Genomic DNA, 56,688 nt, shown 5'->3' on the forward strand with positions numbered 1-56,688 from the left:
CAGTCCTGCCAATTAGACAGACTGAATCACTGATCCCTCTGCGTCGCAACCGCCGCCTTTTTCAACAGAATCGGCCCTTAGCCGACTAACTAGGGCGAACTGACCGTGTCCGGTCTTGAAGACCAAACGGACGCGGCACGACCTCCGCGCGGGCTGATCGGGTTTATGAGTACACGCCCTAAGTGGGGGCCAATACCATCTGCCCCGCAATCTCGTCAGCCCGCCAACACCTCACCGCGTGCCCATCGGCCCGCGTCTCCAGCACCGGCCCCGGCTCGCTCCGGCACACCGCCTCCGCATAACGACAGCGTGGGCTGAACGCGCAGCCGTTCGGCGGATTGAGGGGATTGGGAAGGTCGCCGCCGGTCGTCGCGAGCGGCGCATGGCGCAGCGGATCGGGGATGGCGGCGATCAGGGCTTGGGTGTAGGGGTGCGCGGGCCGTTCGAAGATCTCGCGCCAGTCGCCGTTCTCCACCATGCGGCCGAGATACATCACGGCGACCTTGTCGCTCATGTGTTCGACGACGCCGAGGTCGTGGCTGATCATGATGTAGGAAAGACCGAGCGTGTCCTTCAATTCCAGCAGCAGATTGATGATCTGGGCGCGGATCGAGACGTCGAGCGCCGAGACGGGCTCGTCGCAGATGACGATCCTGGGATTGAGGATCAGGGCGCGGGCAATACCGATGCGCTGGCGCTGGCCGCCGGAGAATTCATGGGGATAGCGGCCCGCCTGTTCGGGCCGCAGGCCGACATGCCGCAGCATGATCGCGACGCGATCCTCGATCTCGCTCTTGGCGGTCACGCCGTGCACGCGCAGGGGATCCTCCAGCGTGCGGCGAACGGTCTGGCGCGGATTGAGCGAGGCGTAGGGATCCTGAAACACGATCTGTACGGTGCGGGCCAGCGCCTTGCGATCGCTGGATGGCCCGTCCGTCACGACCTGCCCGTCCACCACGATACGGCCGCGCGTCGGCTTCAACAGGCCCAGGATCGACAATGCGACCGTCGACTTGCCCGAGCCGGATTCGCCGACGAGGCCGAGGCATTCGCCGCGCTTCAGCGTGAGATCGACACCGTCGACGGCCCGGAGCAGCCGCCGTTCACGGCTGAGCAAGCCGCCGCCCAGCGGAAAATGAACCGCGAGGTCTTCCACGCTGAGAATGACGTCGTCCGCCCTGTCCTGCGGCTCATGCATGATGGTGACACCTCACCAGGCCGCCCGCCTCCAGCAAATCCGTCTCCGGCGCTGTGGTCCGGCAAATGTCGGTCGCCTGCGCACAGCGCGGATTGAATCGGCAGCCATCAGGAAAGCTCGTGATGGCCGGGACGACACCTGCGATCTCCTTGAGCCTGCTACGGCCAAGCGCGGCGCGGCTGCCAAGCCGCGGCAGCGAGTCGACGAGGCCTTGCGTATAGGGATGCGAGGGGCTGCGAAAAATATCGGCCGAGCCGCGCTCCTCGACGATGCGGCCGGCATACATGACCGCCACGCGGCGACAGACATTGGCAACCAGGCCAAGATCGTGGCTGATCATCAGGATCGCCGTTCCCCGCTCGGCGCACAGATTGCGCATCAGCTCGATGATCTCCGCCTGCACAGTGACGTCGAGCGCCGTGGTCGGCTCGTCGGCGATCAGCAGATCCGGACCGCAGGCGAGCGCGATGGCGATCATCACGCGCTGACGCATGCCGCCGGAGAGCTGGTGCGGGTAATCCTTCACCCGGCGTTCCGGCGCGGGGACGCGAACATTCGCCAGCGCCTCGACCGCCAGCTGGTTGGCCTCCCGCCAGCTCTTGCCCTTGTGCAGCACGAACATCTCGGCGATCTGCCGGCCCACCGGCGAGACCGGATTCAGCGCCGTCATCGGCTCCTGGAAGATCATGGCGATGCGGTTGCCGCGCAGCTCCCGCTGCTTGGCCGCCGAAAGATGCTGGATCTCCCGGCCGTCAAATCGTATGGCACCGGCGCCGATCGACAAGGGTTGCCGCAACAGGCCGATCAGAGAGAGCGCCGTGATGCTCTTGCCGCAGCCGGATTCGCCGACAAGGCCGAACGTCTCGCCGCGATCGATCCGGAACGAAATGCCCTCGGCCGCCGCAACGCGCCTCGATCCATCGTCGAGATCGATGCGCAGATCCTCGACTTCAATCAGCGGCGCGCCGGTCATGTACGCCGGCTCCGCGATTGGGGATCGAGGATGTCGCGCAGGCCATCGCCGAGCAGGTTGAGGCCGAGCACCGTCAGGAAGATGGCAAGGCCCGGAAAGACCGAGAGCCAGGGCGCCGTCGTGATCTGGTCGCGGGCTTCCGACAACATGCTGCCCCAGCTCGGAAACGGCGGGCGGACGCCGAGGCCGAGGAACGACAATGCGGCTTCGGACAGCACCGCGCTGCCCATGCCGAGCGTGCCGATGACGATGAGGGGGCCGAGCATGTTCGGCAGCAGCTGCGTGAGCATGATGCGAAAGTCGCCGTAACCGAGCACGGTCGCGGCCTGCACATAGCCCTGGCTCCTCAGCGACAGCGCCGAGGCCCGGGCGATCCGGCAGGTGAAGGACCAGTTGGTCAGCCCGAGTGCGATCAGCAGGCTGGTCAGGCCGGGCCCAAGCACCGCCATGATGGCGAGCGCGAAGATCAGCGAGGGAATCGCGAGCATGAGATTGGTGAGCGCATTGACGACATCGTCCCACCAGCCGCCAAAATAGCCGGCGCTGAGGCCCAGAGCCACGCCGATGACGCTGTTGATGAGCTGCGAGACGATGCCGACCGTCAGCGAGATGCGCGCACCGTAGACGACGCGGGAATAGATGTCGCGGCCCTGCCCGTCGGTGCCGAACCACCAGGTCCAGCTCGGCGGCTCCTCGGCGTTCATCAGATTGGCGTCCAGAACGGGATCGGTATGCGCCAGCCAGGGCGCGAGCAGGCCGACCAGGATCGCAAGCGCGAACAATACCCCACCGATGACGAGATTGGCGCGGAACTTCATGCGTATCTGATCCTGGGATCGATCACGCCGTAAAGCAGGTCGATCAGAAGATTGATCGCGAGAAAGAACAGCACGACCACGAGAATGGAGCCCTGGACGGCGGGAATGTCACGCTGGAGCACGCTGTCGACCAGCAGCGAGCCGATGCCCGGCCAGGAGAACAGTTTTTCGACGACCACCGCCTGCCCCATCAGCGCGCCGAATTGCAGGCCCATGGTCGTGAGAATGAGGACGAGCGCGTTGCGCATCACGTGCCATTTCACGACGCGCGTCTCGCTCATGCCCTTGGACCGCGCCGTGCGGACAAAGTCGGCGTGCATGATCTCGAGGACTGCGGCGCGCGTCGTCCGGGCCAGCAGCGCCATCGGCGAGACGCCGAGTGTCACGGCCGGCAGGATCAGATTCTTGAGGCCGCCGTCGCCATAGCCAAAACTCGGCAGCCAGCCGAGTTTCAGCGCGAACAGGTACATCAGCAGCAGGCCGAGCCAGAACTTGGCCATCGAAAGACCCGACACCGCCACGACCATCGCTGCGCTGTCGACGATACCACCCGGCCGCAACGCCGCGACGAAGCCGAGCGGCACGCCGATCACGACCGCAAACGCCATGGACGCGAAGATCAATTGCAGCGTCGGCCCCATCCGCTTGGCGATCATGGTCGTAACAGGCTCGCGCGTCCGGAACGACGTCCCGAAATCGCCGGTCGCGAGCTTGCCGATATAGGAGCCGAAGCGCAGGTAGACGGGCTGGTCGAGGCCGAGCTGCTTCTTCATGCGCGCTTCGACCTGCGGATCGCTGTCATCGCTCATGGTCGAGACGATGCTGCCCGGAACGACGCTGAACAGTACGAACACCAGCATCACGACGGCCAGCACGGTCGGAACGGTTTGCAGAAGGCGACGGATCAGGAAGGAGAGCATCGGCACTTTTCTTCTCTCCCCCCATCGTTGTCACGATGGAGGGAGCGCGAGAGCGCGTGTCACTTCGCGGGCGAGGTCTCGTCGACCCAGAGGTCCTCGACGCTCTGGTGGGTCAGCTCCGTCGCGTTGAGCTGGACGCCCTTGAGCCACGGCTGCACCGCCATGACCGCCTTGTTGTAGTTGAAGAACCAGACCGGGGCCTCCTCATAGAGCAGCGCATTGGCCTTTTGCAGCAGCTGGCCGCGCTTTGCGACGTCGTCGGTCTGTCCGGCCTCATCGATCAGCTTGTCGAAGTCGGCGTTCTTGAAGTTCATGTAGTTGCAGGCCGATTGCGGCGTCGACGAGTGGAAGCATTTCAGGGCGGCTTGCGGATCCGGGCCGGTCTGCTGGGAATAGATGAAGGCCTGGTAGTCGCCGCTGCGGACCACCTCCGACAGCACCGCGGCCTCGACCTGCTTGACCTTCGCCTTGATGCCCACTCTGTCCAGCATCGGGATGACGGCCGTGACGATCGGCAGGCCCCAGCTCTCGTTCTGGCTGGTGGTCCATTCGAATTCGAAGCCCGAGGGATAGCCCGCTTCAGCAAGCAGCTGCTTGGCCTTGGCGGGATCGTAGGCGTAGGGCTTCATGGTCTTGTCGTAGAGCGGCGAGGTCAGCGGCAGCCAGCTGGTGGCGCGATAGGCCTTGTTCTTGACCAGCTTGTTGATGATCAAATCGGTGTCGATCGCATAGTTGATCGCCTGCCGGACACGCTTGTCGGAGAACGGCTTGAAGGCGGGATTCATCCCCATGTAGCGCGTGAAGACCTCGGCGACCTCGACGATGGTGCCCTTGAGGTCCGCGTCGGACTGGTAGGCGACATACTGCGCCGGTCCCAGCACCGAGGTGTCGATCTCCTTGTTGCGGAAGGCGACATCGCGGGCCGCGGCCTCGCCCATGACCGACACGATGAGCTTGTCGGCATAGGGTTTGCCGGGCTTGTAGAACCGGTCCCACCGCTCCAGGACCATGCGCGATCCCGGCACGTGCTCGACGAATTTGAACGGCCCAAGGCCGATCGGCTTCTGGATGAACCCCTCCTTGGCGGCCTCGTCGGCGGGATAGATCGAGGTCAGCGCGGTAAAGAAGTAGAAGCCGGGATCGACCTTCTCGGTCAGCTTCATCTCAACGGTGAAATCGTCGATCTTCTTCAGGCCGGAGATGTCCTTGGCCTGGCCCTTCTCGACCGCGGCGGCGCCCTCGATCACGCGGACATAGCGCGCGCCGGGATAGGCCTTGGCGCCGTCCATGATGCGGTTGTAGGACCAGATGACGTCGTCGGCGGTCATCTTGCGGCCATTGTGGAAATAGGCGTCGTCGCGCAGCTTGAAGGTGTGAACGAGGCCTCCGCCCGAGACCACGTCCTCCTTGGCAAGCTCCAGAACCGGTTTGCCTTCCGCGGAGTTCCAGATGTAGAGCGAGCGGTGCAGCCCCTTGGCGTAGATCTCGTCCTGGGCGCGCTGGGTGGTGTGAATGTCGAGGCTGGTGAAGCTCGAACCATAGGGCGCCGTCATGCGGATGGTTCCGCCCTTGCGCGGCGTCTGGGCCTCCGCCGTGGCGGCAAGCGCCAGTCCCAGGCCCGCGACGATCGCCATCATCCTGAACATCATGTGTCCCTCAACAACGCAGGTATTCCGATCAGGGATTTGATCATTCGTCGCCTGTCGAAAGCAAGCATCGTTTTGATGCCAACCGATGCCGGTTCCTGAGGCAGCAACGGAGACCTCGGCGGTCGGGTTGCATCCCCCAGCGATGCACACCTCCGATTGACGCGGTGCGTCATCGCGCGACCAGGACCAGTGAACATTTTCCGTGATCAACGCGACCAAGCTCAGGAACATCATCTGAGTGCCAAGGACCGCGAAAGAAATGAATCGCCGAACGTTAGGTGTCTTGCTTGCGGGCAGTCTGGTCGCGGCGACGACGGCGATGGCGATCCCCGTCACGCCGGACCCCGCTCGGGACAGCTCGACTAACACCATCCACGCCGGCTGGTCCCACACCTCGCAGTCAAACGGGTATGTCGACGATACCTGGTGGGCGGTCAGGGACCGTTGTGCCCCCGACTATCTCGGCGAGCGCCTGTTCTGCAACGCCGTTGGAGTGCTGGCACGGGCCGCAAGCCGGACCTTCGAGAGCAAAATGTCCGAAGACATGGGTCTGCCGCTCCCCAGCGGTTGGGGCCTGATGACCGCCAAGAACTCGCGCTTCATCAGGTCGGCCTATGTCGAGACGCCGCGCGATCTCAAGGCCGTGCTCGGCTTCTATCGCGCCGAACTCGGCGGCCGCGGCTGGACCGAGACTGACGGTGCGGTGGTCGAGCCGGACCGGGCCGTGATCGGCTTCACGACGCCAGACGGACCGGCGTCGCTCCGGCTGACCCGTCAGGACAACAAGACCATCGTCGATGTTTCGCTGCGCAAGCCGGCGATCGCAACGGCCGGCCTCCTGCCGAAGCCGGGGCAAGTGAGGCTGCTGCTCGGCAACAAGACGGATGAAGCGGCTGATATCACCGTCAATGAGCGAACCATCAACCTGGCGGCGCACGCCGGCCAGGAACTGGCGCATTCGGACAACGCGGCTGGCGAATTGCCGGACAGTCAAAAGCTCGATCTGCCGCCGGGCAAGTACAAGGTCAACCTGAAGGTGGGCGGCAACGCAGCCTCGAGCCGACAGTTCGAGGTCGCGGCGAATGAGACCTGGGGCCTGCTGGTCGGCCCGGACGGCGCCGCACTGCCGATGCGTCTGTATTGAGGCCCCTTGGCCGCTTGGCCCCTTGGCCGCTTGGCCCCTTGGCCCCTTGGGCTCTCGTAGATCATGTGACCGTCATACTGAGGAGCATGCGATGCGGTCGCATCGCGTACGGGGGCCTCGAAGCATGCACGGCCACGATGCAGCTGGGCTGTCGCCCTTCGAGGCCTCCGCCCAGCGGCGCAATTGCGCCGCAAGGCGCCGGCACCTCAGAGGGTGACGGTGAAGCAGTTGCGCTTGTTGCTCGCAATGACGGAGCGTCCTCGCGCGACGTCCTCAGCCGGACAATTCCGGCTGCCAATCCCGCAGCTTTCGCGCGGCGCCGGTGACGTCCGCGATAGCCGGAAACGCCCCCGCCTCCACCATCATCGCACGTGCCAGCCGCACGGCGCGGGCTTCGCTGACCGCCCGCCTCCGGGGATCCTCGATCAGCTCGAAATCGATGTTGTGGGCGAGGCCGAAGATGCGGCGGATGGTCTTTGCACCGGCAAAGCCGACGGTGTCGGCGAACAGCCGCTGCATATAGGCCTGCCGCTCGGTCTCCAGGCACGCGGCGCCCTGCTCGCCGGCAAAGAGCGAGACCGGGTAGGCGTCACCGGCCGCGCCGGCGCGCCAGAGATCGAGGAATTTGCGGGCGAACCCGTTCCAGACCTGCTCGACTGTTTCCAGCACCCAGCCCTCGAACGTGGCCCGCTCGCCCGGCGAGCGCTCATGACCGGCGGAGGCGAAATAGGCCATCAGCAAATTGGCCAGCACGGCGCCGACGTCGAATCCCATCGGGCCGTAGAACGCGAATTCGGGATCGATCACCCGTGTCTGGCCCTCCGTGACCATGATCGATCCGGTGTGGAGGTCGCCATGGAGCAGCGCTTCCGGGCTTGCCATGAACTTCAGTTTGAGGCGAGAGATCGCGACGTGCAGGTCCATGTCGTCGCGCAGGCTCGCGGCCAGGCCGTCGAGGTAAGGCGCGGTCCAGCGGTTCTGCTCGGCGATGCGGTAGGGATCGGTGAAGATCAAATCCTCGGTGATCTTGCAGAGCGCATGGTTGCCGGCAAACGCCGCGATGCCCTGCTTTTTCTCGGCCGCGGAGAGCGCAAGGTCGGAGGTGAAGAACAGCATCCGCGCCATGAAGGTGGTGATGTCGCCCGCAAAGCGCGGATAGTGCGTTGCCGCGACCAGCCCCTTGCGCATGATGATGTGGGGCTCGAGCAGCTCCATCACCGTCAGCGCCAGTGTCTCGTTGTGATGCAGCAGGGCCGGCACGAGGCCGGGCGCAAGCTCGGCCTGCCGGGACAGGGCCAAAAATTCGTAATGGGCGCGCGACAGCGGCAGCGGCCAGCTTTCGCCGACGAGACGGACGTAGGGCAGCGCCTGCTTCACGGCGATGCCGCCGCGGTCCCCCTTGACGATGAAGACGAGGTTGAGATTGCCGTCGCCGACCTCGGTGATCGACCAGGACACCGGCTCGGCGCCGAGCAGCGCCACGAGGTCCGGCACATCAGCGAGATAATCCCGCAACGCCGCCTCGTGCAGAATGCGGTAGTCCCCGGCCCGATCTCCGGTCATGACGATCCACCCCATATATGGGCCGGATCGTTACTCCCGCTCCAGGAAGCTCGAGCCGATCTCGGCCTTTCTTTTGATCGGATCGTAGTCGCAATAGACGCCGTCCGCCACCAGCGTGTAGCTGGCGATGACGTTGTATTTGTCGGGCTTGACCGAGTTCAGGCCGATGACCGAGGTGCTCTTGCCGCCGTTCCATTTGAACGGCGTCGAGCTCTTGGCCTGCTCGCAGGCCATCACGGCCTCGTTGAAGACATAGCCCTCGACGAACGCCTTCAGCGTCCGCACCTGCACGGCCATCTTCCACTCGACATAGCCGATGGCGCCCAGGCCCGCGACGATCAGCACCAGAAGCGCGATGACGATCCTCTGAAAAGTCATTCGTTTCCCCCAATGACGACGCAACACAAAACGTTAGAACGGCATGCCCATCAGTTTCGACAGGCGCTCGATCGAGAGATAGCCGGCGTGGTAGGCGGCAAGGCCCGCGCCGTAGATGATCGCCGAGATGATCGTGGTCCAGATCAGCTTGCGCCCCATCCGCGTCAGGATCGGCGCGCCGGGATCGGTGCCGGGTGCGCCGACGCCATCCTCGTGCTGGCTGCGCACGCCGAACGGCAGCGTCAGGAACAGCGCGATCCACCAGATGACGAAGTAGATCGCGATCGCGGTCGATATCTGGATGGCCATGGGGCGGCCTTACGCCTGCTCGATTTCGACCAGCGCGCCGGAAAAGTCCTTGGGGTGCAGGAACAGCACCGGCTTGCCATGGGCACCGATCTTCGGCACGCCGTCGCCGAGCACCCGCGCGCCCTCCTTCACCAGCGTGTCGCGCGAGGCGATGATGTCGACGACCTCATAGCAGACGTGATGGATGCCGCCGTCCGCGTTGCGCTCGAGGAATTTTGCGATCGGCGAGGCCTCGCCAAGCGGCTCGATGAACTCGATCTTGGTGTTGGGCAGGGTCGCGAACACGGTGGTGACACCATGCTCGGGCAGCGGCACGGCCTCCGATATCTGCGCCCCGAACGCGGCGCCGTAGATCTTCGCGGCCTTGACGGCATCCTTGGTCGCGATCGCGACATGGTTGAGCCGGCCCAGCATGGTCATCTCCCTTACGGCATGATCCGGACCCGAAGGGCCGCGTTAGCGCAAAGCATGAAGCGGTTTTCCGAAAAGATCATGCCCAAACTAGACTGTCAGCACGTGTACCAGACAGGCGGGCTTCTTGCCCCAATGTTCATTGATCACGGCCCGGACCGCGCGTCGCACCGACTCGGCCAGCGCGTCCGGATCGCGGCGGCGCGCCTTCGGCAGGCCCTCGATCGTCGACATCACGGCGTCGAAAACCAGGTCGTCGAAGGGCTCGCCCGCCCGGTTCTTCTCGGGAACGCCGACGAGATCGACCGCGGGTTCGTCGACCAGCTCGCCCTGCGCGGTCATGGCGATCGCGACGAAGGCGCAGCCGGAGAAAGCCATGCGGCGCCGCTCGACCACGGCACGGGACTTGGAGTCCTCCAGGATGGTGCCGTCCTTGTAGAGGCGGCCGGACGGCACCTCGCCGACGATGCCGGGATCGCCGGGGCCGAGCTTGACGAGGTCGCCGTTGCGGACGACCAGCACGCGCGGCACGCCGGCGGCGCGCGCCAGCTTGGCGTGCTCGTGCAGGTGCAGGGCCTCGCCATGGACGGGGATCAGGAGCTGCGGCCTGACCCAGGCGATCATGTCGCGCAGCTCGTCGCGGCGGGGATGGCCGGAGACGTGGACCAGCGCGTCGCGGTCGGTGATGACCTCGACGCCCTGGAGCACGAGGTTGTTGATGATCGAGCCGACCGCCTTCTCGTTGCCGGGAATGGTGCGCGAGGAGAAGATCACGCAGTCGCCGCGGTTGAGGGTGATCTCGGGATGGTCGTCATTGGCGATGCGCGCCAGCGCCGCGCGGGCCTCGCCCTGGCTGCCGGTGCAGAGCGCCAGCACCTTGTCCTGCGGCAGATGGCCGTAGACCTCGGTCGAGCGGAAGTTCTGCACGCCGTCGAGATAGCCGGTCTCGCGTGCGACCTGCGACACGCGGTCCATGGCGCGCCCGACCACGACGACCTCGCGGTCGGCCGCCCTGGCGGCGTCGGCGACCGCCTTGATGCGCGCGACGTTGGAGGCGAAGGTCGTCACGGCCACCCTGCCCTTGGCGGCCTTGACCAGCCCGGCAATGGTCCTGGCGACCTCCGCTTCGGAAGGCGAGCGGCCGTCGCGCACGGCGTTGGTGGAATCGCCGATCAGGGCGAGCACGCCCGCATCGCCCAATTCGCGCAGCCGTTTTTCGTCGGTCGGGCGGCCGATGATCGGGGTCGGATCGATCTTCCAGTCGCCGGTGTGCAGCACGATGCCGGCTTCGGTGTGGATCGCCAGCGCGTGCGATTCCGGAATCGAATGCGCGACCGGGATGAACTCGACGTTGAACGGGCCGATATCGACGCGACCTCCCGACGGCACCACCGTCACCGGAATCTTCGGCGCGTTGCGCTCGGCGGCGCATTTGGCTTCGAACAATGCGGCGCTGAACTGGGTCGCGTAGATCGGGCATTTCAGCTTCGGCCAGAGGTCGATGATGGCGCCGAAATGGTCCTCATGGGCGTGCGTCAGCACGAGGCCCATCAAGTTCTTGCGTTCCTTCTCCAGGAAGCTGATGTCGGGCATGATCAGGTCGATGCCCGGCAGATGCTCCTCGTCGCCGAAGGAGACGCCGAGATCGACCGCCAGCCAAGAACGCTGCTGGCGGTTGCCGAGGCCGTAGATCGACAGGTTCATGCCGATCTCGCCGACGCCGCCGAGCGGCGCAAATACCAGTTCGTCGGGTTTCGCCATCACGCAGCTCCCACGGAGGCGGCCGAGCCGAAGAACACCTCGCCGGCCGCCACCGGCAGGCGTCGGCCGTCAGCGGTGCGGACGATCAGGCAACCGGTATCATCGATCGTGTCGAAAATGCCTTCCAGCGTCGTCGTCCCCGTGTTGATCGCAACCCTCTCGCCGAGGCCGGCGGCTCGCTCCAGCCAGAGCCTGCGGATCTCGGCAAAGCCGCGGCCATTGTCCCAGATGCCGCGGAACTCGACCCAGGCGTCGGACAGGGCGGAAAACAGCTCCTCGGCGCTGATCTGGACGCCGAGCGCTGCCAGCGACACCGCGGGCGTCGGCGTTCCCTCGGGCGCCGCGACGACGTTGGTGCCGATGCCGACGACGACGGCGAGCCGGTCGCCGATGATCTCGGCCTCGAGCCCGATGCCGACCAGCTTCCGGCCGCCGGCCAGCACGTCATTCGGCCATTTCAGGGCGTAGCGGGGACGGCCCTCGCCGAGGCGCAGCGCGGCCTCCAGGCTGACCTTCTCCAGCGCCGCCTCCTCCGCCAGCCCGGCGGCAAAGCCGAGCGTGGCCGCGACGGCGGGCGGCACGGTCATGACTTCGAGGATGCTGGCGGCGAGATTGCCGCGCGGCGCGATCCAGGCGCGCTGGCGCCGGCCGCGGCCGGCGGTCTGCTCGGACGTGACGAACCACATCGGGCCGCGTTCGCCGCCCCTGGCGCGCTCGATCGCCTCGCTATTGGTCGAGCCGGTCCGTTCGAAAGCGGCGAGCTTGTAGCCCGCCTGGAGTGCGCGAGGACCGAGCGCGAATCCCATCCTAGAACAGCGACTTGGCGGCGGCGGAGGCGACGCTCACCACCGGGCCGGCAAACAGCGCGAACAGGATGTTGAACAGGCCTGCGACCGCCAGCACCGTCTTCACCTCGACGCGCACCGGATCGACCTGACCGGCCGGCTCGTCGAAATACATCGTCTTGACGATGGCGAGATAGTAGTAGGCGCCGACCACGCTGGAGAGCACGCCGATCACGGCCAGCGTGAACAGGTTCGCCTTGATGGCGGCGACGAACACGTACCACTTCGCGAAGAAGCCGGCGAGCGGCGGGATGCCCGCAAGCGAGAACAGCAGCATTGCGAACATGAAGGCGAGCAGCGGGTTGGTGCGCGACAGACCGGCGAAATCGCTGATCTTCTCGACGGCCTGGCCGTTGCGCTTCATGGCGAGGATGACCGAGAACGAGCCGAGCGTCATCGCGACATAGATCACGATGTACATCAGCACGCCCTGCGCGCCCTCGACGGTGCCGGAGGCAAGGCCGACCAGGGCAAAACCCATGTGGCCGATCGAGGAGTACGCCATCAGGCGCTTGATGTTGCTCTGGCCGATCGCGGCGAAGGAGCCGAGCACCATCGAGGCGATCGCCACGAACACCAGGATCTGCTGCCACTGCGAGACGATGCCGGGGAATGCGGTCAGCGTGACGCGGGTGAAGACGGCGAGCGCGGCCACCTTCGGCGCCGAGGCGAAGAAGGCGGTAACCGGCGTCGGAGCGCCCTCGTAGACATCAGGCGTCCACATGTGGAACGGCACGGCCGAGACCTTGAAGCAGAGGCCGGCGAGCAGGAAGACCAGGCCGAACACGAGACCGACGTTGGAGACCGTCGCGGCGGCCGCGATGCCGGTGAAGCTGACCGTGCCGGTGAAGCCGTAGACCAGCGAGGAGCCGTACAGCAGCATGCCCGAGGACAGCGCGCCGAGCACGAAATACTTCAGGCCGGCTTCGGTCGACTTGGCGTTGTCGCGGTTCGAGGCCGCCACGACGTAGAGCGCCAGCGACATCAATTCGAGGCCGAGATAGAGCGAGATCAGATCGCCGGCCGAGATCAGCACCATCATGCCGAGCGTCGAGAGCAGCACCAGGATGGCGTATTCGAAGATGCGGCGGGAGGGATCGGACAGGAATTCGGTCGACAGCACCAGCGTCACCGCCGAGCCGATCAGGGCCAGGATCTTCATGAAGCGGGCGAAATCGTCGACGATGAAGCTGCCGCCGAAGGTCACCTGCTTGCCCGCGGGCAGCATGTATTCGAGCACGCCGACCACGATCAGGAGCAGGACCGCCAGCGTCGTGACCGTCCTGGTGGTCTCCTGCCCGCGATAGGCGCCCAGCATCAGAAGCGCCATCGCGCCGATCGCGAGCACGAGCTCGGGCAGCACCGGCGCCAGTTGATAACCTGCAGTCGAAAAGCTCATGACGATATCCTGACCTGCCCAATCACTGGAGCAGTGCGGCGGCCTTCACGGCCGTCACAGCGGTGTTGTAATTGTTGACGAGTTGCTGGACCGAGGCGGCCGACATGTCGAGCACCGGCTTCGGATAGACGCCGAACAGGATCGTCAGCGCGATCAGCGGGAACAGCGTCACGCACTCGCGCAGAGTGAGATCCTTCATGCTCGTCAGCGACGGCTTGACCAGCGCCCCGAACACGACCTTGCGGTAGAGCCACAGCGCGTAGCCCGCCGACAGGATCACGCCGAAGGTGGCGAAGAACGCGGTCGGGATCGAGACCTTGAAGGTGCCGAGCAGCGTCATGAACTCGCCGACGAAGCCGGAGGTGCCGGGCAGGCCGACATTGGCCATGGTGAACACCATGAAGGTCAGCGCGTAGAGCGGCATCCGGTTGACGAGGCCGCCATAGGCCGCGATCTCGCGGGTGTGCAGGCGGTCGTAGACGACGCCGACGCAGAGGAACAGCGCGCCGGAGACGATGCCGTGCGAGATCATCTGGAACACGCCGCCGGCGACGCCCTGCATGGTGCCGGCGAAGATGCCCATGGTGACGAAGCCCATATGCGCCACCGACGAGTACGCGATCAGCTTCTTCATGTCCTCCTGCATCAAGGCCACCAGCGAGGTGTAGATGATGGCGATGGCCGAGAGCGTGAAGACCAGCGGCGCGAAGTCGTGCGAAGCCAGCGGGAACATCGGCAGCGAGAAGCGCAGGAAGCCGTAGCCGCCCATCTTCAGCAGGATCGCGGCGAGGACCACCGAGCCGGCGGTCGGCGCCTCGACGTGCGCGTCGGGCAGCCAGGTGTGCACCGGCCACATCGGCATCTTCACCGCGAAGGAGGCGAAGAAGGCGAGCCACGCCCAGGTCTGCAGCGACCGCGGCACGGCGGTGTGCATCAGGGTCGGGATGTCGGTGGTGCCGCCGTTCCAGTACAGCGCCATGATGGCGAGCAGCATCAGCACCGAGCCGAGCAGCGTGTAGAGGAAGAACTTGAACGACGCGTAGACCCGGCGCGGGCCGCCCCAGACGCCGATGATCAGGAACATCGGGATCAGGCCGCCCTCGAAGAACAGGTAGAACAGCACGAGATCGAGCGCCGAGAAGGTGCCGATCATCAGCGTTTCCAGGATCAGGAACGCCATCATGTATTCGCGGACGCGGCTGGTGATCGCCTTCCAGCTCGCGATGATGCAGAACGGCATGATCGCGGTGGTGAGGATCACGAGCGGCAGTGAAATGCCGTCCACACCCATGTGGTAGGTGATGCCGGTGGCGAGCCAGTTCGCCTTCTCGACGAACTGGAAATCGGCATTCGCCGGATCGAAGCGCATGACCAGGATCACCGACACCGCGAAGGTGATCAGCGTGGTCCACAACGCGATCCAGCGCGAGTTGCGCCTGCTAGCCTCGTCGTCACCGCGGCTGAGATAGACGATCAGCGCGCCGACCAGCGGCAGGAACGTCGTGACCGATAGAATGGGCCAGGTCGTCATTTACTGGCCTCCAAAGCCGAACATGAACCAGGTGATCAGGCCGGCAGCGCCGATCAGCATGGCGAAAGCGTAGTGATAGAGATAGCCGGTCTGGATCTTCACGACGTTGCGGGTGACGTCCAGCACGCGGGCGGAGATGCCGTCGGGCCCGAAGCCGTCGATGACGAAGCCGTCGCCCTTCTTCCAGAGCTGGTAGCCGATCCACTTCGCCGGACGGACGAAGATGAAGTCGTACAGCTCGTCGAAGTACCATTTGTTGAGCAGGAACTGGTACAGCATCGGCTGCGTGTTCGCGAGCTCGACCGGCAGATACGGCCGGCGGATGTAGAACAGGTACGACACCAGGAAGCCCAGCACCATCATCACCGTCGGCAGGAAGGCGATGGTCTCGGGGATGTGGTGCATCTCCTCGATGATGTGCGGGTTCATCTTCACGGACTCGCGGAAGAACTCCTCGATGCCGTGACCGGCGAACAGCTCCTTGAACGGGAAACCGGCCATGATGGAGCCGACCGCGAGCACGCCGATCGGGATCAGCATCCAGATCGGGGCCTCATGTGCGGCCTCGTAGTGATGCTGGTCATGCGGCTCGCCGTGGAAGGTCTTGAAGATCAGGCGCCAGGAGTAGAACGAGGTCAGGCCTGCCGCCACGATCGTCATCAGGAAGCCGTAGATCGCAAACGGATTGTGCGAGGCGTAGGCCGCTTCGATGATCGCGTCCTTGGAGAAGTAGCCGGCCGTGAGCGGGAAGCCGGTCAGGGCCAGCGTGCCGACCACCATCACCGCGTAGGTGTAGGGGATCTTCTTCCAGAGGCCGCCCATGTTGCGGATGTCCTGCTCGTGGTGCATCGCGTAGATCACCGAGCCGGAGCCCAAGAACAGCAGCGCCTTGAAGAAGGCGTGCGTGAAAAGGTGGAACATGCCGACCGAATAGGCCCCTGCCCCCATCGCCACGAACATGTAGCCGAGCTGCGAACAGGTCGAGTAGGCGACGATGCGCTTGATGTCGTTCTGGACGAGGCCGATGGTCGCGGCGAAAAACGCCGTGGTGGCGCCGAAGAACATCACGACCGCCTGCGCGTTCGGGGCGAGCTCGAACAGCGGCGACAGGCGCGCCACCATGAAGACGCCCGCGGTGACCATGGTCGCGGCGTGGATCAGCGCCGAGACCGGGGTCGGGCCTTCCATCGCGTCCGGCAACCAGGTGTGCAGCAGGAACTGCGCCGACTTGCCCATCGCGCCCATGAACAGCAGCAGGCAGGTCAGGGTCAGCGCATCGGCGTGCCAGCCGAGGAAGTCGATGGTCTTGCCGGTCAGGCCGGGCGCGGCATGGAAGATCGTCTCGAAATCGGTCGAGCCGGCCAGCATGAAGATCGCGAAGATGCCGAGCGCAAAACCGAAGTCGCCGACGCGGTTGACCACGAAGGCCTTGATGGCGGCGGCGTTCGCCGACGGCTTCTGGTACCAGAAGCCGATCAGCAGGTAGCTGGCCAGACCCACGCCTTCCCAGCCGAAGAACAGCTGGACCAGATTGTCCGCCGTCACCAGCATCAGCATGGCGAAGGTGAACAGCGAGAGATATCCGAAGAAGCGCGGCCGGTTTGGATCCTCGTCCATGTAGCCGATGGAATAGAGGTGCACGAGCGAGGACACGGTCGTCACCACCACCAGCATCACGGCGGTCAGCGTATCGACCCGCAGCGTCCAGTAGACCTGGAGGTCGCCGGACAGGATCCACGGCAACAGCGGAATCCGCATGTCGTGATGCATGAAGCCGACATCGACCAGCGTCATCCAGGACAGCGCCGCCGACACGAACAGCAGTGCGGTGGTGATCAGCTCCGCCGCGCGCGAGCCTGCCGCTGCCGGCTCGGCCGGGCCGTGGTCGTCGTGGCCGTGATCGTCATGGCCATGGTCGTCATGGGCCGCGGATGCATGCGCATCACCGTGACCATGGTCGCCATGATGCTCGACCTCGTCGCCCGAGGGGTTGCGGGCATGCGCGCCGAATAGCGCGATCAGGCCGGCGAGGACGGCGCCCAGCAGAGGCAGGAAAACGATTGCCTGAACCATTTGTGAGCTCAGCCCTTCATCAGATTGACGTCCTCAACCGCGATCGAGCCACGGTTGCGGAAATAGACCACCAGGATGGCGAGACCGATCGCCGCTTCAGCAGCAGCAACCGTCAGCACCAGAAGCGCGAAGACCTGGCCGACGATGTCGCCAAGGAAGGTCGAGAACGCCACGAGGTTGATGTTGACCGAGAGCAGGATCAGCTCGATCGACATCAGGATGACGATGATGTTCTTGCGGTTCAGGAAGATGCCGAGGATCCCGAGCGTGAACAGGATCGCGCCGACCGCCAGGTAGTGTCCGAGCCCGATCGTCATTTCACCCACTCCGCCGCATCGGCATCCGAGAGCCCCTGCCCTGGCGCCACCTTGCGCATCGCCATCGCCATGTCGGGCGTGCGCGCGTTCTGAACGTTGATGTCCTGCCGCTTCACGCTCGCCTTGTGCCTGAGCGTCAGCACGATGGCACCGATCATGGCGACCAGGAGCACCATGCCCGAGAGCTGGAAGTAGTGGATGTACTTCGTATAGAGCACGAGGCCGAGCGCCTCGGTGTTCGACACGTTGGTCGGGATCGCCGCCGTGATCGTCTTGGCGACGCCGGGGTTGATGACCCAGAAGCCGACGGTGAGCAGCAGCTCGAACAGGAAGATGCCGCCGATCACGAGGCCGACCGGCAGGTACTCGATGAAGCCCTCGCGCAGCTCGAGGAAGTCGACGTCGAGCATCATGATCACGAACAGGAACAGCACCGCGACCGCGCCGACATAGACGACGATCAGCATCATGCCGAGGAACTCGGCGCCCATCAGCACGAACAGGCCGGAGGCGTTGACGAAGGCCAGGATCAGGTACAGCACGGAGTGCACGGGATTGCGCGAGACAATCACCATCACCGCCGAGGCGACGCAGACGCCGGCGAAGAGATAGAAGAACAGCGCGGGAAGGATCATGCTCTCATCTCACCGGTACGGCGCGTCGAGCTCGATCGCTTTTGCGATCTCGCGTTCCCAGCGGTCGCCATTGGCGAGCAGCTTGGCCTTGTCATAGAACAGTTCCTCGCGGGTCTCGGTCGCGAACTCGAAGTTCGGACCTTCGACGATGGCATCGACCGGACAAGCCTCCTGGCAGAGGCCGCAATAGATGCACTTCACCATGTCGATGTCGTAGCGCACGGTGCGGCGGGTGCCGTCGTTGCGGCGCGGGCCGGCCTCGATGGTGATGGCCTGCGCCGGGCAGACCGCTTCGCACAGCTTGCAGGCGATGCAGCGCTCTTCGCCGTTGGGATAGCGGCGCAGCGCGTGCTCGCCGCGGAAGCGCGGCGAGATCGGGCCCTTCTCGAAGGGATAGTTCAGCGTCGGCTTCGGCTGGAAGAAATAGCGCATGGCGAGGAAGAACGCCGAGACGAATTCCGACAGCAGGAGCGAGCGTGCGGTGGCGTTGATGTTGATACCCATGACGGCCCTCACTTCGGCGCGATGCCGGCGAATTGCAGCACACCGGCCACCACGATCACCATCGCCAGCGACAGCGGCAGGAACACCTTCCAGCCGAGGCGCATCAGTTGATCGTAGCGGTAGCGGGGCACGATCGCCTTCGCCATCGCGAACAGGAAGAACATGAAGAAGACTTTGAGCGAGAACCAGATGATCCCCGGCACCCAGTTGAAGGGCGGCAGGTCCACCGGCGGCAGCCAGCCTCCGAGGAACAGGATCGTGGCCATCGCGCACATCGTGACGATCGCGACGTACTCGCCGAGCATGAACAGCAGATACGGCGTCGAGCCGTACTCGACCATGAAGCCCGCGACGAGCTCGGATTCGGCTTCGACGAGGTCGAAGGGCGGACGGTTGGTTTCCGCCAGCGCCGAGACGTAGAACACCACGAACATCGGGAACAGCGGCCAGACATACCAGTTCAGGATGGTGAGCTGCGGCAGCCCGATCAGGCTGGCAAGGCCACGTGCATGCTGGGCCTCGACCACCGCCGACAGGTTCAACGTGCCGGCGCAGAGCAGCACCGTGATGATGACGAAACCGATCGAGACTTCATAGGACACCATCTGCGCCGCCGAGCGCAGCGCGGCCAGGAACGGATACTTCGAGTTCGACGACCAGCCGGCCATGATGATGCCGTAGATCGACAGCGACGAGATCGCGAAGATGAAGAGGATGCCGACATTGATGTCGGAGATCACCCAGCCGAGATTGGTCGGGATCACCGCCCAGGCGGCGAGCGCGAGCACGCACGAGACCAGGGGAGCGAGGAGAAACACGCCCTTGTTGGCGCCGGCCGGGATGATCGGCTCCTTCAGCACGAACTTCAGCAGGTCGGCGAAGGATTGCAGCAGGCCCCAGGGGCCGACCACGTTCGGACCGCGGCGGATCTGCACCGCCGCCCAGATCTTGCGGTCGGCGAGCAGGATATAGGCGATCGCGACCAAGAGGACGACGAGCACCAGGACGCTCTCCGCGACCATGATGATCAGCGGCCAGAGGAACCCGGTCCAGAATGCGCTTTCGAAGAATTCCATCAGATCACGCTCACTCCGCTGCGGTCAGCATCTGCCCGGAGGCAAGCCGCGAGCATTCCGCCATCACGGCGGACGCACGCGCGATTGGGTTGGTCAGGTAGAAGTCGTCGATCGTGGGCTTGAACGGCGCCTTCTCGGGCGAGCCGCCCTTCCCTGCCAGCTTCTTGATCTGGTCGGCGCTGCCGGCCTCGATCTGGTCGAGACGGATCAGGTGCGGCACCGCCTTGAAGATCGCCTGGCGCAGCGCGGCAAGCGAGTCATAGCCGAGCTTCTTGCCGAGCGCTTCGGACAGCGCGCGGACGATCGCCCAGTCTTCGCGGGCCTCGCCCGGCGGGAACGCAGCGCGGCCGGTCATCTGCACGCGGCCTTCGGTGTTGACGTAGATCGCGGATTTCTCGGTGTAGGCGGCCGCCGGCAGGATGACGTCGGCGCGGTGCGCGCCGCGGTCGCCATGGGTACCGATATAGACGACGAAGGTGCTATCAGGCGCCTTGATCTCGTCGGCCCCCAGCAGGAACAGCAGATCGAGCGTCCCGAAGGTCGTCATCTGCGCTGCGTTCAGCCCACCCGCCGTGGCGGAAAAGCCGATGTCGAGCGCGCCGACGCGCGAGGCGCTCTCGTGCAGCACGCCAAAGCCGTTCCAGCCGTCCTTCACCGCCCCGACATCGATCGCGAGCTTGGCGGCGGCAGCCAGGATGGCGGCGCCGTCGTGACGCGAGGCCGCGCCAGCGCCCACCAGGATGATCGGTTTCTTGGCGTTCTTCAGCACGTCCATGAAGGAGTGCTTGCCGGCCGCGAGTTCGCCGAGCGTGTCGGTGCCCGCGCCGAGATGGTCGTAGTCGTAGGTGAGATCGACCTTGGCGCCGATCACGCCGACCTTGAAGCCGCCGGCGCGCCAGCGCTTGCGGATGCGGGCGTTGAACACCGCCGCTTCTTTCCGCGGATTGGCGCCGATGACGAGCAGCGCGTCGGCCTGCTCGACGCCTGCAAGCGTCGGGTTGAAGATATAGGAGCCGCGGCCGAGCGCGGGATCGAAGGCGTCGCCGCCCTGCACCGCCAGATTGCTCGAGCCGTATTTGGCGAGCAGATCCTTCAGCGCGAACATCTCCTCGACACCGGCAAGATCGCCGGCGATCGCGCCGATGCGCTTGCCGTCGGTGCGCGCAGCTTTCGATGCAATCGCGGCAAAGGCCTCGGTCCAGCTCGCCGCACGCAGTTTGCCGGCTTCACGGATATAGGGCCGATCGAGGCGCTGGGTGCGCAGGCCGTCGACGATGTGGCGGGTCTTATCGGAGATCCACTCCTCGTTCACGGCCTCGTTGATGCGCGGCAGCACGCGCATCACTTCGCGGCCGCGGGTGTCGACGCGGATCGCCGATCCGACGCCATCCATGACGTCGATCGACTGGGTCTTGCCGAGCTCCCACGGGCGTGCGGCGAAGGCGTAGGGCTTCGAGGTCAGCGCGCCGACCGGGCAGATGTCGACGAGGTTGCCCTGCAATTCCGACGTCAGCGCGTGCTCCAGATAGGTCGTGATCTCCATGTCCTCGCCGCGGCCGGTGGCGCCCATCTCGGGGGCGCCGGCCACTTCCGCCGAGAAGCGGACGCAGCGCGTGCACTGGATGCAGCGGTTCATCGAGGTCTTGACCAGCGCACCGAGATACTTGTCCTCGACGGCGCGCTTGTTCTCGGCGAAGCGGCTGGTGTCGACACCATAGCCCATCGCCTGGTCCTGGAGGTCGCACTCGCCGCCCTGGTCGCAGATCGGGCAGTCCAGCGGATGGTTGATGAGAAGGAATTCCATCACGCCTTCGCGCGCCTTCTTCACCATCGGCGAACGGGTCGAAATTTCCGGCGGCTCGCCCTTGGGGCCCGGACGGCAGTCGCGCACGCCCCAGGCACAGCTCGCGACCGGCTTCGGACCACCCTTCACCTCGACGAGGCACATCCGGCAATTGCCGGCGATCGACAGCCGCTCGTGATAGCAGAAGCGCGGAATCTCGGCGCCGGCGGCTTCGCACGCCTGAAGCAGCGTGTACTCGGCCGGGACATCGATCTCTTTGCCGTCGATGATGAGCTTGGTCATGTCTCTTACTCCGCCGCGACCATGTTCACGGGATCGCGGACGCCGATATCGTCGATGTCGGCCTTGTGCGAATACTCATCGATGCGCGCTTCGATCTCGTGACGGAAATGCGCGATCAGGCCCTGGATCGGCCAGGCGGCTGCGTCGCCGAGCGCGCAGATGGTGTGACCTTCGACCTGCTTGGTGACTTCCAGCAGCATGTCGATCTCGCGCTTGTGGGCGCGGCCATCGGCCATGCGCGTCAGCACGCGCCACATCCACCCCGTGCCCTCGCGGCACGGCGTGCACTGGCCGCAGCTCTCGTGCTTGTAGAAGTAGGAGATGCGGGCGATGGCGCGGATCAGGTCGGTGGACTTGTCCATCACGATCACGGCCGCGGTGCCGAGGCCCGAGCGCAGCTTGCTCAAGGAGTCGAAATCCATCGGCGTGTCGATGATCTGCTCGGCCGGCACCATGCGCACCGACGAACCGCCGGGGATCACGGCCTTGAGGTTGTCCCAGCCGCCGCGGATGCCGCCGCAATGCTTGTCGATCAGCTCACGGAACGGGATGCCCATGGCCTCTTCGACGTTGCAGGGCCGCTCGACATGGCCGGAGATGCAGAACAGCTTGGTGCCGACATTGTTCGGACGGCCGATGCCGGCGAACCAGGCCGCGCCGCGGCGCAGGATGTCGGGCGCCACCGCGATCGACTCGACGTTGTTGACGGTGGTCGGGCAGCCGAACAGGCCGACGTTCGCCGGGAACGGCGGCTTCAGCCGCGGCTGGCCCTTCTTGCCTTCGAGGCTTTCGAGCAGCGCGGTCTCTTCGCCGCAGATATAGGCGCCGGCGCCGTGCGCGACATAGATGTCGAACGGCCAGCCGTTGACGTTGTCCTTGCCGACCAGCTTGGCCTCATAGGCCTGGTCGATCGCGGCCTGGAGATGCTCGCGCTCGCGGATGAACTCGCCGCGGACATAGATGTAGCAGGCATGCGCGTTCATGGCGCAGCTGGCGATCAGGCAGCCCTCGATCAGCAGATGCGGATCGTGCCGCATGATCTCGCGATCCTTGCAGGTGCCGGGCTCGGATTCGTCGGCGTTGACGACGAGATAGCTCGGCCGGCCGTCGGTCGATTCCTTCGGCATGAACGACCATTTCAGGCCGGTCGGGAAGCCGGCGCCGCCGCGGCCGCGCAGGCCCGACGCCTTCATCTCGTTGATGATCCAGTCGCGGCCCTTGTCGATGATGTTCTTCGTACCATCCCAGGCGCCGCGGCGCCGCGCGCCCTCGAGCCCCCAATCGTGGAGGCCGTAGAGGTTCTTGAAGATGCGGTCCTTGTCCTCGAGCATATCAGTGCTTTCCGATCAACGAATGGACTGCTTGTAGGCAAGTCCGGCGGCGCAGACGGCGAAGGTCAGCGCCCAGAGCAGGCTGGATTCCAGCGACGCGTTCAGGCCGAAGCGTTGCAGGAGAAAGATGAAGGCGGCCGCCACTGCGGCATGCATCGCGATGAAGCCCCACTTCTTCATGACACCGCTCCCCTGCACGGCCGGCGACGAGAGATCCCGCATCAGGTGATCTCCTTCAGAGTGGTCGGCCCGGTGATCGGCGCCGAGAACTGGCGGCCGTTCTGCGGACCGGGCTTCGGCGGATTGCCGGAGGCAAAGCCGTCGAGCACCTTGCCAAAGCTTTCCTTGGTCAGATCCTCATAGGTGTCCTTGCCGATCAGCACCATCGGCGCGTTCACGCAGGCCCCCAGGCACTCGACCTCTTCCCAGCTGAAATTGCCGTCCTTGGAGAGATGGAAGGGCTCGTGATGGATGCGGTGCTCGCAGACGTGGATGAGGTCCTCTGCGCCGCGCAGGCGGCACGGCGTGGTGCCGCAAACCTGGACGTGGGCCTTCTTGCCGACGGGAGCGAGCTGGAACATCGTGTAGAAGGTCGCAACCTCCAGCACGCGGATATAGGGCATGTCGAGCATGTCGGCGACGGCGCGGATGGCGGCTTCCGAGACCCAGCCGTCGTGCTGCTCCTGGACGCGCCAGAGGATCGCGATGACCGCGGAGGCTTGCCGGCCGGCCGGATATTTCGCGATCTGCTGCTTGGCGAACGCGAGGTTCTCCTCCGTGAACGCAAAGCTCGCGGGCTGGACTTCCTTCGGTGCTAATCGGCGGACGGACATCTCTTCAATCTCTCACTGCATGCGGCGCGCGGTTTTCGCATTCAGGACATCGATCCTGTCCTGCCAGAATGCGCTTGCGGTGCCGAAAACGTTGTAGCCGACGTGGGTCGAGACCTTGATGCGGTCGAGGATCGACAGCTCGGTCACGGTCTCCATCCGGTTGCTGCGCGGGTCGAACACCATCAGCTTCATCGGGGTCTGCTCGAGGATGAAGCGCGACACCGCGTGAGAGCGGTCGCTGCCGTGCTCCTCGCACATGATGACGCTGTCGGTCTCGAGCAGCCGGGCACCGCCCTTGATCGCCTCGATCTCGACGCCCTCGACGTCGAGCTTGATCAGGTACTTGCCGCTGGCCGCGATCCTGCCGTCGTCGATGAGGTTGTCCAGCGCGATCACAGGCACCTCCTCGCCGCCCGACGACGGATCGCCGGCGATGCTGAAGGCCTCGTGCTTGGTGCCCGACAGCCGCGCGGTGCCGCGCGAGGCGCCGATCGCGCATTTCATGGTCTCGAAACGGTTGCCGTTGACGCGCGCGTTGTTGGCAAGCTTCGGATAGTTCTGCCCGGACGGCTCGATCGCGATCGCCTTGTGCGCGCCGAACGGCTTGCTCGAGACCAGCACCGACCAGTAGCCGTAATTGGCGCCGCAATCGAGCAGCGTGTAGTCGACGTCGATGGAGTCGGCGAACAGGAGCTCCAGCTCGTCCTCGTAATTATAGGAACGGTTGAGCAGCTTGCTCCAATAGCCGTCGCCATAGGGGAATTCGAACACGGCGTCGGGATTGAGCTTGATCGCGATGTTGCGCTCCGGCAGCGTCTTCCGCAGCAGGTTGGCGCAGGCGATGTAGCCCATGTGCGAGAAGTGCGAGGAGATCTTCGATCCCGTCACCAGCGCCAAGGCAGCCGTCCGCTCCCACAGGTTGGCCCCTTCAAGGGCCCCCGAGGCACGGTCAAACTGGATCGGCGCCTGCGCCATCACCGATCGACCTCTCCGAACACGATGTCGAGCGAGCCCAGGATCGCCGAGACGTCGGCGAGCAGATGGCCGCGGCAGATGTGGTCCATCGCCTGCAGATGCGCAAAGCCCGGCGCGCGGATCTTGCACTTGTAGGGCTTGTTGGTGCCGTCGGCGACGAGATAGACGCCGAACTCGCCCTTGGGCGCCTCGACCGCGGCGTAGACCTCGCCGGCCGGCACGTGAACGCCTTCGGTGTAGAGCTTGAAGTGGTGGATCAGCGCTTCCATCGAGCGCTTCATCTCGCCGCGGCGGGGCGGTGCGACCTTGTTGTCCTCGACGACGACGGGGCCCCTGCCCTCAGGCGCGTTCAGCTTCTGGATGCACTGCTTCATGATGCGCACGGACTGGCGCATCTCTTCCATGCGGATCAGATAGCGGTCGTAGCAGTCGCCGTTCTTGCCGATCGGGATGTCGAAATCCATCTCGGCGTAGCACTCATAGGGCTGCGATTTGCGCAGGTCCCAGGCCGCGCCAGAGCCGCGCACCATCACGCCCGAAAAGCCCCACTCCCAGGCTTCCTTCAGCGGCACCACGCCGATGTCGACGTTGCGCTGCTTGAAGATGCGGTTGGCGGTGAGCAGGCGGTCGAGGTCGTCGACGACCTTCAGGAACGGATCGCACCAGGCCTCGATGTCGTCGACCAGCTTCTGCGGCAGGTCCTGATGCACGCCGCCGACGCGGAAGAAGGCCGCGTGCATGCGGCTGCCCGAGGCGCGCTCGTAGAACACCATCAGCTTCTCGCGCTCTTCGAAGCCCCACAGCGGCGGGGTGAGCGCGCCGACGTCCATCGCCTGCGTGGTGACGTTGAGCAGATGCGACAGGATGCGGCCGATCTCGCAATAGAGCACGCGGATCAGCTGGCCGCGGCGCGGCACCTCGATGCCGAGCAGCTTTTCCGCGGCGAGGCAGAAGGCGTGCTCCTGGTTCATCGGCGCGACGTAGTCGAGGCGGTCGAAATACGGGATCGCCTGCAGATAGGTCTTCTGCTCGATCAGCTTCTCGGTGCCGCGGTGAAGCAGGCCGATATGGGGATCGACGCGAGCGACGACCTCGCCGTCCAGTTCGAGCACCAGACGCAGCACGCCGTGCGCAGCCGGATGCTGCGGTCCGAAGTTGATCGTAAAGTTGCGAAGCTGTTCGGGTTGCTCGTTCATGATCAGACCTTCGGCCCTGCTTTTTCATCGCCCGGAAGAACCGGATAGTCGGCGCCTTCCCACGGAGACAAAAAGTCGAACTTGCGGAATTCCTGGTTGAGCCGGACGGGCTCGTACACCACCCGCTTCTCCTGGTCGTCGTAGCGGACCTCGACGAAGCCGGTGGTCGGGAAATCCTTGCGCAGCGGATGACCCTCGAAACCGTAATCGGTGAGGATGCGGCGCATGTCGGGATGGCCGACGAAGAACACGCCGTAGAGGTCGTAGGCCTCGCGCTCGAACCAGTCGGCGCCGGGGAACACATCGATCAGCGACGGCACCTGGGTGGTTTCGTCGGCCTGGGCCCTGAGCCGGATCCGCGCGTTCAGGGTCGGGGACAGGAAGTGATAGATCACGTCGAAGCGCTTCTCGCGATCCGGATAGTCCACCGCCGTGATGTCGGTGAAGTTGACGAAGCGGCAGTTCGGATCATCGCGGAGGTACTTGACCACCTCGACGATCCTGGCGGCCTCGACATCAACCGTGAGCTGGTTGAAGGCCACGGAATGATCGAGGGCCGCGCCCGGAAGCGCGCTAACGATCGTTTGCCCAAGGGCGTCGAGCTTGCCATCGTCCATGACGTAAAACCTTAGCGTTCGATGGTGCCGGTGCGCCGGATCTTCTTCTGCAGCAGCAGCACGCCGTAGAGCAGCGCTTCCGCCGTGGGCGGGCAGCCCGGCACGTAGATGTCGATCGGCACGATGCGGTCGCAGCCGCGCACGACCGAGTAGGAATAGTGATAGTAGCCGCCGCCATTGGCGCAGGAGCCCATCGAGATGACGTAGCGCGGCTCGGGCATCTGGTCGTAGACCTTGCGCAGCGCGGGCGCCATCTTGTTGGTCAGGGTGCCCGCGACGATCATCACGTCGGACTGGCGCGGCGAGGCACGCGGCGCGAAGCCGAAGCGCTCGACGTCGTAGCGCGGCATCGACACCTGCATCATCTCGACCGCGCAGCAGGCGAGACCGAAGGTCATCCACATCAAGGAGCCGGTGCGCGCCCAGGTGATGAGGTCGTCGGTCGCGGCCGTGAAGAAGCCCTTATCCGACAGCTCGGAGTTGACCTCGAGGAAGAACGGATCATTGGCGCCGACCGGCCGGCCGGTCGACGGATCCAGGATGCCCTTGGGGGCCGGCGCGATCACCGGACCTGTGGACGTTGCAGGGTTCAATCCCATTCGAGTGCGCCTTTCTTCCATTCGTAGGCGAACCCGACCGTCAGCACGGCGAGGAACACCACCATGGACCAGAAGCCGGTCGCGCCAAGCTTGCCGAACGCCACCGCCCAGGGAAACAGGAACGCCACTTCGAGGTCGAAGATGATGAAGAGAATGGCGACCAGATAGAAGCGGACGTCGAACTTCATGCGGGCGTCGTCGAAGGCGTTGAAGCCGCACTCATATGCCGACAGCTTTTCCGGGTCCGGCTGCTGGAACGCCACGATGAACGGCGCGATCAGCAGCACGAGGCCGATGAGGCCCGCTACCCCTATGAAGACGACGAGTGGAAGATAGTTCTGTAGAATGCCGCTCATTGGCGAGCCCTTTTTCCCGCGACGTCGGGGGAGCCGCGGATTCGTCCCGATTTGGAATTATTCTGAGCCTTAGCGCAGTGCACCAATGGGCGCAAGACACGCTCTTTTTAGGCCCTTTGCCGCCCCAGAACGGTGGAAATCCCGGAATCACCCCGCGGCTGGTATGGAGCAGATCGCCAAGCCCAGCAAGGGTGACCGCAGTATTGTGCAGCGGCCGTTCCGAGATTGCGGTGCACAGACCAAGCCGGCGCTTGCCCGCATGGCATCCGGTCAAATTGCTCGGGTTTTCGTGCGGCAGCGCACCCAGACCCAGGCCATGACCGTCGCGGAGGCCCTTACCGTCACCCAAGCGACATACTGGCCGGCCGCAGCGCCGAGCAGGACAGGTGCGGCAAGGACACGTATCCACAGGCGCGGATGGTCAGACGAGCCATGCATCGCGACGGGACCGGGGCCCGTCTGGCGAATGCATCGGTGCGACACCCGCCCCGGATCGACCGCGAGCGCGGCGACAGCGACGTGCCGGGGCGTCGCACGCGCCACGCTCGCATGAGCTCCGGGCCGGGGGGCATAGCCCGGGAGCTCATCGATCTCCCGATGGGAAGATCAGCGGTGGTGCCGTCGGCGGAGCGGGAAGACGGTGGAGATCAGGCTGGTCGAAAAGCCTGACGGGCACAGCTTCGCGATGACCTGTCCTCGCCTCTCCCCATCATCTGCCTCACCATTTGTAGGAGACGCTGGCGGTGATGCGCCGGCGGTCGCCGTAGAAGCATGACGTCGCCGAGGCGCAGCTCGCGACATAGATCTTGTCGGTCAGGTTGATGACGTTGAGCGCCGTGCGCCAGTTCTGCCATTCGTAATGGAGCGCGAGGTCGCCGAGCACGACCGCGGGAACTTCGAGCGTGTTGGCGGTGTCGGCCCAGGAGGAGCCGACATAGCGCACGCCGCCGCCGAAGCCGAAGCCCTCGAGCGGTCCGTCCCTAAAGGTGTAGTCCGCCCAGCCCGACACCAGCATCTCGGGCGTGTTGGTCGGGGTCTTGCCGACCAGCGACTGATCGAGGTCCTTGCTGGTGAAGAGATGGTAGGCGGTGAAAGCGCCGATCAGCTTCAGTTCCCTGGTGGCGTTGGCCACCGCTTCGAGCTCGATGCCGCGCGAGGTCACCTCGCCGGTCTGGTTCTGCAGCAACGAATTCGACGGATCGGTCGTCAGCGCGTTCTGGCGCTTCAGGTCGAACACCGAGGCGGTGAAATAGCCGTCAAATCCCCTGGGTGCCACCTTGACGCCGATTTCAGCCTGCTTGCCGGTCTCCGGAAGCAGCAGCTGGTTGCTGCCGTTCAGGCCGACGACGGGATTGTAGCTCGTCGCATAGGAGATGTAGGGCGCAATGCCGTTGTCGAAATTGTAGATCAGCCCGGCGCGCCCGCTGAACTTGCTGTCGTCGCGGCTCGCGACCGTGGCGCCCGTAAAGCGATTGTCCTGGGTGGTCTCGACCCAGTCATTGCGGCCGCTCAGCACCAGCGTGAAGTTACCGAACTTCATCTGGTCCTGCAGATAGGTCCCGGCCTGCTTCTGCGTGATCCGGAAATTTCGGAACGGATCGCCCGCAAACGGAATGTCGCTCAATCCGTAGGCGGGATTGAAGACATTGATCGAGGGAACGCCGCCCCCGAAGAGCTGATAATCATCGATCTGATAGCCCTTCAGATCGACGCCGAACAACATCGTGTGCTTCACCGGGCCGGTGTCGAAGCGATATTCGAGCTGGTTGTCGAGATCGGCTTGGTTGGCGGTGTTCTTCGCGTACCAATTGTAGCGGTTGAGCGTGGCGGTTGCCTGATTGCCATAGCCGTTGCCAACGTAGCCGCGATAGGTCACGTCGACATGGGCAAAGCGCGCATTCTGCCGGAACGTCACATCGTCGGTGAGATTGCGCTCGAACTGGTAGCCGAGCATCTCCTGCTCGCGCGTGAACTTGTCGACGCTGGGATCACCGGCAAAGAAGCTGGTCGGAATCTTGCCGAACGAGGCGTTGGTGACGGTGCCGACATAGGGCAGGAAGTTGATGCCGCGGGTTTCCTGCCGCGAGGCGGAGGCCAGCACCGTGAACGTGGTGTCTGCATCCGGCTTCCAGGTGAAGGACGGCGCGATGAAGTAGTTGTTGTCGGGCGTGAAATTGACCTGCGTGTTGCCATTCTGGACCTGGCCGACGACGCGGTAGAACAGTTTGCCGTTCTCAGGCTGGGTCGCGACGGGACCGCCGACGTCGAAGCCGACATAGGCATTGCCGAAATTGTTGACGCCGGTTTCGATGTAGCGGATCGGCTCGGCCGGCGGCAGCTTGCTGATGACGTTGACGATGCCGCTCGGGCTCGATCCGCCATAGAGCACCGCCGACGGGCCGCGCAGCACCTCGACGCGCTCCATGTTGGGCGGCTGGAGCTTCCAGCTCGCATAGGAGGTGTAGAACAGCTGCATGCCGTCGAGGAACAGCCCGACATCGTCGGACTTGAAGCCACGGATCAGCCACCAGTCGTTGCGCGTGTCCGCGCCGAAGGTCCCTGCCCGCACGCCGGCGGTGTAGCGCAGCACCTCGTCGAGCTTGTTCGGCTTCTGGTCGCGGATCTGCTCCGCGCCGATCACGGACACCGATTGCGGCGTCTCCATGATCGGCGTGTTGGTCTTGGTGCCCGACGAGCTGCGGCCGGCAACGTAGCCATTCACCGGCCCGCGCGGCGTCTCGACGAAGCCGGCGTTGCGCTGGGGCAGCGGCTTGTTGCGACTGGCGGTCTGCACGACGCGCCGCGGCGCGGTGCGCACGGCGGCAGTGGGCGCGCGGCGGCGCGCTTCCGGCGCCGTGACGGTCACCGACGGCAGGTTCTGCGCGCCGCTCTGCGTGGACGATTGTGCGAGCGATGCCTGCGGCATCAAGATCCAAGCGGATGCGGTCGCCAACACGGCCGACCGCAGCATTCCAAGTCTGTTCAACGCACCACCCCAAAGCTGCATGTTCGATGCGTCATGCCGTGATGTCCCGGCACGGCATGCGCTTGAAGGTGACGCTTATGTGAGGGCGTGCAATTTCCCTAATTGAAAGCTTCTTAGAAATCTTCTTAGAAGCGATCCAACATTTCCGGGGATTGCGGAGACATCAGCGCGAATTCTTTTCGGCCTCGAGCATCTCGGCGGCAATCGCACTGAGCTGATCGATCTGCCGCAGCAGCGTGTCGAACTCGGCTTCGCTCAATTGTTCCAGCAGGCGCCGGTTGCGCTCCTGCGCGCCTTCGACGATCGCATCATGCGCGGCAAGGCCCGTTGCGGTCAGCGCGACCAGCACTTCGCGGCTATCCTTCGGATTTGCCGACTTCGCGATCAGCTTGCGCGACACGAGCTCGGCGAGCGCGCGGCTGATCTGTCCCTTGTCCTGACCGACGGCTTCAGCCAGCCGCGCCACGCTCATCGGCGGCCGCCGGCCGAGCGAGGCGACGAGACCGAACTCGACCGAGGACAATCCGGCAATCCGCTTGTAGCGCAGGATGGCACCGCGCCTGAGCAGGTTGGCCAGCACCATCAGCCGCGACGACAGCATCGCGGTGATCGGCGCCGGCTCGCTGTCACCCGCATCGGGCGACGCGTGCCCATCCCTGCTCGATGTCTGGCTCATGGTCCACCTCTGCCAAGAAAGCCCGGACATGCCAAGTGCTGGTAGCGCAACCTCCCCAGCCCTCGTCGAAATGCGACTAAGAGGCATTTGGAAGATCGTTGACATTGTCATCGAATTATTTTTCACTGAGGCAAGGCACAAAAAGGCCCGGCCAACACGGCCCACAGCGGGAGGATCAGCATGACCGTCACCCAGCGTGATCGCGATCTCGGCACGGCCTATGCGATGAAGTCCGCGCAGACGCGCACCGAGCTCACCTCGGTCGTGCGCGGCACGCCGATGGGCGAACTGCTCCGCCGCTACTGGCACCCGGTCGGGCTCATCAGTGACGCCACCGACACCCCGAAGAAGGTGCGCGCACTGGGCGAGGATCTGGTGCTGTTCCGCGACAAGCACGGCCGCGCCGGCCTGCTACACGCGCGCTGCTGCCACCGCGGCACCACGCTTTACTATGGCAAGGTCGAGGAGGACGGCATCCGCTGCTGCTATCACGGTTGGAAGTTCGACACCGAAGGCCATTGCCTGGAGCAGCCCTGCGAGCCCGGCGGCGGTCCCTTCAAGGACAAGGTGCGCCAGCCCTGGTACCCGGTCGAGGAGCGCTACGGGCTGATCTTCGCCTATATGGGCCCGGCCGAGAAACGCCCGGTGCTGCCGGCTTACGAATGCCTCGAAAACATGGACGACGGCGAGTTCGTCGAGGCGGACGATTCCTCGATCGGCGGCGGCGGGCCGGCCGTCATTCCCTGCAACTGGCTGCAGCATTTCGAGAACGTGGTCGATCCCTATCACGTGCCGGTGCTGCACGGCTCGTTCTCGGGGCCGCAATTCACTGACATGATGGCCTCGATGCCGGAGGTGAAGTTCGACAGGACGCCGCGCGGGATCGCCGTGCGCTCGATCCGCAAGCAGGACGACGGCAAGGTGTTTTACCGCGTCACCGAGGCCGCCCTCCCCACCTTGCGCGTCGTGCCCAATCCGCGCGTCGCGCAGTTCGCCCGCGTCGAGTCGATCGGCTGGACGCTGCCGATCGACGATACGTCCTTCCGCATCTACGTCGCCGGCCGCGTCAAGAACACCGGCGACATCGGCCGCATGCGCTCGAAGTTCAACGGCAAGTTCTGGTGGGACATGACGGAGCAAGAGCATCAGCAATTTCCGGGCGATTACGAAGCCCAGGTCGGCCAAGGCCCCGTGACCGTCCACTCCGAGGAGCATTTCGGCCAGAGCGACCGCGGCATCCTGTTGATCCGGCGCATGCTGAGCGACCAGCTCGACGCGCTCGCCGCGGGCGGCGATCCGATCGGCGTCTCGTTCGACGCGAGCGCGCCGCCGGTCGAATTCGAAGCGGGGAACTACATCCGCGACGCGTAAAGCTGCCAGCTCCAACCAGGGCTGGACCGACAACGACAACAAAGACAAATTGGGGGAAGCGATGGTCGATGTGACGTCACAGATGTCGGTGCAAACGGCTGCCGCGGCAAAGCCCTCGGCGCGGCGCTACTATGTGCTGGGCCTGCTCACCATCATCTACGCGCTGAACTTCCTCGACCGCACGATCTTCAACGTCCTGATCGAGCCGATCAAGAAGGAGTTTGCGCTCAGCGACACCATGATGGGCCTGCTCGCGGGCTTCGGCTTCGCGCTGTTCTACTCCCTGCTCGGCATCCCCATCGCGCGCGTCGCCGACCGGCTCAACCGGCGCAACATCGTCGCCGCCGCCTTCGCGTTCTGGAGCGCGATGACGGCGCTGTGCGGCGCGGCCTCGAGCGTGACCTCGCTGGCGCTGGCGCGCATCGGCGTCGGCATCGGCGAATCCGCGGGCTCCCCCGCCTCGCAGTCGATCGTCGCCGATCTCTTTGCCAAGAACGAGCGTCCGCGCGCGCTCGGCATCTACGCCATCGGCACCTATCTCGGCGTCTTCCTCGGCTATTTCGTCGGCGGCTACGTCAACCAGCACTATGGCTGGCGGATGGCGTTCTATGTCGCGGGCCTGCCCGGCATCCTGCTCGCATTGGTCCTGTGGCTGACGATCTCCGAGCCGAAGCGCGGCGCGATGCAGGAGAGTTTCGTGCCCGAACCGCTCGGGCCGACGCTGCGCTTCCTGGCCTCGCAGCAGAGCTTCATCATCGTGCTGATCGGCTTCTGCCTGACCACCTACACGAACTACGCGACCGCGGCCTGGATCCCGCCGTTCCTCGCCCGCGTGCACCACCTGTCGAGCGCCGAGATCGGGACCTATGCCGGCACCTTCAAGGGGCTCGCCGGCATGGCCGGCACCCTGCTCGGCGGCTTCGTGGTGGCGCAGATCAGCCGCCGCGACGACCGCTGGAAGCTGTGGGCGCCCGCGATCACCTCAGGCCTCGCCGGCCCGGTGTTCGCGCTGTGCATGCTGACACAGGACTTCAAGATGATGGTCGCCATGCTGGCGCTGACCTCGTTCCTGGTGGGCTTCCATCTCGGGCCGATCTTTGCGATCGCGCAGACGGTGGCAAAGCCGAGCATGCGGGCGCTGGCTTCGGCGCTGATTGCGCTCACCGCCACCTGCTTCGGCCAGGGCGTCGGCCCGCTCGCCGTCGGCATGGTCAACGACGCCTTGAAGGGCAGCTATGGCGCCGACGCCGTGCGCTATTCCCTGCTCTCGGCGGCGGTCACGACCATTCTGGGCGCCCTGCTGTTCATCTGGGCGGCGCGCTCGATCCGGGCCGATATCGTCCGGGCGGCCGCCTGAGGCCCGGTCCGGCCATAAGCCCGGCGAAACCAACCGGGCGTATTCATGAAACCATTTTGCGGAACCCGCGAAACCATCCGGAAACAGACGGTCCCTAAAAGAAGAGCCATAGACGGCGGCAAAGCCCGTCGGGAGGCTCAGATGAACCACTCCATTCACTCTGCTGATCGTGCGACCCACCTGAAGATCGTGGTGGTGGCGCTGGTGGCCGGCATCGCGGTGGCCGGTTTCGGGATCGCGGCCCGCACCAATGCCGATTACAGCCAGACCGCCCAGTCGACCCACGTCATCAAGGCCGGCAAGCCGGTGGTCGTGACCAGCGCGGGCACGTCCGAGATTCGCTAAATTGCCCTGTTCCGGGCTGACCAGAGGCCGCCGCCAGGCGGCCTTTTTCGTTTTCCAGAGCAATGCTTAGCCGAGACGCGCGGGCCAAGCGCAACGTCCTTGACTTCACCCAGCCCCGCCTTTAAGTCCCCCCTCGTTCCGCGCGCTTTCAGCGAACCACGCGGGAGTAGCTCAGTTGGTTAGAGCGCCGGCCTGTCACGCCGGAGGTCGCGGGTTCGAGCCCCGTCTCTCGCGCCATTTTGGCAATCCCTTCATAGCCTTAGCCTGAATTTCTCGACGCCTTTCGCGGCTCTGTCGGCGATTGCCGGCGGCAATCGGGAACTCGCGGCATAGTCAGCCTGCGCCCGAATCGTCTACCCCTTCCGGGACTTGGAGGGATCCCCACGCTTTTCCGGCTTTTCCGGGGCTTCCCTGTCATTGGACAATCGAGGAGGCCCGACATGGCAAAGAAGGATTCGGCGAAAAAGGCAGCCGCTCCCACCACCATCACCCTCAAGCACCTTGCCGCCGACATCGCGGAGAGCCAGGACCTGTCGAAGAAGCACGCCGAGGCGGTCCTCACCGACATGGTCGACCTGATCACCAAGCACCTGAAGAAGGGCGACCGCGTCCGGATCGTGGGGCTGGGCATCCTTCAGGTCCGCAAGCGCGCCGCCCGCACCGGCCGCAATCCCGCCACCGGCGAGCCCATCCACATCAAGGCCAGCAAGAAGGTCGCCTTCCGTCCGGTCAAGGAACTTAAAGAGGCGATCTAGCACTGACGTTTCATTGAGCTCGTTCGACGCCGTTCCGGCCGCAACGCGGCCTCCTTTTCTGGTATACCGCCTGCTCCCCCTGACCTCGGCGGTTTGACCAGAAATGTCCTCCCTCACCTTCACGCATACCGTGACCGAGCGCTTCCTGCGCTACGTCACCATCGACACCCAGTCCGATCCGGAATCCCCCAGCTCGCCCTCGACCGAGAAGCAGAAGGATCTCGGCCGCGTGCTCGTCACCGAGCTGAAGGCCATCGGCATCGCCGACGCGCATCTCGACGACTACGGCTATGTCTACGCGACGATCCCGGCCAACACCGACAAGAAGGTGCCTGTAATCTGCTTCTGCTCGCACATGGACACCTCGCCCGACGTCACCGGCAAGGACGTCAAGCCGCAGGTCGTGAAGAACTATCGCGGCGGCGACATCGCGCTGCCGGGCGACACCAGCCAGGTGATCCGCTTCGCCGAGCACCCGGCGCTGAAGAACCAGATCGGCAACGACATCGTCACCACCGACGGCACCACGCTGCTCGGCGCCGACAACAAGGCCGGCGTCGCCGAGATCATGGATGCCGCGTATTTCTTCATCAACAATCCCGATGTGAAGCACGGCACCATCAAGATCCTGTTCACGCCCGACGAGGAGATCGGCCGCGGCGTCGACAATGTCGACATCAAGAAGCTCGGGGCCGATTTCGGCTACACCATGGACGGCGAGAGCGCGGGCTGCGTCGAGGACGAGACCTTCTCGGCCGACGGCGCCACCATCACCATCAACGGTGTCAGCGCCCATCCGGGCTACGCCAAGGGCAAGATGGAGCACGCGATCAAGATCGCAGCCGCCATCATCGAGCGGCTGCCGAAGGAAGGCTGCTCGCCGGAGACGACGTCAGGCAAGCAGGGCTTTCTGCATCCGATCAGCATCGATGGCGCGCTGGAGCAGGCGACGCTCTCCTTCATCGTCCGCGACTTCACCGAGGAAGGGCTGAAGGAGAAGGAGGTCCTGCTCGATACCGTCGTCAAGGACGTGATGAAGGACTATCCGCGCTCGACCTACACGTTCGAGGTGCGCGAGCAGTACCGCAACATGAAGCAGGTGATCGACCGTCACCCGCACATCCTCGAATACGCCATCGAGGCGATCCGCCGCGCCGGCCTGCGGCCGATGCGCACCGCGATCCGCGGCGGCACCGACGGCTCGCGCCTGTCCTTCATGGGCCTGCCCTGCCCCAACATCTTCGCCGGCGAGCACGCGTTCCACTCGCGCCTGGAATGGGTCAGCCGCCAGGACATGGAAAAGGCGGTGCAGACGATCGTTCATCTCGCCATGATCTGGGAGGAGAAGGCGTAGGCGTGCGGCTTACTCCCCGAGAGTTCGAGCGCTAAAGCCTCCACGACGTCATGGCCGGGCTTGTCCCGGCTATCCACGCCTAGCGACGCGGCACCAAGAACGTGGATGCCCGGGACAAGCCCGGGCATGACGACCTCTTGTGCGATTGCCCTGATGCGGGCGCAAAATAATTCCGGGTGCTGCGGAACGATCCGGCGCGGAGCGCGTTGAGAGTTCAAGTCCCAAGGATGAAGATTGTGAGCACAAAAGGCCTCAGCCGGTCAGCCCCGGGCTGGGGCCTTTCCGTGTCTTGGCACGCCCGTCCAGCGAGGCACCGCGCGCAGTAACATCGTACTCCGCGATCGTGCGAGACAGTTAACCACCCCCACGCCCTGCTCGCACACTCGTGAAGCACCGGACTTTCCAATGTGGTTCCCGTGTGAGAGTGTCGCGTCATGATTGCTCGTCGCATCCTCAGGCTCGTGCTCGCGGTCCTCGTGACCGCGGGGCTGATGGTTGCGCCGCTGGTGACGCCGGCGGCCGCGGGACATCCGATGGCCGGCGACATGCAGATGTCCGGCGCGCACGACGTGTCGGCCGACATGCCGTGCTGTCCCGATCAGCAGGACGGCAAGCAATGCCAGGACTGCCCTCTCCTCGCGATCTGCATGTTGAAGGTGTTGCAGTCTGCGCCGGCGGTCGTGACGGCAATTCTCGATCCGCTCGCGCTCGAGCGGCTCCAGCTGCTCGATGATGCCATCGCCGACGGCCTCACCCGGCCACCTCCGGATCATCCACCTCGATCAATCGTCTGACCGGCGCTCCAGCGCCTGAACATGCGTGCCGGAAGCGGCGCGCATCGCTGCCTGCCGTCCTGCAACGCGTCAAATCGTTGCGTGCGGCTCCATCAGACCCATCGAGGAATTGACATCATGACAACGTCCAATGTTGCGCGCGCCGCCATGGCTGCGCTGATCGCCGCCGCGTTTGCGACGTCCGCGCGCGCCGAGATCAAGAACTACGAATTCCAGCTGGTGCAGCCGACCGTCAAGGCCGGCGCCGATCGCATCGTGACGGTGCGACTGGTCAACAAGACCTCCGGCAAGACCGTGCCGGATGCGGTGGTGTTCGCCAGCCGGCTCGACATGGCGCCCGACGGCATGCAGGAGATGGCCACCAAGGTCACGCCGATGCCCGGCAGCGAGCCCGGGACCTACCGTTTCAAGGCCACCTTCGGCATGGCCGGGCGCTGGCAACTTTCGCTCGGCGCCAAGGTGCAGGGCGAAAGCGGCACGGTCGAAAACAAGCTCGTCGTCACGGCCGAGCAATGAGCAGGACCCGCCTCATCGGCCTTGCCGCTGTGCTCGTCGCAGCGGCGGGCGCCGCGCCGTTTGCCGGCAGCTTCTTGCCGGCGAATGGCGATCCGATCCTGTCCGCAGCGAATGCGGCGGATGCGGCCGCCCCGCTCTATTATCAGGACCCGGACGGCAAGCCGCTCTATTCGCCGACGCCGAAGAAGACCGAGGACGGCCGCGATTATGTCGCCGTGCCGGCTCCGACTGATACGCCCGATCAGCCCGCAACGATGAGCGCGGCCGAGCCCAGGGGTGAGCACACGGGCAATCGCAAGATCAAATATTACCGCAACCCGATGGGCCTGCCCGACACCTCGCCGGTGCCGAAGAAGGATTCGATGGGGATGGATTACATCCCGGTCTATGACGGCGACGACAGCGACGACGGCACGGTCAAGCTGTCGCCCGGCAAGATCCAGCGCAGCGGCGTCAAATCCGAGCCGGCCGAATTGCGCCGGCTGCGGACGCTGGTGCGCGCGCCCGGCACCATTCAACTGGACGAACGCCGCGTCTCGGTGATCACCATGCGTGCCGAGAGCTATGTGCAGAGGGTCGCCGACGTCACCACCGGAAGCCGCGTGACCCGGGGGCAGCCGCTGATGGAGATCTACAGTCCGGCGGTGTCGTCCGCCGCGGCCGAATATCTCGCGACCATCACCTCGAAGACGACCGCGGGCATCGAGCCCTACGGCCGCGGCTCGCGGCAGCGGCTGGTCAATCTCGACGTCCCCGAGCCCGTCATCGCCGAGATGGAGAAGAGCCATGTGGTGCCGATCACCCTGCAATGGTCGTCGCCGCGCGACGGCATCGTGCTCCAGCGCAATGCGATCGAGGGCATGCGCGCCCAGCCCGGCGATATCCTGTTTCGCATCGCCGACATCTCGCTGGTGTGGGCCAATGTCGACGTCGCCGAGCGCGACCTCGGCGGCATTGCCGTCGGCCAGCCCGTGACGGTGCGCGCCCGCAGCTACCCCGGCCGGGATTTTGGCGGCCGGATCGGCGTCATCTATCCGCAACTGAACAAGGAGACACGCACGGCCCGGATCCGGATCGAGCTCGCCAACGCCGATCTCGCGCTGCTTCCCGACATGTATGTCGATGCCGAGATCGACACCGGCAATCCGGCGCCCGTGCTGGTGGTCGCCGAGAGCGCGGTGCTGGATACCGGCAGCCGGCAAGCCGTCCTGGTCGACAAGGGACAGGGCCGCTTCGAGCCGCGCGAGGTGAAGCTCGGACGCCGCGGTGACGGCTATGTCGAGATCCGCGACGGGCTTGCCGAGGGCGATGCGATCGTCACCTCCGCCAACTTCCTGATCGATGCCGAGAGCAACCTCAAGGCGGCCCTCAAGGGGCTCGCCGAAGGCGGCAACGCCCAAGGCGCTGACTCACAAGGCTCTGACGCGCACGGCAGCCACGCCATGGGAGGCAAGCCATGATCGCGCGCATCATCGCCTGGTCGGCACGCAACCTGCTGCTGGTGCTGTTCGGCGCCGGCTTTGCCACGGCTGCCGGCCTCTATGCCTTGCTCCATCTGCCGCTGGACGCGATTCCCGATCTCTCCGACACCCAGGTCATCGTCTACACCGAATATCAGGGACAGGCGCCCCAGGTGATCGAGGACCAGGTCACCTATCCCCTCACCACGGCCATGCTGACGGTGCCGAAATCGAAGGTGGTGCGCGGCTTCTCCTTCTTCGGCGTCTCCTTCGTCTACGTCATCTTCGAGGACGGCACCGACATCTACTGGGCGCGCTCGCGCGTGCTCGAATTCCTCAACGGCGCCGCGGCGCGGCTGCCGGCCGGCGTCACGCCCACAATCGGCCCCGACGCCACCGGCGTCGGCTGGGTCTACCAATACGCGGTGATGTCCAAGGAGCTGAACCTCGCCGAGACCCGGACGATCCAGGACTGGAACCTGAAATTCGCCCTCGCCAAGGCCGAAGGCGTGGCGGAGGTCGCCAGCGTCGGCGGCTTCGTCAGGCAGTACAACGTCATCCTCGATCCGCAGCGCATGCGCGACCTCGGCATCACCATGGCGAAGATGCGCGACGCCATCCGCGCCAGCAATGCCGACGTCGGCGGCCGCACCGTCGAGCTCTCCGAGTTCGAATATGTCATCCGCGGCAAGGGTTATCTGAAGAACGTCGACGATCTCGGCAGCATCGTGCTGAAGACCGACAACGGCACGCCGGTCAAGCTGCGCGACGTCGCCCGCGTCGAGCTCGGGCCGGACGAGCGGCGCGGCATCGCCGAGCTCAACGGCGAGGGCGAGGTGACGAGCGGCATCGTGCTGCAGCGCTTCGGCATGAACGCGCTCGACGTGATCGAGAGCGTCAAGAAGCGCTTCAAGGAGATCGCGAGCAGCCTGCCGAAATCGGTCGAGATCGTTCCGGTCTACGACCGCTCCAACCTGATCAAGGCCGCGATCGAGACACTCAGGCACACGCTGCTCGAGGAGAGCATCGTGGTGGCGCTGGTCTGCATCGTGTTCCTGCTGCATGTCCGTAGCGCGCTGGTCGCCATCCTGATGCTCCCCGTCGGGGTGCTGATGGCGTTCGGGGCGATGAAGCTGCTCGGGATCGGCTCGAACATCATGAGCCTCGGCGGCATCGCGATCGCGATCGGCGCCATGATCGACGCCGCGATCGTCATGATCGAGAACGCGCACAAGCATCTCGAGCGCGCCGAGCCCGGCCGCTCGCGGGTGGAGATCCTGATCGAGGCCGCCGCCGAGGTCGGCCCGGCGCTGTTCTTCAGCCTTTTGATCATCACGGTGTCGTTCATGCCGATCTTCACGCTGGAATCGCAGGAGGGCCGGCTGTTCAGCCCGCTCGCCTTCACCAAGACCTTCGCGATGGCGGCGGCGGCACTGCTGTCGGTCACGCTGGTGCCGGCGCTGATGGTGATCTTCGTCCGCGGCAGGATCATCCCCGAGCACAGGAACCCGATCAACCGCTTCCTGATCTGGATCTATCGGCCGGTGATATCGGGCGTGCTGCGGGCGCGGATCGCAGTGATCCTGCTCGCCTTCGCCGTGCTCGCCGCCTCGATCTGGCCGGCCGGCCGGCTCGGCTCGGAGTTCATGCCGAACCTCAACGAGGGCACCCTGCTCTATATGCCGACCACGCTGCCCGGCATTTCCGTGACCAAGGCGGCCGAGCTGATGCAGACCCAGGACCGCATCATCCGCTCGTTTCCGGAAGTGGCCTCGGTCTACGGCAAGGCCGGCCGCGCGGCCACCGCGACCGATCCGGCGCCGTCGGAGATGTTCGAGACCATCGTCGACCTCAAGCCTAGGGAGCAATGGCGTGCCGGCGTGACCATCGACAGCCTGATCGCCGAGATGGACAAGGCGCTGCAGTTTCCCGGCGTCTCCAACGCCTGGACCATGCCGATCAAGGCGCGCATCGACATGCTCTCGACCGGCATCCGCACGCCTGTCGGCATCAAGGTCATCGGCACCGATCTCGCCGGGATCGACAGGCTGGCGCGGCAGATCGAGCAGGTGATCAAGGCGGTGCCGGGCACCTCCTCGGCCTATGCCGAGCGGAGCCTCGGCGGCTACTATCTCGAGATCACGCCGGACCGCGAGGCGCTGTCGCGTTACGGCATCATGGTGCAGGACGTGCAGGACACGATCGCGACCGCCCTCGGCGGCCAGACGGTGACGACCACCGTCGAGGGCCGACAGCGCTTCTCCGTCAACATGCGCTATCCGCGCGACTTGCGCGACAATCCGAAGGCGATCGCCAGCGACATCCTGGTGCCGATGCCGGGCGGCGGCGCCGTTCCGCTCGGCGAGGTCGCGAGCGTCACGCCGGCGCGCGGGCCGACCTCGATCCGGACCGAGAACGGACAGCTCGCCACCTATATCTATGTCGACATCCGCGACCGCGACCTCGGCGGCTATGTCACTGACGCGCGGGCCGCGGTGCAGGCGAGCATCCAGTTCCCGCCGGGCTATTATCTGGTCTGGAGCGGGCAATACGAATATCTGGAGCGCGCCACCGCGCGGCTGAAGATCGTGGTGCCGGTGACGCTGCTGATCATCTTCCTGCTGCTCTACCTCAACTTCCGCTCGATCACCGAGACCGTGATCGTGATGCTCTCCCTGCCGTTCGCCCTCGTCGGCGGGCTGTGGTTGATGTGGTCGCTCGGCTTCAACCTCTCGGTCGCCGTCGCGGTCGGCTTCATCGCGCTCGCGGGCGTGGCGGCCGAAACCGGCGTGGTGATGCTGATCTATCTCAACCACGCGCTCGCCGAGACCAGGGCGCGCTGTGCGCTTGCGGGCCGCACGCTGACCCGCGACGATCTCGACAAGGCGATCATGGAAGGCGCGGTCGAGCGCGTCCGCCCGAAGATGATGACGGTGGTTGCCATCATGGCCGGCCTGTTGCCGATCATGTGGAGCAGCGGCACGGGCTCGGAGATCATGCAGCGCATTGCCGTGCCCATGATCGGCGGCATGATCTCGTCGACGCTGCTGACGCTGATCGTGATCCCCGCGATCTTCGGGATCGTGAAGGGTCTTGGGCTACCGTCCTCTCCCGGCACCGACGTCACGCCACCGCTTCGCGTCGAAAGCCGCGAGCAACACCACGACGTGCTGGAGCCAGCCCAATGAGCACGGGCTGCGCGATCGTAAGGGATCTATGCCGACCTGACGAAGCTGCTGAACTGAAAATTCTGCACCGATTGCCACGGCGTCGCATGCTGATGACGGCGATGATCCGTCAACGTGAAGCCGGCGCCGAGCAGCGCGGCGATACTGTCGGCGCTGTGACGGGTCACCGGCAAGCCGCTGCATTTCTCCGGGCCGTCGGTCGCGAATGTGCCGATGACGACATGCCCGCCGATCTTCACCGCGCGCCTGACGCATGCGACATAGGCCGCTCGTTCCTCCACTGCGTTTAGGAAGTGAAGCGCTGCGCGATCGTGCCAGACGTCGTAGGTCCGCGTTGGCTGCCACGCCGTCACATCGGCCACGACCCAGTCCACGCCGTCGCCGGCGGTACCGAGCCGCGTCCGCGACGCCGCAAGCGCTGCGTCGGACAGGTCAAGCACGGTCAGGTCCGTATATTCGGCGGTCAATAGCGCATCGACCAGTCGAGACGCGCCGCCGCCGATATCGATAATCGCCGAGGCCGGCCCGGCGCCGGCCAGCGCAATCAATTCGAGCGAAGGCGACGGACTCTCCTGGAACCAGCTCACCTCGCGTTCGCCCTTGCCTTGGTAGACAGCCTCCCAATGGGCCGCACGGCCTGACGTCGTCATGATGCCTCATCCTGCGCAGCTAAGCTGGACGCGCCCTCAACTCGGCCGTGGATTGCTGGGCCACGACGACCGCGCCCTGGAGCGCGAGGCCGGCCATGATGGCCGCCACGATGACGTCGGGCCACCCCGTGCCGGTGCCGAACACGCCGAGGGCAGCCAGCAGCACGGCAATGTTGCCGAGCACATCGTTGCGGGTACAGATCCAGGCCGAGCGCATGTTGGCGTCGCCCTTGCGATGGGCCCACAACAATCCGAACGAGGCCGCGTTCGCAGCAAGCGCCGCCACTCCGACCGCTCCCATGGTGAACGCGCTCGGCAGCGTGCCATGCGCGGCGTGCCAGACCACCGTGCCGACGACCCACAGGCCGAAGGCAGCCATCGTCAGCCCCTTCGCGAGTGCCGCGGTCGCGCGATAGCGCAGCGCCATGCCGACCACCAGGAGGCTGATGGCGTAGTTCGCGGCATCTCCGAGGAAATCGAGCGCGTCCGCTTGGAGCGAGGCCGACCCGGCCGCGAGGCCCGCGCCGATCTCTGCGAAAAACATGATCGCATTGATGGCGAGCACGGCCCACAGCACGCGGCGATACGCCTTGTTGTCGCGATGGCGATCGAGATCGAGCGGCGGGGGTGAGCAGCATGCGTCGGCCATGCCAACAAGATAGGGCGCGGAAACGCCGCAGACAATCGCAGTCTCTGCCCTCCCCGCGACATCAGGTTCCCCTGCGTAACATTGTTGCGGGTCGACACTGTTCCTGGACCCTGCTAGGCAGCTTGAGGTCAACGAGAGTGACGCCGTGTTTTCGATCCGCCGGTCCATCAGGAAGGTGTTCCGCCCGCGCAATTGGCGTGGGTCGTGGGCCGTGGTCTGCGCGGTGCTCTATCTGCTGTCGGGCGCCCTTCACACCAGCCAATGCGTCGACGTGGCGAATTCGTTCGGCCAATCGCACATCGTCTCCATGGCGGGCGCACCGGGCGATTGCGAGGGCAAGACAATCGCGGCGCATCACTGCCACGGCTGCTTCTCGCTGACCGTCGCCCAGTACATCGAGCCCGGCACGGCGGTCGATCTCCACACCGTGCCCACATCGTCGCGCGAGCCCGCCTCGGTCGGCATCGATCCCGACACCGAATCGCCTCCCCCCAAACATCTGACCTGAACTGATCAGCCGGGCGCTCCGCGCCCACGATGCTATTGTTCACAGGTCACTCATGTCTTGCAGACGGACTGCCGCGCGCCTTTTGTGCGCGACGGCGATTTTGGTCAGCCCCTGGCTGATGCAGCACACACACGCCCAGACGCTGACGATGCGCGCGGCGCTGTCGCGCGCGCTGGCCGCGAGCCCACGGCTGACGGCGGCGGAACGCGATGTCGGAATCGCCACGGGCCAGCGCATCCAGGCGGGCGCCCTCCTCAATCCGGAACTGTCCTATGAACAGGACAATTCGTTCGGCTCCGGTATCTATCGCGGCACCAGATCGGCCGAGACCACGCTCCAGATCAGCCAGGCCTTCGAGCTGTTCGGCAAGCGCGAGGCGCGGATTGCCGCGGGCGCCGCCGGCATCGAGGTGGCCGCGATCCAGCGCAAGGCTATCAGGCTGGAGGTGCTGTCGGAGACCGCGATCGCCTTCCTCAGCGTGCTCGGCGCGCAGCGCCGCATCCAGATCCTCGACGAGCAGATCACCGCAATCGACCGGCTGACGCCGCTGCTCCGTCGCCGCGTCGATGCAGGCGCCTCCTCCCCGGCCGAGACCGGCCGCGCCGAGGTCGCCTCGGCCCTGGTGAAGGCCGACCGCGAGCGCTTCAAGGCGACCCTGGCGAGCGCCCGGCGCGAGCTTGCCGTGCTGATGGGCGATCCCGCCTCGAAATTCGGCGAGGTCTCCGGCCGGCTCGACACCATGGGCAAGCCGCCGACATTCCAGTCGGTCGTCGCCGCCATCGATGCCAATCCCCAGCTGGTGCGCTGGACCGCGGTCTATGCCCAGCGGAACGCCGAGCTGCTGATGGCGCGCTTGAGGCCCTATCCCGACGTTCGGATCGCGGCGGGATGGCGCCATTTCAACGAGACCAATGACGATGCGGCGCGCCTCACCGTCTCGGTGCCGATCCCCGTGTTCGACCAGAACCAGGGCAACATCCTGTCGGCACAGGAGAGTCTCGCCAAGACCAGGGCCGAACGCGAGGCCAACCGCAACACGCTGATCGTGATTGCGGGCCGCGCCTATGACTCGCTCCAGGGCTCGCTGCGCGAGCTCGCCGTGCTGCGCGAGACCGCCATCCCGAAGGCGACCGAGGCGGCAGAAGCGATCTCGCAAGGCTACGGCCAGGGCCGCTTCACCCTGCTCGAAGTGCTCGACGCCCAGGCCAGCGTCGCGCAGGCGCGGCTGCGCGAGCAGGAGGCGCTGCAGAATTTCCATGCCGGGGTCGCGACCATCGAAGGTCTCGTCGGCAATCCCTTTGCGCTGGCCCGGGAGGGCGCACGATGAAAACATCCTCCACCGTCCTCGTGGCCGTCATCGCCGCCGCACTCGGCGCTTACGGCTATTCCATGCTTGCACCGGCCAAGGTCGCATCGACGGAGCATGCCGCGGACAAGAAGCCGGAGAAGCCGAACGACCATGTCGAGCAGGACGAGCATGGCGCCGACCGTATCCGCATCTCCGACGTCAAACTTGCGGCCGCCGGCGTGACGCTGGCGGAAGCCGCGGGCGCCACGCTGTCTGACACGCTCGCCTTCAACGGCATCCTGCGCGCCAACCAGGAAGCTGTCGTCCAGGTCACGCCTCGCTTTCCCGGTGTCGCAAAATCGATCCAGAAGCGCATCGGCGACAAGGTCGCCAGGGACGATCTGCTCGCCGCGATCGAGAGCAACCAGAGCCTGACCGTCTACGAGCTGAAGGCACCGATCGCCGGCACCATCATCGAGCGGCAGATCTCGCTCGGCGAATACGCCTCCGAGCAGAAGCCGGCCTTCGTCGTCGCCGATCTCTCGACGATCTGGGTCGACCTGTCGATCTACCGGCAGGACCTCAAGCGCGTCCGCCTCAATGACGAGGTGCTGATCGATCCCGACGATGGCCGCGGTGAGATCAAGGGCACGATCTCCTACATGGCGCCGATCGGCTCGAGCGAGACCCAGACCGCGCTGGCGCGCGTGGTGCTGCCCAACCCGGAGGGCCGGCTTCGCCCGGGCCTGTTCGTCACGGCGCGGCTGATCCTCGCCGCCCGCAACGTCGCGGTTGCCGTGCGCCGCAGCGCGATCCAGACGCTGGAGAACCGGACCATCGTGTTCGTCCGCGAGGACGGCGACAAGATCGAGGCGCGCCCGGTGGAGCTCGGCGACTCCGACCCGAGATTCGTGGAGATCCGCGCAGGGCTCTCCGTCGGCGAGCGTTACGTCGCCGAGAACAGTTTTGTGGTCAAGGCGGAGATGGGCAAAGGAGACGCCGACCATGATTGACGCCCTGCTGGCCTTCTCCATTCGCCAGCGATGGCTCGTGGTCCTGTTTGCGCTGGCGGCCGGCGCCTTCGGCGCCTGGAATTTCACGCGCCTGCCGATCGACGCGGTGCCCGACGTCACGAACGTCCAGGTCCAGATCAACACGCGCGCCCCTGGCCTGTCGCCGCTCGAAGCCGAGCAGCGCATCACCTTCCCGATCGAAACCGCGATGGGCGGGCTGCCCAAGCTCGACTACACCCGCTCGATCTCGCGCTACGGCCTGAGCCAGGTCACCGTCGTGTTCCAAGACGGCACCGACATCTATTTCGCGCGCCAGCTCGTCAACGAGCGCATCCAGCAGGCAAAGGACCAACTGCCTGGAGGCACCGAGGTCGCGATGGGGCCGGTCTCGACCGGGCTCGGCGAGATCTACGTCTATTCGGTCGAGGCCAAGGCCGGCGCGAAGTCGCCCTCAGGCGCCGAGTTCACGCCGACAGAGCTGCGCACCATCCAGGACTGGATCATCAAGCCGCAGCTGCGCACCATTCCCGGGGTGGTCGAGGTCAACTCGATCGGCGGCCATGAGCGGCAATTCCACGTGCTGCCGATCCCCGGCCGGCTGATGGCCTACAGGCTCGGTTTCCGCGACATCATGACGGCGCTGGCCGCCAACAACGCCAATGTCGGCGCCGGCTATATCGAGCGCAACGGCGAGCAATATCTCGTCCGCGCGCCAGGCCAGGTCGCCAATATCCAGGACATCCGCGACATCGTGATCGGCTCGCGCGGCGGCGTGCCGGTGCGTATCCGCGACGTCGCCGACGTCGAGGAAGGCCAGGACCTGCGCTCGGGCGCTGCGACGACCAACGGCAGCGAAACCGTGCTCGGCACCGCCATGCTGCTGATCGGCGAGAACAGCCGCACGGTCGCCCAGCGCGTGAAGGCCCGGCTGACGGAGATCGCGAAATCGCTCCCCGACGGCGTGATCGCGCGCGCCGTCTATGACCGCACGTATCTGGTGGAAGCGACCATCCAGACCGTCGAGAAGAACCTCGTCGAGGGCGCGGCGCTGGTGATCGCGGTGCTGTTCCTGATCCTCGGCAACATCCGCGCCGCGCTGATCACCGCCTGCGTGATCCCGCTCTCGATGCTGTTCACGATCACGGGCATGGTCGAGAGCAGGGTCAGCGCCAATCTGATGAGTCTGGGCGCAATCGATTTCGGCATCATCGTCGATGGTGCGGTCATCATCGTCGAGAACTGCCTGCGGTTGCTCGCTGCCGAGCAGCACCGGCGCGGGCGCCTGCTCTCGCTGGAAGAGCGGATGCAGACTATTCGCGAGGGCGCCAGCGAAGTCATCAAGCCGAGCCTGTTCGGCACGCTGATCATCGCCGTGGTCTATTTGCCGGTCCTGACCCTGACGGGGACCGAGGGCAAGATGTTCACGCCGATGGCGCTGACCGTGCTGATGGCGCTCGCCGGCGCGGCGCTGCTGTCGGTCACCTTCGTCCCGGCTGCGGTTGCGATTGTCGTCACCGGCAAGGTCTCGGAGACGGAGAACGTCTTCATGCGGGCGGCCAAGCGGTTCTATGTGCCGCTGCTCGACCGCGCCATCCGCTATCGCGGCAGCGTCGCGTTCGGTGCCGTGCTGATCGTCGTCGGCAGCATCTTCGCCGCGACGCGGATGGGCGGCGAATTCATCCCGAGCCTGGATGAAGGCGACATCACCATCGAGACCATCCGGATTCCCGGCACCAGCCTGACCCAGAGCGTCGACATGCAGCTCCGGCTGGAGAAGGCGGTCAAGCAGGTTCCGGAGGTCGCGACCATCTTCTCCAAAATCGGTACCGCCGAGATCGCCAACGACCCGATGCCGCCGAACGTCGCCGACACCTATGTCACGCTGAGGCCGCGTGACGAATGGCCCGACCCCGCCAAGCCCAAGAACGAGGTGATCGAGGAGATCGAACGCGCCGCCAACACCCTGCCCGGCACCGCCTATGGCATGACCCAGCCGATCCAGATGCGCTTCAACGAGCTCATCGCCGGCATCCGCAGTGACGTCGGCGTGAAAATCTTCGGTGACGATCTCGACGTGCTTGCCGGCATCGCCCAGCAGGTCAATGGCGTCGTCCGCGGCATCGAGGGCGCCGCCGACGTCAAGACCGAGCAGGTCGCGGGCCTGCCGATCCTCACCGTCAGGCTCGACCGCCAGGCGCTGTCGCGCTACGGCCTCAGCCTGAGCGAGGTGCAGAACCTGGTCGAGATCGCAATCGGCGGCAAGCCGGTCGGAAAACTGTTCGAGGGCGATCGCCGCTTCGACATCGTGGTGCGGCTGCCGGAAAACCTGCGGGCCAACCCCGACACGATCAAGTCGCTCCCGATCCCGTTGCCGCCGGGCGAGGATGTCCCCGCCGTCACGAAGACCGCTTGGCCGGGGGCATCGGGCGCGACACCTCGCTACGTGCCGCTGTCCTCCGTCGCGGCGATCGAGATCGCACCCGGCCCCAACCAGATCAGCCGCGAGAACGGCAAGCGCCGCGTCGTGGTGATGGCCAACGTTCGCGGTCGCGACCTGCGCTCCTTCGTCGCCGAGGCTCAGGAGGCGATCGCCGGGAAGGTCAAGCTGCCGCCGGGCTACTGGATCGGCTGGGGCGGCCAGTTCGAGCAGCTGGTCTCCGCCACCAAGCGGCTGACCATCGTGGTGCCGGTGGCGCTGCTGCTGGTGTTCCTGCTGCTGTTCATGGGGATGGGATCGGCGGCGGATGCGGCGCTGGTGTTCTCCGGCGTTCCGCTGGCGCTGACCGGCGGCGTCGCCGCGCTGTTGCTGCGCGGTATTCCCTTATCCATCAGCGCCGGCGTCGGCTTCATCGCGCTGTCGGGCGTCGCCGTGCTCAACGGCCTCGTCATCATCGCCTTCATCGAGCGGCTGCGCAGCGAGGGACGTCCTGTTGCGGAGGCCGTGCGCGAGGGCGCGCTGACCCGCCTGCGGCCGGTGCTGATGACGGCGCTGGTCGCCTCCCTCGGCTTCGTGCCGATGGCGCTCGCCACAGGCGCCGGCGCCGAAGTGCAGCGGCCGCTGGCGACCGTGGTGATCGGCGGCATCATCTCCTCCACCGTGCTGACGCTCCTGGTGCTGCCAGCGCTCTACGTGCTGTTCCGGCGTGACGGGGCTGCCGAAACGCCTACAATGGCGGCTGATTTGGCTGAAACCGGGGAGCGCTAGGTTTGGGCAGCCACGACCATCACGGCCATCACCATCGTGACCATGCCGGCCATTCGCATGATCATGGCCATGGTCACGACCACAGCCATGCTCATGGTCATGACCATGGTTTTGGCCACGCGCATGTCCACGCGCCCGCCAGCTTCGGCAAGGCGTTCGCGATCGGCATTACCCTCAACACCGCGCTGGTCGTCGCCGAGGCGGTCTACGGCTATATCGGCAACTCCACCGCGCTCCTTGCGGATGCCGGGCACAATCTGTCCGACGTGCTTGGCCTGGTCGTGGCCTGGGGCGCCTCGATCGCGGCACGGCGCGCGCCGAGCGGCCGCTTCACCTATGGCTTTCGCGCCTCCACCATCCTGGCGGCGCTGGCGAATGCGGTATTCCTGCTGGTCGCCACCGGCGCGATCGGCTGGGAGGCGATTTTGCGGCTGCGCGAGCCGGAGCCGGTCGCGGGCGTCACCGTGATGGTGGTCGCCGGCATCGGCATCCTCATCAACGGCCTTACCGCGATGCTGTTCGCCAGCGGACGCAAGGACGACATCAACATCGAGGGCGCCTATCTGCACATGGCAGCCGATGCCGCGGTCTCGCTCGGCGTCGTGGTCTCGGCGGCGCTGATCATCTGGACCGGCTGGCTCTGGCTCGATCCCGTCACCAGCCTCGTGATCTGCGTCACCATCCTCTGGAGCACGACCAGCCTGCTGCGCGGCTCGATCGACATGTCGATGGCGGCCGCGCCCAAGGGCACCGATCTCGCCGCAATCAGGTCGTTTCTACAGCAGCGGCCCGGCGTCTCAGGGATCCACGATCTTCACGTCTGGCCGATCTCGACCACCGAGACGGCGCTGACCTGCCACCTCGTCATGCCGACCGGGGCCGGCGATGCATTCCTGATGGAGACGGCGCAGCTGCTGAAGACGTCGTTCCGCATCGGCCACACCACGCTTCAGGTCGAAACGCATCCGGACAATGGCTGCGCGCTGGCGCCGGATGATGTGGTGTGAAGCGATAATCGTCGGCGCGGAGATCCCTACGACTCAGCAAGCCACCGCACACCGGAAGCTGAGATCTCAAGGATCAAGGCGCGTGACAGCTGCTTCCAGAGCAGAGTGCTGTCATCGTACTCCACCAACTCATAGCTGCGTCCGCAAGTGACCCAACTCATGCATGGTGCTGCGTTCGGCTCCTCGTTCCAGGGAATCAGAGCCCTTCGCCGCAGCTCCTCGATTGCCTGCTGCCGCGTCTGAAACTCGCCCTGCCATTCAGCGTGCAATTCGTCCTCAATGACAAACATTGTGACGTTCCTTCGCAGAGCCTTCCAGCTGCCTATGCTGCCTTCGCCGTCACGATCCAGATCGCGCCTTGCAACGCGACCGACTGCCCTTTCAGGAACGGCGTGAGCATCTCGCGGATGGAGGCTTTTGCTGCATCATAGGTCTCCGGCGGATGGCCCTGCAGCGCACGGCTGGCAGGACCGATCTGAAGCGCACCGTCGACCGCCGCGTCGAGTCCGCCGCCGATCGCGACATCCATCGCGAGATTGTGCGGCTCCATCGCGACGTCCGCAAATCCCGCGCCCTTCAGGATGCGCGTCACGCGCTCCTCCGAGGCAAAGGCGAACGGGCCCGGCTCCTCCGGCCCGACCGGCGGCATCTTCGGCACGTGCTTGTAGACCGCCATCAGCGGCGCCATCATCCACGGATTTTCCTTCGGCTCGCGCCAGCATGCAAAGGCGAGCCGCCCGGACGGCTTCAGCGCGCGCCGCAGATTGGTGAAGGACGCAATGGGATCGGCGAAGAACATCACGCCGAAGCGCGACGCCAGCAGGTCAAAACTCGCCGGCTCGAACGGATGCACCGTTGCATCCGCCAGCACGAAATCGAGCGGTAGGCCTTTTGGTGCCAACGCGCGCGCCTGCGACAGCATCGGCTCGGACACATCGAGGCCGAGTGCGAAGCCATTGGGCGCGACAGCCTTTGCGAACGCAAACGTCGTCGCACCGGAGCCACAGCCGACATCGAGGACCCGCTCCCCCGGCTTCGGCCTGGCGCGATCGATCAGCACCTCGGCAATGGGCCCAAGCAGGCTCTCCTGCGCCGCGTGGCGATCGGCCCAGCGCTGTCCGCTTGGTCCGTTCCAGTAAGCGATCTGGTCGGCGTTCTGCTCGTGTCCGCTTGGCTGTTCCATTGGAGGCCTCCCGTTCGGCGGCCCGCTTGGGCTGGCCTGCGAAGCCATCGCCCGCGACGCGAACAAAGGCTGGTGGGCGATCACGGATTCGAACCGCGGACCCTCTCGGTGTAAACGAGATGCTCTAACCAGCTGAGCTAATCGCCCTCGCCGCCTCTTTAGCCTCACAGGCCCCGGACGGGCAAGCGCGGAACTTCAATTCCTAAGCCTCAATCCCCCGGCCTGCCCGGCAGCAGCGGCACCGCGTCGATCCAGACCGCCGCCGACTGGCACCAGATCTGCCTCACCGGCCGCAGCTGGTCCCGCTGGCGGATGCTGCCCCAGCGGATGCCCCAATCGTCGGCCTGGTCGCCCTCGCCGCTGGTGAACAGCGGGGATCCGCAGTCGCCGCAAAAATGCTGGAAACGCATCCGGCCGTTGTCGCCGCGCTTGCCGTAGATCTTGGGTGTGCCGGCGGTCAGCCTGACGTCGGCCCTGGTGCAGATCGCGGTGACCCGGAACGCCGAGCCCGTCAGGGTCTGGCAGTCCCGGCAATGGCAGACGGAGACCGTCTCAGGATCGATCTCGGCCTCGAAGGTGATCTGCCCGCAATGGCATTGCCCGTCGATCTGCATGACCAGCCCTCAAAACAAGAACGGCGCCCGAAGGCGCCGTTCTATCATCTTTCGCAGGAGATCAGTGAGCGGTCAGGCCGCCGGCGGCTTCGTCGCCGTCGGGCTTCACCGTCACCTTGGTGTCCTCTTCCCAGACGATCGGGACCGGCTTCTTCACCAGCGCCTTGGCGACGACGTCGTCGAGGCGCGAGACCGGGATGATCTCCATGCCGCCCTTGATCGCATCGGAAATCTCCGTGAGATCCTTGGCGTTGTCCTCGGGGATCAGCACCGTCTTGATGCCGCCGCGGGCCGCAGCCAGCAGCTTCTCCTTCAGGCCGCCGATCGGCAGCACGCGGCCGCGCAACGTGATCTCGCCGGTCATCGCGACATCGTGGCGGACCGGGATGCCGGTCATGACCGAGATGATCGCGGTGGCCATCGCGACGCCCGCCGACGGACCGTCCTTCGGCGTCGCGCCTTCCGGCACGTGCACGTGGATGTCGCGCCGGTCGAACAGCGGCGGCTCGATGCCGTAGACGATCGCGCGCGAGCGGACATAGGACGCCGCCGCCGAGATCGATTCCTTCATCACGTCGCGCAGATTGCCCGTGACCGTCATCTTGCCCTTGCCGGGCATCATGACGCCTTCGATGGTCAGCAGCTCGCCGCCGACATCCGTCCACGCAAGGCCGGTGACGATGCCGACCTGCGGCTCGCTCTCGATCTCGCCGAAGCGGTACTTCGGCACGCCGAGCAGCTCTTCCAGAGTCTTCTCGGTGATCTTGACCGACTTCTTCTTGGAGATCATCAGCTCCTTCACCGCCTTGCGGGCGAGTGTCGAAAGCTCACGCTCCAGGTTACGCACGCCCGCTTCGCGGGTGTAGCGGCGGATCAGCAGCAGCAGCGCGTCGTCGTCGATCGAGAACTCCTTGGAGTCCAGGCCGTGCTTGGACACCGCGTTCGGGATCAGGTGCTTGCGCGCGATCTCGACCTTCTCGTTCTCGGTGTAGCCCGCGATCCGGATGATCTCCATGCGGTCCATCAGCGGGCCCGGAATATTGAGCGTATTCGCGGTGGTGATGAACATCACGTTGGACAGATCGTAGTCGACCTCGAGATAGTGGTCGTTGAAGGTCCCGTTCTGCTCGGGGTCCAGCACCTCGAGCAGCGCCGAGGACGGATCGCCGCGGAAATCGGCGCCCATCTTGTCGATCTCGTCCAGCAGGAACAGCGGATTGGACGACTTGGCCTTGCGCATCGACTGGATGATCTTGCCGGGCATCGAGCCGATATAGGTGCGGCGGTGACCGCGGATCTCGGCCTCGTCGCGCACGCCGCCGAGCGAGACGCGCACGAATTCGCGCCCCGTCGCCTTCGCGATCGACTTGCCGAGCGAGGTCTTGCCGACGCCGGGAGGCCCGACGAGGCACAGGATCGGTCCCGTCAGCTTGTTGGCGCGCGACTGCACCGCGAGATACTCGACGATGCGTTCCTTGACCTTCTCGAGCCCGTAGTGATCGGAGTCCAGGATGGCCTGCGCCGATTCCAGGTCCTTCTTGACCTTGGACTTCTTGTTCCACGGAATCGACAGCAGCCAATCCAGATAGTTGCGCACGACGGTCGCTTCCGCGGACATCGGCGACATCTGGCGCAGCTTCTTCAATTCGTGCTGCGCCTTCTCGCGCGCTTCCTTGGAGAGCTTGGTCTTGGAGATCTTCTCTTCGAGATCGGCGAGCTCGTCACGACCATCGTCGTCGCCGAGCTCCTTCTGGATCGCCTTCATCTGCTCGTTGAGATAATACTCGCGCTGGGTCTTCTCCATTTGTCGTTTGACCCGAGAACGAATCCGCTTCTCGACCTGCAGCACCGAGATCTCGCTCTCCATCAGGCCCAGCACCTTCTCGAGGCGCGTGGTGACGGACAGCGTTTCCAGGATGCCCTGGCGATCCGCGATCTTGACCGCGAGATGGGAGGCGACCGTGTCGGCGAGCTTGGCGAAATCGGTGATCGCCTGCACGACGCCGACGACCTCGGCCGAGATCTTCTTGTTGAGCTTCACGTAGCTCTCGAAGTCGGACACCACCGAGCGCGCCAGCGCCTCCGCCTCGACCGATTTCGCATCGGTGTCGGCGAGCGCAATCGCGGTCGCTTCGTAATAGTCGGCGCGATCGGTGTATTTCTGCACGCGCGCACGCTCGAGCCCTTCGACCAGCACCTTCACGGTGCCGTCGGGAAGCTTCAAGAGCTGGAGCACGCTGGCAAGCGTACCGGTCTCGTAAATCGCATCGGGCGCCGGATCATCGTCGGACGCGTTCTTCTGCGTCGCGAGCATGATCAGCGCGTCGTTCTTCATCACCTCTTCGAGCGCGCGGATCGACTTCTCGCGACCGACGAAGAGCGGAACGATCATGTGCGGGAAGACGACGATGTCGCGCAAGGGAAGCACGGGATAAGCGTGCGTTTCGCCATGGACGATGGTTGGCCGGGGTTTTGGATTGGTCATGGCCTTTTCCTTTTGCTTTGCCCCCTTGCACGCAGCCCGCCATGCTCATGCGCAACCGCCACAAGGTGCCGAGGTGATCCACAAAACCGGCCTACCATTCGAAGGTTGGACCGGGCTTGCCGGATCGGAACTGAGGCGAATCTAGAAGAGAAGTCTCGCTCGCCGCCGACATTAGGTGGCTATCGACCCGGGGGGTGTCAAGTCATTGAAAAACGCGCGCCATCAGGCGCTTACGCACACGGGTAAGCGACGCAAACTCGGCTGCGGAGAACCATTCCGCAGCCGTCACTTCTCAGGACGATTGGAGCGTTCCAGCGCCGCAAATCAGGCGCTGGCGTTCTCGACGGCGCGATCGGAGCGATCGGCGTAGATGTAGAGCGGACGGGCCGTGCCTTCCACCACTTCGCGGGAAATCACGACTTCTTCCACACCTTCCAGACCCGGCAGGTCGAACATGGTCTCGAGCAGGATCGCCTCGAGGATCGAACGCAGGCCACGCGCGCCGGTCTTGCGCTCGATCGCCTTGCGGGCGACCGCGCCAAGCGCCTCATCGGCGAAGGTCAGCTCGATGTTCTCCATCTCGAACAGACGCTGGTACTGCTTCACCAGCGCGTTCTTCGGCTCGGTCAGGATCTTCTTCAGCGAGGTCTCGTCGAGGTCCTCGAGCGTCGCCACGACCGGGAGACGGCCGACGAACTCGGGGATCAGGCCGTACTTCAGGAGATCCTCGGGCTCGACGTGACGGAAGATCTCGCCGGTACGGCGGTCCTCCGGCGCGAGCACCTGGGCGCCGAAGCCGATCGAGGTCGACCGCCCGCGCGCCGAGATGATCTTCTCGAGGCCGGCGAACGCACCACCGCAGATGAACAGGATGTTGGTGGTATCCACCTGCAGGAACTCCTGCTGCGGATGCTTGCGGCCGCCCTGCGGCGGGACCGAAGCCACCGTGCCTTCCATGATCTTCAAGAGCGCCTGCTGCACGCCCTCACCCGACACGTCGCGCGTGATCGAGGGATTGTCGGACTTGCGGCTGATCTTGTCGATTTCGTCGATGTAGACGATGCCGCGCTGGGCGCGCTCGACATTGTAGTCGGCGGCCTGGAGCAGCTTCAGGATGATGTTCTCGACGTCCTCACCGACATAGCCGGCTTCGGTCAGCGTCGTCGCGTCCGCCATCGTGAACGGCACATCCAGGATGCGGGCGAGCGTCTGCGCGAGCAGCGTCTTGCCCGAACCGGTCGGACCGATCAGCAGGATGTTCGACTTCGCGAGCTCGACGTCGTTGTGCTTGGTCTGGTGGTTGAGGCGCTTGTAGTGGTTGTGCACCGCGACCGACAGAACCTTCTTCGCATGGCTCTGGCCGATCACGTAGTCGTCCAAGACCTTGCAGATTTCCTTCGGCGTCGGAATGCCGTCGCGCGACTTGACCAGCGAGGATTTGTTCTCCTCGCGGATGATGTCCATGCAGAGCTCGACGCACTCGTCGCAGATGAAGACCGTGGGACCCGCGATCAGTTTGCGGACTTCGTGCTGGCTCTTGCCGCAGAACGAGCAATATAGCGTGTTCTTGGAGTCGCTCGTGCCGACCTTACTCATTCATGTCTCCGTCCGCGGTTCGATCCCGTTCCGCTCGATCGCTCCATCCCGACACACCGGTCGGCATGAAACTCAAATAGAGCAAATTCCGTACCAAAAAAGACCCTACGCGTTACATCCCGTGCGAATCACGGTCACTCGATTCTCCCGCGATCATAGCGGATCATTCGTAGCCAACCATGCTGTCACCC

Annotated in this window: 51 protein-coding genes and 2 tRNA genes; 16 read left to right on the plus strand and 37 right to left on the minus strand. The window is 65.2% G+C overall.

Annotated elements, in window-relative coordinates; all coding sequences use genetic code 11:
• Nucleotides 1-178: 178 nt before the first annotated feature.
• From AC1RUR_RS21010 to AC1RUR_RS21030, 5 genes are read right to left on the minus strand one after another with little or no spacing between them, the layout of a single operon-like run.
• Nucleotides 179-1,198: an ABC transporter ATP-binding protein gene (locus AC1RUR_RS21010; RefSeq protein ID WP_492847418.1), complete on the minus strand. Its 1,020-nt coding sequence runs from the start codon at nt 1,196-1,198 to the stop codon at nt 179-181.
• Nucleotides 1,191-2,171, minus strand: a complete 981-nt coding sequence (locus AC1RUR_RS21015) for an ABC transporter ATP-binding protein (RefSeq protein ID WP_492847420.1) — start codon at nt 2,169-2,171, stop codon at nt 1,191-1,193. The genes AC1RUR_RS21010 and AC1RUR_RS21015 overlap by 8 nt, the downstream gene beginning before the upstream one ends.
• Nucleotides 2,168-2,989 (minus strand): ABC transporter permease, encoded by an 822-nt coding sequence (locus AC1RUR_RS21020; RefSeq protein WP_492847422.1) that lies wholly within the window; start codon nt 2,987-2,989, stop codon nt 2,168-2,170. Before AC1RUR_RS21020 ends, AC1RUR_RS21015 begins: the two co-directional genes overlap by 4 nt.
• On the minus strand, nt 2,986-3,909 hold the full coding sequence (locus AC1RUR_RS21025) for an ABC transporter permease (protein ID WP_492847861.1): 924 nt from the start codon (nt 3,907-3,909) through the stop codon (nt 2,986-2,988). Before AC1RUR_RS21025 ends, AC1RUR_RS21020 begins: the two co-directional genes overlap by 4 nt.
• A gap of 59 nt (nt 3,910-3,968) precedes the next feature.
• The gene (locus tag AC1RUR_RS21030; RefSeq protein ID WP_492847424.1) at nt 3,969-5,558 is read right to left on the minus strand and encodes an ABC transporter substrate-binding protein; all 1,590 of its coding nucleotides are present in this window, start codon (nt 5,556-5,558) and stop codon (nt 3,969-3,971) included.
• 259 nt (nt 5,559-5,817) lie between these two features.
• On the opposite strand from AC1RUR_RS21030, the gene AC1RUR_RS21035 reads away from it, so the two are divergent.
• A complete protein-coding gene (locus tag AC1RUR_RS21035; protein WP_492847426.1) occupies nt 5,818-6,702 on the plus strand; it encodes a hypothetical protein in 885 nt (294 codons plus the stop codon).
• 273 nt (nt 6,703-6,975) lie between these two features.
• Here AC1RUR_RS21035 and mtnK read toward each other — a convergent pair whose 3' ends face one another.
• The 24 genes from mtnK to AC1RUR_RS21155 all read right to left on the minus strand — a co-directional run bounded on the left by mtnK (nt 6,976) and on the right by AC1RUR_RS21155 (nt 31,159).
• Nucleotides 6,976-8,265: an S-methyl-5-thioribose kinase gene (gene mtnK, locus AC1RUR_RS21040; RefSeq protein WP_492847428.1), complete on the minus strand. Its 1,290-nt coding sequence runs from the start codon at nt 8,263-8,265 to the stop codon at nt 6,976-6,978.
• Nucleotides 8,266-8,295: 30 nt separating this feature from the next.
• Nucleotides 8,296-8,643 carry a hypothetical protein gene (locus AC1RUR_RS21045; RefSeq protein WP_492847430.1) on the minus strand — a complete coding sequence of 116 codons (348 nt, stop codon included), beginning with the start codon at nt 8,641-8,643 and terminating at the stop codon, nt 8,296-8,298.
• A gap of 33 nt (nt 8,644-8,676) precedes the next feature.
• Nucleotides 8,677-8,952 (minus strand): DUF1467 family protein, encoded by a 276-nt coding sequence (locus AC1RUR_RS21050; RefSeq protein WP_298245079.1) that lies wholly within the window; start codon nt 8,950-8,952, stop codon nt 8,677-8,679.
• Nucleotides 8,953-8,961: 9 nt separating this feature from the next.
• Nucleotides 8,962-9,366 carry a methylmalonyl-CoA epimerase gene (mce, locus tag AC1RUR_RS21055; RefSeq protein ID WP_157330446.1) on the minus strand — a complete coding sequence of 135 codons (405 nt, stop codon included), beginning with the start codon at nt 9,364-9,366 and terminating at the stop codon, nt 8,962-8,964.
• An 87-nt stretch (nt 9,367-9,453) separates the two neighbouring features.
• Nucleotides 9,454-11,124 (minus strand): ribonuclease J, encoded by a 1,671-nt coding sequence (locus AC1RUR_RS21060; RefSeq protein WP_492847433.1) that lies wholly within the window; start codon nt 11,122-11,124, stop codon nt 9,454-9,456.
• A complete protein-coding gene (locus AC1RUR_RS21065) occupies nt 11,124-11,930 on the minus strand; it encodes a biotin--[acetyl-CoA-carboxylase] ligase (protein WP_492847435.1) in 807 nt (268 codons plus the stop codon). Before AC1RUR_RS21065 ends, AC1RUR_RS21060 begins: the two co-directional genes overlap by 1 nt.
• 1 nt (nt 11,931) lies before the next feature.
• Nucleotides 11,932-13,368 (minus strand): NADH-quinone oxidoreductase subunit NuoN, encoded by a 1,437-nt coding sequence (gene nuoN / locus AC1RUR_RS21070; RefSeq protein ID WP_492847437.1) that lies wholly within the window; start codon nt 13,366-13,368, stop codon nt 11,932-11,934.
• Between the two features lie 22 nt (nt 13,369-13,390).
• On the minus strand, nt 13,391-14,899 hold the full coding sequence (locus tag AC1RUR_RS21075) for an NADH-quinone oxidoreductase subunit M (RefSeq protein WP_492847439.1): 1,509 nt from the start codon (nt 14,897-14,899) through the stop codon (nt 13,391-13,393).
• Nucleotides 14,900-16,972: an NADH-quinone oxidoreductase subunit L gene (gene nuoL, locus AC1RUR_RS21080; RefSeq protein WP_492847441.1), complete on the minus strand. Its 2,073-nt coding sequence runs from the start codon at nt 16,970-16,972 to the stop codon at nt 14,900-14,902.
• A gap of 8 nt (nt 16,973-16,980) precedes the next feature.
• Complete coding sequence (nuoK, locus tag AC1RUR_RS21085; RefSeq protein WP_008547737.1) at nt 16,981-17,289, minus strand: NADH-quinone oxidoreductase subunit NuoK; 309 nt, start codon at nt 17,287-17,289, stop codon at nt 16,981-16,983.
• Nucleotides 17,286-17,924, minus strand: a complete 639-nt coding sequence (locus AC1RUR_RS21090; protein ID WP_492847443.1) for an NADH-quinone oxidoreductase subunit J — start codon at nt 17,922-17,924, stop codon at nt 17,286-17,288. The genes nuoK and AC1RUR_RS21090 overlap by 4 nt, the downstream gene beginning before the upstream one ends.
• A 9-nt stretch (nt 17,925-17,933) precedes the next feature.
• On the minus strand, nt 17,934-18,422 hold the full coding sequence (gene nuoI, locus AC1RUR_RS21095; RefSeq protein WP_026232873.1) for an NADH-quinone oxidoreductase subunit NuoI: 489 nt from the start codon (nt 18,420-18,422) through the stop codon (nt 17,934-17,936).
• A 14-nt stretch (nt 18,423-18,436) separates the two neighbouring features.
• Nucleotides 18,437-19,504, minus strand: coding sequence for an NADH-quinone oxidoreductase subunit NuoH (gene nuoH / locus AC1RUR_RS21100; RefSeq protein ID WP_492847445.1), 1,068 nt, complete (start codon nt 19,502-19,504; stop codon nt 18,437-18,439).
• Nucleotides 19,505-19,514: 10 nt separating this feature from the next.
• Nucleotides 19,515-21,590, minus strand: coding sequence for an NADH-quinone oxidoreductase subunit NuoG (nuoG, locus tag AC1RUR_RS21105; protein WP_492847447.1), 2,076 nt, complete (start codon nt 21,588-21,590; stop codon nt 19,515-19,517).
• 5 nt (nt 21,591-21,595) lie between these two features.
• Complete coding sequence (nuoF, locus tag AC1RUR_RS21110; protein WP_492847449.1) at nt 21,596-22,921, minus strand: NADH-quinone oxidoreductase subunit NuoF; 1,326 nt, start codon at nt 22,919-22,921, stop codon at nt 21,596-21,598.
• Nucleotides 22,922-22,936: 15 nt separating this feature from the next.
• Nucleotides 22,937-23,143 carry a hypothetical protein gene (locus AC1RUR_RS21115; protein WP_492847451.1) on the minus strand — a complete coding sequence of 69 codons (207 nt, stop codon included), beginning with the start codon at nt 23,141-23,143 and terminating at the stop codon, nt 22,937-22,939.
• The gene (gene nuoE / locus AC1RUR_RS21120; protein ID WP_492847453.1) at nt 23,143-23,754 is read right to left on the minus strand and encodes an NADH-quinone oxidoreductase subunit NuoE; all 612 of its coding nucleotides are present in this window, start codon (nt 23,752-23,754) and stop codon (nt 23,143-23,145) included. Before nuoE ends, AC1RUR_RS21115 begins: the two co-directional genes overlap by 1 nt.
• 12 nt (nt 23,755-23,766) lie before the next feature.
• On the minus strand, nt 23,767-24,729 hold the full coding sequence (locus AC1RUR_RS21125; RefSeq protein ID WP_492847455.1) for an FkbM family methyltransferase: 963 nt from the start codon (nt 24,727-24,729) through the stop codon (nt 23,767-23,769).
• Nucleotides 24,729-25,925: an NADH-quinone oxidoreductase subunit D gene (locus AC1RUR_RS21130; protein WP_492847457.1), complete on the minus strand. Its 1,197-nt coding sequence runs from the start codon at nt 25,923-25,925 to the stop codon at nt 24,729-24,731. Before AC1RUR_RS21130 ends, AC1RUR_RS21125 begins: the two co-directional genes overlap by 1 nt.
• Nucleotides 25,926-25,927: 2 nt before the next feature.
• Nucleotides 25,928-26,542 (minus strand): NADH-quinone oxidoreductase subunit C, encoded by a 615-nt coding sequence (locus AC1RUR_RS21135; RefSeq protein ID WP_492847459.1) that lies wholly within the window; start codon nt 26,540-26,542, stop codon nt 25,928-25,930.
• An 11-nt stretch (nt 26,543-26,553) separates the two neighbouring features.
• Nucleotides 26,554-27,141: a NuoB/complex I 20 kDa subunit family protein gene (locus AC1RUR_RS21140; RefSeq protein WP_492847461.1), complete on the minus strand. Its 588-nt coding sequence runs from the start codon at nt 27,139-27,141 to the stop codon at nt 26,554-26,556.
• Nucleotides 27,132-27,497: an NADH-quinone oxidoreductase subunit A gene (locus AC1RUR_RS21145; RefSeq protein ID WP_008136158.1), complete on the minus strand. Its 366-nt coding sequence runs from the start codon at nt 27,495-27,497 to the stop codon at nt 27,132-27,134. The genes AC1RUR_RS21140 and AC1RUR_RS21145 overlap by 10 nt, the downstream gene beginning before the upstream one ends.
• Before the next feature lie 718 nt (nt 27,498-28,215).
• Nucleotides 28,216-30,468 carry a TonB-dependent siderophore receptor gene (locus AC1RUR_RS21150; protein ID WP_492847463.1) on the minus strand — a complete coding sequence of 751 codons (2,253 nt, stop codon included), beginning with the start codon at nt 30,466-30,468 and terminating at the stop codon, nt 28,216-28,218.
• Between the two features lie 178 nt (nt 30,469-30,646).
• On the minus strand, nt 30,647-31,159 hold the full coding sequence (locus AC1RUR_RS21155; RefSeq protein WP_492847465.1) for a MarR family winged helix-turn-helix transcriptional regulator: 513 nt from the start codon (nt 31,157-31,159) through the stop codon (nt 30,647-30,649).
• 180 nt (nt 31,160-31,339) lie between these two features.
• Here AC1RUR_RS21155 and AC1RUR_RS21160 point away from each other — a divergent pair, with 180 nt between their 5' ends.
• The 10 genes from AC1RUR_RS21160 to AC1RUR_RS21205 all read left to right on the plus strand — a co-directional run bounded on the left by AC1RUR_RS21160 (nt 31,340) and on the right by AC1RUR_RS21205 (nt 42,299).
• Nucleotides 31,340-32,530: a Rieske 2Fe-2S domain-containing protein gene (locus tag AC1RUR_RS21160; protein ID WP_492847467.1), complete on the plus strand. Its 1,191-nt coding sequence runs from the start codon at nt 31,340-31,342 to the stop codon at nt 32,528-32,530.
• Between the two features lie 61 nt (nt 32,531-32,591).
• Nucleotides 32,592-33,887: a spinster family MFS transporter gene (locus AC1RUR_RS21165; RefSeq protein WP_492847469.1), complete on the plus strand. Its 1,296-nt coding sequence runs from the start codon at nt 32,592-32,594 to the stop codon at nt 33,885-33,887.
• 141 nt (nt 33,888-34,028) lie between these two features.
• Nucleotides 34,029-34,232 carry a hypothetical protein gene (locus AC1RUR_RS21170; protein WP_015685754.1) on the plus strand — a complete coding sequence of 68 codons (204 nt, stop codon included), beginning with the start codon at nt 34,029-34,031 and terminating at the stop codon, nt 34,230-34,232.
• Nucleotides 34,233-34,392: 160 nt separating this feature from the next.
• Nucleotides 34,393-34,469, plus strand: a tRNA-Asp gene (locus AC1RUR_RS21175).
• 203 nt (nt 34,470-34,672) lie between these two features.
• Complete coding sequence (locus AC1RUR_RS21180; RefSeq protein WP_492847471.1) at nt 34,673-34,987, plus strand: HU family DNA-binding protein; 315 nt, start codon at nt 34,673-34,675, stop codon at nt 34,985-34,987.
• Between the two features lie 103 nt (nt 34,988-35,090).
• The gene (gene pepT / locus AC1RUR_RS21185) at nt 35,091-36,341 is read left to right on the plus strand and encodes a peptidase T (RefSeq protein ID WP_492847473.1); all 1,251 of its coding nucleotides are present in this window, start codon (nt 35,091-35,093) and stop codon (nt 36,339-36,341) included.
• Between the two features lie 434 nt (nt 36,342-36,775).
• A complete protein-coding gene (locus tag AC1RUR_RS21190; protein WP_492847475.1) occupies nt 36,776-37,135 on the plus strand; it encodes a hypothetical protein in 360 nt (119 codons plus the stop codon).
• A gap of 117 nt (nt 37,136-37,252) precedes the next feature.
• Nucleotides 37,253-37,651 (plus strand): FixH family protein, encoded by a 399-nt coding sequence (locus tag AC1RUR_RS21195; RefSeq protein WP_492847477.1) that lies wholly within the window; start codon nt 37,253-37,255, stop codon nt 37,649-37,651.
• Nucleotides 37,648-39,111 carry an efflux RND transporter periplasmic adaptor subunit gene (locus tag AC1RUR_RS21200; protein ID WP_492847479.1) on the plus strand — a complete coding sequence of 488 codons (1,464 nt, stop codon included), beginning with the start codon at nt 37,648-37,650 and terminating at the stop codon, nt 39,109-39,111. Before AC1RUR_RS21195 ends, AC1RUR_RS21200 begins: the two co-directional genes overlap by 4 nt.
• Nucleotides 39,108-42,299 (plus strand): efflux RND transporter permease subunit, encoded by a 3,192-nt coding sequence (locus AC1RUR_RS21205; RefSeq protein ID WP_492847481.1) that lies wholly within the window; start codon nt 39,108-39,110, stop codon nt 42,297-42,299. The genes AC1RUR_RS21200 and AC1RUR_RS21205 overlap by 4 nt, the downstream gene beginning before the upstream one ends.
• Before the next feature lie 26 nt (nt 42,300-42,325).
• Here the strand turns inward: AC1RUR_RS21205 and AC1RUR_RS21210 are convergent, their stop codons facing one another.
• Together AC1RUR_RS21210 and AC1RUR_RS21215 are read right to left on the minus strand one after the other, a co-directional pair.
• The gene (locus tag AC1RUR_RS21210) at nt 42,326-42,949 is read right to left on the minus strand and encodes a class I SAM-dependent methyltransferase (protein WP_492847483.1); all 624 of its coding nucleotides are present in this window, start codon (nt 42,947-42,949) and stop codon (nt 42,326-42,328) included.
• A 19-nt stretch (nt 42,950-42,968) separates the two neighbouring features.
• Nucleotides 42,969-43,598 (minus strand): cation efflux transmembrane domain-containing protein, encoded by a 630-nt coding sequence (locus AC1RUR_RS21215; protein ID WP_492847485.1) that lies wholly within the window; start codon nt 43,596-43,598, stop codon nt 42,969-42,971.
• A gap of 145 nt (nt 43,599-43,743) precedes the next feature.
• On the opposite strand from AC1RUR_RS21215, the gene AC1RUR_RS21220 reads away from it, so the two are divergent.
• Genes AC1RUR_RS21220 through AC1RUR_RS21240 form a run of 5 tightly spaced genes read left to right on the plus strand, consistent with a single transcriptional unit; the run spans nt 43,744 to nt 50,619 of the window.
• The gene (locus AC1RUR_RS21220; RefSeq protein ID WP_492847487.1) at nt 43,744-44,106 is read left to right on the plus strand and encodes a hypothetical protein; all 363 of its coding nucleotides are present in this window, start codon (nt 43,744-43,746) and stop codon (nt 44,104-44,106) included.
• Nucleotides 44,107-44,158: 52 nt separating this feature from the next.
• Nucleotides 44,159-45,433 carry a divalent metal ion exporter subunit IhpA gene (gene ihpA / locus AC1RUR_RS21225; RefSeq protein ID WP_492847489.1) on the plus strand — a complete coding sequence of 425 codons (1,275 nt, stop codon included), beginning with the start codon at nt 44,159-44,161 and terminating at the stop codon, nt 45,431-45,433.
• Nucleotides 45,430-46,407, plus strand: coding sequence for a divalent metal ion exporter adaptor subunit IhpB (gene ihpB, locus AC1RUR_RS21230; RefSeq protein WP_492847491.1), 978 nt, complete (start codon nt 45,430-45,432; stop codon nt 46,405-46,407). The genes ihpA and ihpB overlap by 4 nt, the downstream gene beginning before the upstream one ends.
• Entirely contained in the window at nt 46,400-49,612 is a 3,213-nt protein-coding gene (gene ihpC, locus AC1RUR_RS21235; RefSeq protein WP_492847493.1) for a divalent metal ion exporter subunit IhpC, read from the plus strand. Before ihpB ends, ihpC begins: the two co-directional genes overlap by 8 nt.
• 2 nt (nt 49,613-49,614) lie before the next feature.
• Entirely contained in the window at nt 49,615-50,619 is a 1,005-nt protein-coding gene (locus tag AC1RUR_RS21240) for a cation diffusion facilitator family transporter (protein WP_492847495.1), read from the plus strand.
• Between the two features lie 26 nt (nt 50,620-50,645).
• Here AC1RUR_RS21240 and AC1RUR_RS21245 read toward each other — a convergent pair whose 3' ends face one another.
• From AC1RUR_RS21245 to clpX, 6 genes are all read right to left on the minus strand, one after another.
• Nucleotides 50,646-50,909, minus strand: a complete 264-nt coding sequence (locus AC1RUR_RS21245) for a hypothetical protein (RefSeq protein ID WP_492847497.1) — start codon at nt 50,907-50,909, stop codon at nt 50,646-50,648.
• A gap of 32 nt (nt 50,910-50,941) precedes the next feature.
• Nucleotides 50,942-51,802 carry a class I SAM-dependent methyltransferase gene (locus AC1RUR_RS21250; RefSeq protein ID WP_492847499.1) on the minus strand — a complete coding sequence of 287 codons (861 nt, stop codon included), beginning with the start codon at nt 51,800-51,802 and terminating at the stop codon, nt 50,942-50,944.
• A gap of 70 nt (nt 51,803-51,872) precedes the next feature.
• Nucleotides 51,873-51,949, minus strand: a tRNA-Val gene (locus AC1RUR_RS21255).
• A 62-nt stretch (nt 51,950-52,011) separates the two neighbouring features.
• Nucleotides 52,012-52,416 carry a GFA family protein gene (locus AC1RUR_RS21260; protein WP_492847502.1) on the minus strand — a complete coding sequence of 135 codons (405 nt, stop codon included), beginning with the start codon at nt 52,414-52,416 and terminating at the stop codon, nt 52,012-52,014.
• A 61-nt stretch (nt 52,417-52,477) separates the two neighbouring features.
• On the minus strand, nt 52,478-54,901 hold the full coding sequence (gene lon, locus AC1RUR_RS21265) for an endopeptidase La (protein WP_492847504.1): 2,424 nt from the start codon (nt 54,899-54,901) through the stop codon (nt 52,478-52,480).
• Between the two features lie 324 nt (nt 54,902-55,225).
• Nucleotides 55,226-56,497 carry an ATP-dependent Clp protease ATP-binding subunit ClpX gene (gene clpX / locus AC1RUR_RS21270; RefSeq protein WP_008547851.1) on the minus strand — a complete coding sequence of 424 codons (1,272 nt, stop codon included), beginning with the start codon at nt 56,495-56,497 and terminating at the stop codon, nt 55,226-55,228.
• Nucleotides 56,498-56,688 lie beyond the last annotated feature (191 nt).

The organism is Bradyrhizobium sp. GW821-FHT12B03, from assembly GCF_058807535.1.

Excerpts from the sequence above, each read along its gene's own strand:
- AC1RUR_RS21010 (WP_492847418.1), bottom strand. The coding sequence starts at position 1,198 with ATGCATGAGCCGCAGGACAGGGCGGACGACGTCATTCTCAGCGTGGAA.
- AC1RUR_RS21015 (WP_492847420.1), bottom strand. The coding sequence starts at position 2,171 with ATGACCGGCGCGCCGCTGATTGAAGTCGAGGATCTGCGCATCGATCTC.
- AC1RUR_RS21020 (WP_492847422.1), bottom strand. The coding sequence starts at position 2,989 with ATGAAGTTCCGCGCCAATCTCGTCATCGGTGGGGTATTGTTCGCGCTT.
- AC1RUR_RS21025 (WP_492847861.1), bottom strand. The coding sequence starts at position 3,909 with ATGCTCTCCTTCCTGATCCGTCGCCTTCTGCAAACCGTTCCGACCGTG.
- AC1RUR_RS21030 (WP_492847424.1), bottom strand. The coding sequence starts at position 5,558 with ATGATGTTCAGGATGATGGCGATCGTCGCGGGCCTGGGACTGGCGCTT.
- AC1RUR_RS21035 (WP_492847426.1), top strand. The coding sequence starts at position 5,818 with ATGAATCGCCGAACGTTAGGTGTCTTGCTTGCGGGCAGTCTGGTCGCG.
- mtnK (WP_492847428.1), bottom strand. The coding sequence starts at position 8,265 with ATGACCGGAGATCGGGCCGGGGACTACCGCATTCTGCACGAGGCGGCG.
- AC1RUR_RS21045 (WP_492847430.1), bottom strand. The coding sequence starts at position 8,643 with ATGACTTTTCAGAGGATCGTCATCGCGCTTCTGGTGCTGATCGTCGCG.
- AC1RUR_RS21050 (WP_298245079.1), bottom strand. The coding sequence starts at position 8,952 with ATGGCCATCCAGATATCGACCGCGATCGCGATCTACTTCGTCATCTGG.
- mce (WP_157330446.1), bottom strand. The coding sequence starts at position 9,366 with ATGCTGGGCCGGCTCAACCATGTCGCGATCGCGACCAAGGATGCCGTC.
- AC1RUR_RS21060 (WP_492847433.1), bottom strand. The coding sequence starts at position 11,124 with ATGGCGAAACCCGACGAACTGGTATTTGCGCCGCTCGGCGGCGTCGGC.
- AC1RUR_RS21065 (WP_492847435.1), bottom strand. The coding sequence starts at position 11,930 with ATGGGATTCGCGCTCGGTCCTCGCGCACTCCAGGCGGGCTACAAGCTC.
- nuoN (WP_492847437.1), bottom strand. The coding sequence starts at position 13,368 with ATGAGCTTTTCGACTGCAGGTTATCAACTGGCGCCGGTGCTGCCCGAG.
- AC1RUR_RS21075 (WP_492847439.1), bottom strand. The coding sequence starts at position 14,899 with ATGACGACCTGGCCCATTCTATCGGTCACGACGTTCCTGCCGCTGGTC.
- nuoL (WP_492847441.1), bottom strand. The coding sequence starts at position 16,972 with ATGGTTCAGGCAATCGTTTTCCTGCCTCTGCTGGGCGCCGTCCTCGCC.
- nuoK (WP_008547737.1), bottom strand. The coding sequence starts at position 17,289 with ATGACGATCGGGCTCGGACACTACCTGGCGGTCGGCGCGATCCTGTTC.
- AC1RUR_RS21090 (WP_492847443.1), bottom strand. The coding sequence starts at position 17,924 with ATGATCCTTCCCGCGCTGTTCTTCTATCTCTTCGCCGGCGTCTGCGTC.
- nuoH (WP_492847445.1), bottom strand. The coding sequence starts at position 19,504 with ATGGAATTCTTCGAAAGCGCATTCTGGACCGGGTTCCTCTGGCCGCTG.
- nuoG (WP_492847447.1), bottom strand. The coding sequence starts at position 21,590 with ATGACCAAGCTCATCATCGACGGCAAAGAGATCGATGTCCCGGCCGAG.
- nuoF (WP_492847449.1), bottom strand. The coding sequence starts at position 22,921 with ATGCTCGAGGACAAGGACCGCATCTTCAAGAACCTCTACGGCCTCCAC.
- AC1RUR_RS21115 (WP_492847451.1), bottom strand. The coding sequence starts at position 23,143 with ATGCGGGATCTCTCGTCGCCGGCCGTGCAGGGGAGCGGTGTCATGAAG.
- nuoE (WP_492847453.1), bottom strand. The coding sequence starts at position 23,754 with ATGTCCGTCCGCCGATTAGCACCGAAGGAAGTCCAGCCCGCGAGCTTT.
- AC1RUR_RS21125 (WP_492847455.1), bottom strand. The coding sequence starts at position 24,729 with ATGGCGCAGGCGCCGATCCAGTTTGACCGTGCCTCGGGGGCCCTTGAA.
- AC1RUR_RS21130 (WP_492847457.1), bottom strand. The coding sequence starts at position 25,925 with ATGAACGAGCAACCCGAACAGCTTCGCAACTTTACGATCAACTTCGGA.
- AC1RUR_RS21135 (WP_492847459.1), bottom strand. The coding sequence starts at position 26,542 with ATGGACGATGGCAAGCTCGACGCCCTTGGGCAAACGATCGTTAGCGCG.
- AC1RUR_RS21140 (WP_492847461.1), bottom strand. The coding sequence starts at position 27,141 with ATGGGATTGAACCCTGCAACGTCCACAGGTCCGGTGATCGCGCCGGCC.
- AC1RUR_RS21145 (WP_008136158.1), bottom strand. The coding sequence starts at position 27,497 with ATGAGCGGCATTCTACAGAACTATCTTCCACTCGTCGTCTTCATAGGG.
- AC1RUR_RS21150 (WP_492847463.1), bottom strand. The coding sequence starts at position 30,468 with ATGCTGCGGTCGGCCGTGTTGGCGACCGCATCCGCTTGGATCTTGATG.
- AC1RUR_RS21155 (WP_492847465.1), bottom strand. The coding sequence starts at position 31,159 with ATGAGCCAGACATCGAGCAGGGATGGGCACGCGTCGCCCGATGCGGGT.
- AC1RUR_RS21160 (WP_492847467.1), top strand. The coding sequence starts at position 31,340 with ATGACCGTCACCCAGCGTGATCGCGATCTCGGCACGGCCTATGCGATG.
- AC1RUR_RS21165 (WP_492847469.1), top strand. The coding sequence starts at position 32,592 with ATGGTCGATGTGACGTCACAGATGTCGGTGCAAACGGCTGCCGCGGCA.
- AC1RUR_RS21170 (WP_015685754.1), top strand. The coding sequence starts at position 34,029 with ATGAACCACTCCATTCACTCTGCTGATCGTGCGACCCACCTGAAGATC.
- AC1RUR_RS21180 (WP_492847471.1), top strand. The coding sequence starts at position 34,673 with ATGGCAAAGAAGGATTCGGCGAAAAAGGCAGCCGCTCCCACCACCATC.
- pepT (WP_492847473.1), top strand. The coding sequence starts at position 35,091 with ATGTCCTCCCTCACCTTCACGCATACCGTGACCGAGCGCTTCCTGCGC.
- AC1RUR_RS21190 (WP_492847475.1), top strand. The coding sequence starts at position 36,776 with ATGATTGCTCGTCGCATCCTCAGGCTCGTGCTCGCGGTCCTCGTGACC.
- AC1RUR_RS21195 (WP_492847477.1), top strand. The coding sequence starts at position 37,253 with ATGACAACGTCCAATGTTGCGCGCGCCGCCATGGCTGCGCTGATCGCC.
- AC1RUR_RS21200 (WP_492847479.1), top strand. The coding sequence starts at position 37,648 with ATGAGCAGGACCCGCCTCATCGGCCTTGCCGCTGTGCTCGTCGCAGCG.
- AC1RUR_RS21205 (WP_492847481.1), top strand. The coding sequence starts at position 39,108 with ATGATCGCGCGCATCATCGCCTGGTCGGCACGCAACCTGCTGCTGGTG.
- AC1RUR_RS21210 (WP_492847483.1), bottom strand. The coding sequence starts at position 42,949 with ATGACGACGTCAGGCCGTGCGGCCCATTGGGAGGCTGTCTACCAAGGC.
- AC1RUR_RS21215 (WP_492847485.1), bottom strand. The coding sequence starts at position 43,598 with ATGGCCGACGCATGCTGCTCACCCCCGCCGCTCGATCTCGATCGCCAT.
- ihpA (WP_492847489.1), top strand. The coding sequence starts at position 44,159 with ATGTCTTGCAGACGGACTGCCGCGCGCCTTTTGTGCGCGACGGCGATT.
- ihpB (WP_492847491.1), top strand. The coding sequence starts at position 45,430 with ATGAAAACATCCTCCACCGTCCTCGTGGCCGTCATCGCCGCCGCACTC.
- ihpC (WP_492847493.1), top strand. The coding sequence starts at position 46,400 with ATGATTGACGCCCTGCTGGCCTTCTCCATTCGCCAGCGATGGCTCGTG.
- AC1RUR_RS21245 (WP_492847497.1), bottom strand. The coding sequence starts at position 50,909 with ATGTTTGTCATTGAGGACGAATTGCACGCTGAATGGCAGGGCGAGTTT.
- AC1RUR_RS21250 (WP_492847499.1), bottom strand. The coding sequence starts at position 51,802 with ATGGAACAGCCAAGCGGACACGAGCAGAACGCCGACCAGATCGCTTAC.
- AC1RUR_RS21260 (WP_492847502.1), bottom strand. The coding sequence starts at position 52,416 with ATGCAGATCGACGGGCAATGCCATTGCGGGCAGATCACCTTCGAGGCC.
- lon (WP_492847504.1), bottom strand. The coding sequence starts at position 54,901 with ATGACCAATCCAAAACCCCGGCCAACCATCGTCCATGGCGAAACGCAC.
- clpX (WP_008547851.1), bottom strand. The coding sequence starts at position 56,497 with ATGAGTAAGGTCGGCACGAGCGACTCCAAGAACACGCTATATTGCTCG.